At 64.1% G+C, this 43,680-nt stretch carries 45 protein-coding genes; 28 read left to right on the top strand and 17 right to left on the bottom strand.

Annotation, left to right across the window (positions count from 1 at the left end; translation table 11 throughout):
* Positions 1-105 precede the first annotated feature (105 nt).
* A complete protein-coding gene (locus tag IVB13_RS13030) occupies positions 106-465 on the bottom strand; it encodes a hypothetical protein (RefSeq protein ID WP_018460292.1) in 360 nt (119 codons plus the stop codon).
* A gap of 88 nt (positions 466-553) precedes the next feature.
* Between IVB13_RS13030 and IVB13_RS13025 the strand changes: the two genes are divergently transcribed.
* Genes IVB13_RS13025 through IVB13_RS13010 form a run of 4 tightly spaced genes read left to right on the top strand, consistent with a single transcriptional unit; the run spans position 554 to position 3,374 of the window.
* The gene (locus tag IVB13_RS13025; RefSeq protein ID WP_204513979.1) at positions 554-1,534 is read left to right on the top strand and encodes an ABC transporter substrate-binding protein; all 981 of its coding nucleotides are present in this window, start codon (positions 554-556) and stop codon (positions 1,532-1,534) included.
* Position 1,535: 1 nt separating this feature from the next.
* Positions 1,536-2,273, top strand: a complete 738-nt coding sequence (locus tag IVB13_RS13020; RefSeq protein ID WP_018460294.1) for an ABC transporter permease subunit — start codon at positions 1,536-1,538, stop codon at positions 2,271-2,273.
* On the top strand, positions 2,263-2,973 hold the full coding sequence (locus tag IVB13_RS13015) for an ABC transporter ATP-binding protein (protein ID WP_018460295.1): 711 nt from the start codon (positions 2,263-2,265) through the stop codon (positions 2,971-2,973). Before IVB13_RS13020 ends, IVB13_RS13015 begins: the two co-directional genes overlap by 11 nt.
* A 47-nt stretch (positions 2,974-3,020) precedes the next feature.
* The gene (locus IVB13_RS13010) at positions 3,021-3,374 is read left to right on the top strand and encodes a hypothetical protein (RefSeq protein ID WP_018460296.1); all 354 of its coding nucleotides are present in this window, start codon (positions 3,021-3,023) and stop codon (positions 3,372-3,374) included.
* 170 nt (positions 3,375-3,544) lie between these two features.
* On the opposite strand, the gene IVB13_RS13005 is transcribed toward IVB13_RS13010, so the two are convergent.
* The 4 genes from IVB13_RS13005 to IVB13_RS12990 form a co-directional block, all read right to left on the bottom strand.
* Positions 3,545-3,754 (bottom strand): hypothetical protein, encoded by a 210-nt coding sequence (locus tag IVB13_RS13005; protein WP_018460297.1) that lies wholly within the window; start codon positions 3,752-3,754, stop codon positions 3,545-3,547.
* Positions 3,755-3,872: 118 nt separating this feature from the next.
* Complete coding sequence (locus tag IVB13_RS13000; RefSeq protein WP_018460298.1) at positions 3,873-4,778, bottom strand: hypothetical protein; 906 nt, start codon at positions 4,776-4,778, stop codon at positions 3,873-3,875.
* Positions 4,779-4,814: 36 nt separating this feature from the next.
* Positions 4,815-4,895, bottom strand: a complete 81-nt coding sequence (pqqA, locus tag IVB13_RS12995; protein WP_018460299.1) for a pyrroloquinoline quinone precursor peptide PqqA — start codon at positions 4,893-4,895, stop codon at positions 4,815-4,817.
* 171 nt (positions 4,896-5,066) lie between these two features.
* Complete coding sequence (locus IVB13_RS12990) at positions 5,067-5,459, bottom strand: EF-hand domain-containing protein (RefSeq protein WP_026233996.1); 393 nt, start codon at positions 5,457-5,459, stop codon at positions 5,067-5,069.
* Positions 5,460-5,804: 345 nt separating this feature from the next.
* Here IVB13_RS12990 and IVB13_RS12985 point away from each other — a divergent pair, with 345 nt between their 5' ends.
* The 5 genes from IVB13_RS12985 (at position 5,805) to IVB13_RS12965 (ending at position 10,420) form a co-directional block, all read left to right on the top strand.
* A complete protein-coding gene (locus IVB13_RS12985) occupies positions 5,805-7,469 on the top strand; it encodes a methanol/ethanol family PQQ-dependent dehydrogenase (RefSeq protein ID WP_085350564.1) in 1,665 nt (554 codons plus the stop codon).
* A 10-nt stretch (positions 7,470-7,479) separates the two neighbouring features.
* On the top strand, positions 7,480-7,836 hold the full coding sequence (locus IVB13_RS12980) for a c-type cytochrome (protein ID WP_018460302.1): 357 nt from the start codon (positions 7,480-7,482) through the stop codon (positions 7,834-7,836).
* Complete coding sequence (locus tag IVB13_RS12975) at positions 7,833-8,762, top strand: transporter substrate-binding domain-containing protein (protein ID WP_018460303.1); 930 nt, start codon at positions 7,833-7,835, stop codon at positions 8,760-8,762. The genes IVB13_RS12980 and IVB13_RS12975 overlap by 4 nt, the downstream gene beginning before the upstream one ends.
* A gap of 113 nt (positions 8,763-8,875) precedes the next feature.
* A complete protein-coding gene (locus tag IVB13_RS12970) occupies positions 8,876-9,865 on the top strand; it encodes a tripartite tricarboxylate transporter substrate binding protein (RefSeq protein WP_085384845.1) in 990 nt (329 codons plus the stop codon).
* Between the two features lie 129 nt (positions 9,866-9,994).
* Complete coding sequence (locus IVB13_RS12965; RefSeq protein WP_085350671.1) at positions 9,995-10,420, top strand: hypothetical protein; 426 nt, start codon at positions 9,995-9,997, stop codon at positions 10,418-10,420.
* 58 nt (positions 10,421-10,478) lie between these two features.
* On the opposite strand, the gene IVB13_RS12960 is transcribed toward IVB13_RS12965, so the two are convergent.
* Positions 10,479-11,447, bottom strand: a complete 969-nt coding sequence (locus IVB13_RS12960) for a helix-turn-helix domain-containing protein (RefSeq protein ID WP_007601369.1) — start codon at positions 11,445-11,447, stop codon at positions 10,479-10,481.
* 512 nt (positions 11,448-11,959) lie between these two features.
* Here IVB13_RS12960 and xoxF5 point away from each other — a divergent pair.
* The 7 genes from xoxF5 (at position 11,960) to IVB13_RS12925 (ending at position 19,858) form a co-directional block, all read left to right on the top strand.
* A complete protein-coding gene (gene xoxF5 / locus IVB13_RS12955) occupies positions 11,960-13,765 on the top strand; it encodes a lanthanide-dependent methanol dehydrogenase XoxF5 (RefSeq protein ID WP_018460306.1) in 1,806 nt (601 codons plus the stop codon).
* Positions 13,766-13,874: 109 nt separating this feature from the next.
* Entirely contained in the window at positions 13,875-14,363 is a 489-nt protein-coding gene (locus IVB13_RS12950) for a c-type cytochrome, methanol metabolism-related (protein ID WP_007601366.1), read from the top strand.
* 61 nt (positions 14,364-14,424) lie between these two features.
* Positions 14,425-15,534 carry an S-(hydroxymethyl)glutathione dehydrogenase/class III alcohol dehydrogenase gene (locus IVB13_RS12945; RefSeq protein WP_018460307.1) on the top strand — a complete coding sequence of 370 codons (1,110 nt, stop codon included), beginning with the start codon at positions 14,425-14,427 and terminating at the stop codon, positions 15,532-15,534.
* 33 nt (positions 15,535-15,567) lie between these two features.
* The gene (gene gfa, locus IVB13_RS12940) at positions 15,568-16,131 is read left to right on the top strand and encodes an S-(hydroxymethyl)glutathione synthase (protein ID WP_018460308.1); all 564 of its coding nucleotides are present in this window, start codon (positions 15,568-15,570) and stop codon (positions 16,129-16,131) included.
* A 642-nt stretch (positions 16,132-16,773) separates the two neighbouring features.
* Positions 16,774-17,226, top strand: coding sequence for a (2Fe-2S)-binding protein (locus tag IVB13_RS12935; RefSeq protein WP_007601363.1), 453 nt, complete (start codon positions 16,774-16,776; stop codon positions 17,224-17,226).
* Between the two features lies 1 nt (position 17,227).
* On the top strand, positions 17,228-19,540 hold the full coding sequence (locus tag IVB13_RS12930) for a molybdopterin cofactor-binding domain-containing protein (RefSeq protein WP_085384846.1): 2,313 nt from the start codon (positions 17,228-17,230) through the stop codon (positions 19,538-19,540).
* Between the two features lie 57 nt (positions 19,541-19,597).
* On the top strand, positions 19,598-19,858 hold the full coding sequence (locus IVB13_RS12925) for a hypothetical protein (RefSeq protein ID WP_018460310.1): 261 nt from the start codon (positions 19,598-19,600) through the stop codon (positions 19,856-19,858).
* Positions 19,859-20,164: 306 nt separating this feature from the next.
* Here the strand turns inward: IVB13_RS12925 and IVB13_RS12920 are convergent, their stop codons facing one another.
* From IVB13_RS12920 to IVB13_RS12900, 5 genes are all read right to left on the bottom strand, one after another.
* Positions 20,165-21,892 (bottom strand): methanol/ethanol family PQQ-dependent dehydrogenase, encoded by a 1,728-nt coding sequence (locus IVB13_RS12920; RefSeq protein WP_018460311.1) that lies wholly within the window; start codon positions 21,890-21,892, stop codon positions 20,165-20,167.
* 116 nt (positions 21,893-22,008) lie between these two features.
* Positions 22,009-22,662, bottom strand: coding sequence for a Rieske (2Fe-2S) protein (locus tag IVB13_RS12915; RefSeq protein ID WP_018460312.1), 654 nt, complete (start codon positions 22,660-22,662; stop codon positions 22,009-22,011).
* A gap of 264 nt (positions 22,663-22,926) precedes the next feature.
* Positions 22,927-23,391, bottom strand: a complete 465-nt coding sequence (locus IVB13_RS12910) for a group III truncated hemoglobin (protein ID WP_247295107.1) — start codon at positions 23,389-23,391, stop codon at positions 22,927-22,929.
* A 139-nt stretch (positions 23,392-23,530) separates the two neighbouring features.
* Entirely contained in the window at positions 23,531-24,382 is an 852-nt protein-coding gene (locus tag IVB13_RS12905) for a 3-hydroxybutyryl-CoA dehydrogenase (protein WP_018460315.1), read from the bottom strand.
* A 258-nt stretch (positions 24,383-24,640) separates the two neighbouring features.
* A complete protein-coding gene (locus tag IVB13_RS12900; protein WP_026233998.1) occupies positions 24,641-26,119 on the bottom strand; it encodes an FAD-binding oxidoreductase in 1,479 nt (492 codons plus the stop codon).
* A gap of 222 nt (positions 26,120-26,341) precedes the next feature.
* On the opposite strand from IVB13_RS12900, the gene hisC reads away from it, so the two are divergent.
* A complete protein-coding gene (gene hisC / locus IVB13_RS12895) occupies positions 26,342-27,394 on the top strand; it encodes a histidinol-phosphate transaminase (RefSeq protein WP_026233999.1) in 1,053 nt (350 codons plus the stop codon).
* A 217-nt stretch (positions 27,395-27,611) separates the two neighbouring features.
* Positions 27,612-28,310, top strand: a complete 699-nt coding sequence (locus IVB13_RS12890) for an ABC transporter permease (protein ID WP_018460318.1) — start codon at positions 27,612-27,614, stop codon at positions 28,308-28,310.
* Here IVB13_RS12890 and IVB13_RS12885 read toward each other — a convergent pair.
* The gene (locus tag IVB13_RS12885; RefSeq protein ID WP_026234000.1) at positions 28,284-29,093 is read right to left on the bottom strand and encodes a substrate-binding domain-containing protein; all 810 of its coding nucleotides are present in this window, start codon (positions 29,091-29,093) and stop codon (positions 28,284-28,286) included. The genes IVB13_RS12890 and IVB13_RS12885 overlap by 27 nt on opposite strands.
* A gap of 172 nt (positions 29,094-29,265) precedes the next feature.
* Between IVB13_RS12885 and IVB13_RS12880 the strand changes: the two genes are divergently transcribed.
* Complete coding sequence (locus IVB13_RS12880) at positions 29,266-29,550, top strand: hypothetical protein (RefSeq protein WP_018460320.1); 285 nt, start codon at positions 29,266-29,268, stop codon at positions 29,548-29,550.
* Positions 29,551-29,612: 62 nt separating this feature from the next.
* Here the strand turns inward: IVB13_RS12880 and IVB13_RS40180 are convergent, their stop codons facing one another.
* Complete coding sequence (locus tag IVB13_RS40180; RefSeq protein WP_018460321.1) at positions 29,613-29,741, bottom strand: hypothetical protein; 129 nt, start codon at positions 29,739-29,741, stop codon at positions 29,613-29,615.
* 122 nt (positions 29,742-29,863) lie between these two features.
* Between IVB13_RS40180 and IVB13_RS12875 the strand changes: the two genes are divergently transcribed.
* Both IVB13_RS12875 and IVB13_RS12870 read left to right on the top strand, forming a co-directional pair.
* A complete protein-coding gene (locus IVB13_RS12875) occupies positions 29,864-30,910 on the top strand; it encodes a hypothetical protein (RefSeq protein ID WP_018460322.1) in 1,047 nt (348 codons plus the stop codon).
* Positions 30,911-30,972: 62 nt separating this feature from the next.
* A complete protein-coding gene (locus tag IVB13_RS12870; RefSeq protein WP_018460323.1) occupies positions 30,973-31,239 on the top strand; it encodes a Plug domain-containing protein in 267 nt (88 codons plus the stop codon).
* A gap of 11 nt (positions 31,240-31,250) precedes the next feature.
* On the opposite strand, the gene IVB13_RS12865 is transcribed toward IVB13_RS12870, so the two are convergent.
* Positions 31,251-32,567 carry an alpha/beta hydrolase-fold protein gene (locus tag IVB13_RS12865; RefSeq protein ID WP_247295114.1) on the bottom strand — a complete coding sequence of 439 codons (1,317 nt, stop codon included), beginning with the start codon at positions 32,565-32,567 and terminating at the stop codon, positions 31,251-31,253.
* 49 nt (positions 32,568-32,616) lie between these two features.
* Between IVB13_RS12865 and IVB13_RS12860 the strand changes: the two genes are divergently transcribed.
* The gene (locus IVB13_RS12860) at positions 32,617-32,835 is read left to right on the top strand and encodes a hypothetical protein (protein ID WP_143273219.1); all 219 of its coding nucleotides are present in this window, start codon (positions 32,617-32,619) and stop codon (positions 32,833-32,835) included.
* A 7-nt stretch (positions 32,836-32,842) separates the two neighbouring features.
* On the opposite strand, the gene hutU is transcribed toward IVB13_RS12860, so the two are convergent.
* Genes hutU through hutI form a run of 3 tightly spaced genes read right to left on the bottom strand, consistent with a single transcriptional unit; the run spans position 32,843 to position 37,294 of the window.
* Positions 32,843-34,510, bottom strand: coding sequence for a urocanate hydratase (hutU, locus tag IVB13_RS12855; protein ID WP_026234001.1), 1,668 nt, complete (start codon positions 34,508-34,510; stop codon positions 32,843-32,845).
* Positions 34,511-34,523: 13 nt separating this feature from the next.
* The gene (gene hutH, locus IVB13_RS12850; protein ID WP_018460325.1) at positions 34,524-36,080 is read right to left on the bottom strand and encodes a histidine ammonia-lyase; all 1,557 of its coding nucleotides are present in this window, start codon (positions 36,078-36,080) and stop codon (positions 34,524-34,526) included.
* Positions 36,080-37,294, bottom strand: coding sequence for an imidazolonepropionase (gene hutI / locus IVB13_RS12845; RefSeq protein WP_247489082.1), 1,215 nt, complete (start codon positions 37,292-37,294; stop codon positions 36,080-36,082). The genes hutH and hutI overlap by 1 nt, the downstream gene beginning before the upstream one ends.
* 84 nt (positions 37,295-37,378) lie before the next feature.
* Here hutI and IVB13_RS12840 point away from each other — a divergent pair, with 84 nt between their 5' ends.
* The 6 genes from IVB13_RS12840 (at position 37,379) to IVB13_RS12815 (ending at position 43,367) form a co-directional block, all read left to right on the top strand.
* Complete coding sequence (locus IVB13_RS12840; protein ID WP_018460327.1) at positions 37,379-38,737, top strand: formimidoylglutamate deiminase; 1,359 nt, start codon at positions 37,379-37,381, stop codon at positions 38,735-38,737.
* Positions 38,734-39,462: a histidine utilization repressor gene (gene hutC, locus IVB13_RS12835; protein WP_018460328.1), complete on the top strand. Its 729-nt coding sequence runs from the start codon at positions 38,734-38,736 to the stop codon at positions 39,460-39,462. Before IVB13_RS12840 ends, hutC begins: the two co-directional genes overlap by 4 nt.
* Before the next feature lie 106 nt (positions 39,463-39,568).
* On the top strand, positions 39,569-40,513 hold the full coding sequence (locus tag IVB13_RS12830; RefSeq protein ID WP_026234003.1) for an ABC transporter substrate-binding protein: 945 nt from the start codon (positions 39,569-39,571) through the stop codon (positions 40,511-40,513).
* Between the two features lie 73 nt (positions 40,514-40,586).
* Positions 40,587-41,360: an ABC transporter permease gene (locus IVB13_RS12825; RefSeq protein ID WP_007601313.1), complete on the top strand. Its 774-nt coding sequence runs from the start codon at positions 40,587-40,589 to the stop codon at positions 41,358-41,360.
* Positions 41,357-42,142, top strand: coding sequence for an ABC transporter ATP-binding protein (locus IVB13_RS12820; RefSeq protein WP_018460330.1), 786 nt, complete (start codon positions 41,357-41,359; stop codon positions 42,140-42,142). Before IVB13_RS12825 ends, IVB13_RS12820 begins: the two co-directional genes overlap by 4 nt.
* Entirely contained in the window at positions 42,135-43,367 is a 1,233-nt protein-coding gene (locus tag IVB13_RS12815) for a Zn-dependent hydrolase (RefSeq protein ID WP_018460331.1), read from the top strand. The genes IVB13_RS12820 and IVB13_RS12815 overlap by 8 nt, the downstream gene beginning before the upstream one ends.
* The last annotated feature ends 313 nt before the right edge of the window (positions 43,368-43,680 follow it).

Raw genomic sequence — 43,680 nt, 5'->3', positions numbered from 1 at the left:
TGGCCGGGCTTGTCCCGGCCATCCACGATCTTAGGTGCCGCCAAGACGTGGATGCCCGGGGACAAGCCCGGGCATGACGAATACGGTGGTCGTACAACCAAGCGGTCAGAAACACCTCACCTCGGCTTCCGCCTGGGCACGCCTCAAATCATTCACGGCCGAGTTCGCCTGCTCCGAGGTGCGGAACTGGACGCCGAGATTGCCGCGGACCTGGGACATGCTGAGCGCGGTTTCTGCGGTAACGTAGCGCTCATAGGACACGATCGAGGCCACCACGTCGATCGAGCAGGAACATTGTTCGATCGCCTGCCGGCTCTCGCCATTCGCCTTCATGCAGCCATAGACATACTCGGCACGCGCCGACGTCGGATAATCATTGGCCTGTTCAGCCTGCGCGGCGAGCGCGGTCGCAGCCCACACCGCCAATGCGGCGACAATCGGTCGTAGCTGTCCGGCCAGATTCATGAGCGTCCTCCCGCTGGTTGCGACGGAAGCTATGCTATGCGTATTGTCCTGAAAAGCACTTCTGTCAGAGGAAACGGCTCACAACGTGATGAGAACATTTGGTGGATCATTGGCGCTCGCGGTGGCGCTGGCGCTGACGCTAACCGGGCCCGGCCGCGCCGCGGATACGATTCGCCTTGCGGTGCAGAAGACCGGAACATTCTCCTGGGAGCTGGCCGCGATCCGCGCCAACGGCCTCGACAAGGAGGCCGACCTGTCGCTCGACGTCGCCGAGCTTGCGAGCCCCGAGGCCGGCAAGATCGCGCTGCGCGCCGGCAATGCCGACATCATCCTCTCCGACTGGCTGTGGGTGTCTCGCGAGCGCACGCTTGGCGCCAAGCTCACCTTCTATCCCTATTCCAGCGCGCTCGGCGCGGTGATGGTGCCGGCCTCCTCGCCGATCAAGTCGCTCGCCGACTTGAAGGGCCGCAAGCTCGCCGTCGGCGGCGGTCCCATCGACAAGAGCTGGCTGCTGCTCCAGGCGCGCATGAAGCAGGACGGCATCGACCTGAAATCGGAGGCGACCATCGTCTATGGTGCTCCGCCTCTGCTCGCCGCCAAGGCGCTCGACGGCGAGATGGATGCGAGCCTCAATTTCTGGAATTTCTGCGCACAGCTGGAGGCCAAGGGTTTTAGACGCCTTGCCGGTATCGAGGACATATTGCCGAAACTCGGCGCCAAGGGCGCGGTCTCCGCGGTCGGCTATGTCTTCGACGAAACCTGGGCGGCAAGTCATCGCGATGCGGTGGCGCGCTTCATCGCGATGACCCGCAAGGCCAAGCAGCTGCTGGTGACCTCCGATGCCGCCTGGGACAAGATCGCACCGCTCACCGGCACGAGCGATGCCACCCTGCTCAAGACTTATCGCGAGCGCTATCGCGACGGCATTCCGCGCCGGAGCATCGATGACGAAGAAAGGGACGCGCGCGTGCTCTACCGCGTGCTGGCCGAGACCGGCGGCCGCGACCTCGTCGGCCCGGCTGCCGAGCTCGATCCCGGCACGTTCTTTCACGCAGTTGCCGGGGAGTGAGGTGCTGCGTCTTCTGTCGTTTGCCCTGTTGCTCGCGATCTGGTGGATCGCCGCCCTCTTCGTCGGCGCCGCGAAGCTGCCCTCCCCGCCCGCCGTGCTCGACGTCGTCGTCGCGGAAGCATCGAGCGGCGCGCTGTTCCTGCATCTCGGCGCAACGCTTGCCCGCGTAAGCCTCGCCTTCGTGCTGGCGATGTCGCTCGGCAGCGCCATCGGCTATCTGATGGGACGGGTGAAGCTCGCCGACCGGCTCGGCGATCCCTGGCTAATCCTGCTCCTGAACCTGCCCGCGCTGGTCGTGATCGTGCTGGCCTATATCTGGGCCGGGCTCACCGAAGCCGCAGCGATCGCGGCGATCGCCATCAACAAGTTGCCGACCGCCATCGTCACCCTGCGCGAGGGCGCGCGCGCGCTCGACCGCTCGCTCGACGAGATGGCGAGCGTGTTCGCGATGCCGCGCTGGCGCGCTTTCCGCCACGTCGTGCTGCCGCAACTGGCGCCCTATATCGCAGCCTCAGCCCGCTCCGGATTGTCGCTGGTGTGGAAGATCGTGCTGGTCGCCGAACTCCTGGGGCGACCCAACGGCGTCGGCTTCGAGATCGGCGTCGCCTTCCAGCTGTTCGACACGCCGCGGCTGCTGGCCTATTCGCTAACCTTCGCCGCCGTCGTGCTCGTGATCGAGACCGCGCTGGTGCAACCGTTCGAAGCCCGCGCAACACGATGGCGACCCCGTGCGGCTTGAGGTCGATATCACAGGCAAGAGGTTCAAGAGTGCCGCGGGCGGGACGCAGGAGGTGCTCGCGCCGGTCAGCTTCGCGCTTCAATCCGGCGAGGTCGGCGTGCTGATCGGACCGTCCGGCTGCGGCAAGAGCACGATGCTGCGCATTATCCTCGGCCTCGACCGCGATTTCGAGGGACGCGTCTCGCGCCCGCCGGAAGCGCGGATCGGTATGGTTTTCCAGGAGCCGCGGCTGCTGCCATGGCGCTCGGTCGAGCAGAATGTGCGGCTTGCGGCACCCGATGTCACCGACGCCAAGCTCGCCGAGCTGTTCAGGATCCTGGAGCTGGACGCGCATCGCAGTCATTTTCCAGGCGAGCTGTCGCTTGGCCTCGCCCGGCGCGTCGCGCTCGCTCGCGCCTTTGCCGTCGAGCCTGACCTGCTCGTGCTCGACGAGCCCCTCGCCTCGCTCGACGACGCACTCGCCGGCCGTTTGCGCGACGAGATCGCGACGCTGGTGGCGCGCCGTCCGGTGATGACGTTGCTCGTCACCCACAGTCTGGATGACGCGATCCGGCTCGGCGACCGCCTGTTCTTGCTGTCGCCGCGACCGGCGCGCATCGTGCGCGAGGTGCCGATTGCCATCCCGCGCGCGGAGCGCAGCGAGGCCGAACTCGGCAAGATCAGGGCCGAGCTCGCGGCGTTGCAGCTTGAATCGCAATGAGAACTCATGGTCAATTGGACCAACGACATCTTCGCGGGAGGGTCATCATGCGGCGTACGCTGATTGCGATCGGCATCCTGTTGGTTGCGATGCCGGGCGCGGCGCTCGCCCAGGCCAAGGGCAAGGGTATCCGGCTCTGGAATCTGACGACGGAGGCGATCTCCGGCTTCCAGCTCTCCCCGGCCGGGAAGACCGAGTGGGGGCCGAACCAGTGCCTGAACGACAAAGACAAGGAGGTCGACCACGACGAGCGGCTGCGCATCACCGGCGTCGAGCCCGGCCGCTACGACGCCAGGGTCAGCTATCCCAATGCGCGGCAATGCATCGTGCGCGACATCGAGATCAAGGCGGATGCGGTGTTCTCGATCGCCGACAAGGATCTGAAGGACTGCAGCAAGTAACGGGGGCTGCGTTACGAGCGTTATCCCCTCATGGTGAGGAGCGCGGAACGCGCGTCACGAACCATGCAGGCCCGTCTGTCGCCCTGCGGCCATCCTTCGAGACGCTTGCTTCGCAAGCTCCTCAGGATGAGGACCTAAGCCAGTCGCGACCGGCAACGCAGCTCAAGGCTTTACGCCTTGTCGTTCGGATGCGGATATTCGCAGCGCCACCGCACCGCCTGCCACTTCGGATGGTCACCAATCCATTGCGCGATATAGGGCGGCGCAGCCATCGCGCATTGCGTCGGCGACCCCGCATAGTTGAACACCAGATGTTGCTCCTCGCAGGTCGCTGGCGAGAGCAACGCACACACAGTCACCACCAGGTCGATCGGATTCATGCCGGGATCCTCGCAGAGGCGATGAAGTTAGCACAAAAGATTACGTTCCGATGAGCGGGAAGTTTCAATCCGGCCGCCCGAAATAAAGCGGGAATTGCCTGTCAACTCTCCCCGAGCGCTAGAAATTAACTCCAAAGACCAGCCTTGCCTGGTGGCGCTCGAAATTGACGAGGTCGAGATTGCCGCCCGATCCGGCCGGCCGGCCCCATGCCTGCATGCTCCAGCTCATGGTCAGGCGCGAGCGCTCGGAAAGCTGGAAATAAGCGGTCGGACCGACGAAGAGCGCCTGTCCTGCGAACTCGCCGAGGCCGATGCCTTCGTACTGCCGGAAGTAGCGCACCTCGCCGCCGAGCAGCACATCGGGCCGCACGCGCACCAGGCCGGCGAAGGCCGCGCCGATGGTCGAACTCTTTTCGGACAGTCCCGCCATTTCGAAACGCGCCCATTCGGGTTGATAGATCAGGTTGAGCGCCCCGATGGCGAAGTTCGGGATCAGCTCGCGATCGAAGGCGAGCGTGAAATCGGTACCGTACATCCGCCCTTTTGCTCCAGAAGTCTCGTCGATGCGGTCGCCATGGAGTTCGGCGGCGACGGTCAACCCGAATGGCGCGCGCTCGCGATCGAGCAGGCGATAGCGCAGGTCGAGCGAAGCGCCCTGAAAATTGAACTGGCGGCGGTCGCCGATGTCGGGGACGCCGGTGATGTCGTGCAGGGTGGCAGTGCCGCCGACCTCGATGCGAAAGTTCGGCAGCGGCACGATCTCGATCTCGACCTCCTGCGAGAGGGCGCGATAGGTCCCGCCTCCTTTGCCGAATCGGCCTGTCGTCTGAGTCTGGAATTCGCGCTCGCCGGGATTGCCGACATCGGTACCGATCATGAAGCCGAAGATGTGTTCGGTATCGAAGCCCTCTTCGGCGCGGACGCATGCCGGCGCGAGCGCGACGGTGCAGGCGGCTATGGTCCAGAATGTAAGGGCTCTCGCGCGCATCCCCGACACTACCACGGCTTCGACGGTGGTTGCCATCGAAGCCGCGGCAGGTCGTCAGTCTTACTTGTGGTCTTACTTGCGCAAAGCGCAGGCGTACATGTTGATTTCCATGCCGACCGGCACTTCCACGATCTTCGGAGCTTTCCAGGCCATTCGGGGACTCCCAAGGGATTGAGCGCGACATCGCGCCGGCGAAAACCTAGGGCTGCGTCAGCCACAGCGCAAGTCTGGAATCGCACCGTTGACACAGCGAACTGTCGCATCGCGCTTGCAAATTTCTCTCTCGGGCAACTCGCCTTCGCTCCCAGTCAAGCGGCGCGGTTCTCACCGCAACAAGCGCAGCAGCGCGCGACCGGCGCGCGAGTTCAGCTCCTTCGCATCCAGCGTTCCATCCTTGTCGGGATTCGCCGCGTTGAAGCGCTGCTCCACCACCGAGAGATATTCGTCGAGCGTGAGAGTCCCGTCGCGATCGGGATCGGCGGCGGCGAGTTCTTTCGCTGTTAACCGTCCGCGCAATTCGCGGGCGTCGAGCGTGCCGTCGTGATCGGGATCGAGCTTGGCGAACAACGCCGCCGCCGCCTTCTTCACCTCGGCAAGATCGAGGGTGCCGTCATTGTCGGTATCGAACGTCTTGACCGCGTTGCCGGAGGCCGACCATGCCGGACCGGACAGCAGTGCAATCGTGAGCGCAAGTGCAACAGAGCGACGCGATATCATGAAAACCTCCCTCACCAAGAGCTCCGATTCGAACCGGATCGAAACGACATAAGTCCACAAGCGAGCCTCGGTTCAAGTCCCGAATTGCAGCCTGCGCACCGCACAACTTGCAGAACCCGTCGGCGCGACCGCTGCCGTGGCGCACGCGCTCTGCTCCATGCCGCGGAATTTCTTCAGCGCCTGCGCACAAGTGAGAGTTGCTTTGTCAGGTCTCCGTCAGGTGACGGCATCCCGCGCCGCCTACCATATCGGCATCGCAATTACGACTTTCGTATTGACGCGTTTTGCATTCGGGCGGAGTGTTGCTGTCGCAGCGTCAATAGGCGCGCATATTGGGAGGGACGGATGAAACGCTTTGCGATGGCCGCGAGCCTCGTCATGCTTGCATCGACTTGTGCAAGTGCACAAACCAGCGAGCAGCTGGTCAAAGGCGCGACCGATACATCGAACGTTCTCAACTACGGGATGGGCTACAATCTTCAGCGTTTCTCGACGCTGAACCAGATCAACAAGGACAGCGTCAAGAACCTTGTCCCGGTCTGGAACTACTCTTTCAACGACGATCGCAGCGAGGAATCGCAGCCGCTGGTGTACCAGGGCGTGATCTACGTGACGTCGCACAACGCGACCATGGCGGTCGACGCCAAGACCGGCAAGCAGATCTGGAAATCCAAGGTCGAGTATCCTGCCGAAACGCCGCGCATCGTCTGCTGCGGCATCATCAATCGCGGCGCAGCACTCTATGAGGGCAAGGTGTTCCGCACCACGCTGGACGCCAACGTGATCGCGCTCGACGCCAAGGACGGCAAAGAGCTGTGGCGACAGAAGGCGGCCGATATCAAGGAAGGCTATTCGATGACGGTGGCGCCGCTGGTCGCCGACGGCGTCGTGATCACCGGCATCTCCGGCGCCGAGTTCGGCACCCGCGGCTTCATCGACGGCTGGGATCCCGCAACGGGCAAGCACCTGTGGCGCACCCATTCGATCCCCTCTCCGGATGAGCCCGGCGGCGACACCTGGAAGGGCGATACCTGGAAGCTCGGCGGTGGCTCGACCTGGATTACGGGCTCCTATGATCCCGAGCTGAACACGGTTTACTGGGGTATCGGCAATCCCGGACCGTTCAACTCGGCGGTACGCCCGGGCGACAACCTCTACACCTGCTCCGTGCTGGCGATGGATCCCAAGACCGGCAAGATCAAGTGGCACTACCAGTTCTCGCCCAACAATCCGTTCGACTATGACAGCGTGGCCGAGATGGTCCTCGCCGATATGAACGTCGAGGGCAAGCCGACCAAGGTGTTGATGGACGCCAACCGCAACGGCTTCTTCTACGTGCTCGACCGCACCAACGGAAAGCTGCTCGCGGCCAATCCTTACGTGAAGGTCAACTGGGCGACGGGAATCGACATGAAGACCGGACGTCCCATCGAGACCGACGTCTCGAAGGATGCGCGTGAGGGCAAGAAGGTGACCGTCTATCCGTCGATCCTCGGCGGCAAGAACTGGGAGCCGATGTCGTTCAATCCGCAGACCGGCCTCGCCTACGCCAACACGCTCGCCTTCGGCGGCAGGTACAAGACCGAACCCGCCACCTTCAAGCAGGGTGAATGGTATCTCGGCATGGACCTCACCGATCTCTGGGAATGGGGTGACGGCCCGCGCGGTCATCTGAAGGCGATCGATCCCATGACCGGCAAGGCGAAGTGGGAAGCACCCAGCGACATCCCGCGCTTCTCCGGCGTGCTGTCGACCGCGGGCGGTGTCGTGTTCTCGGGCGCGCTGACCGGCGAGTTCGAGGCCTTCGATGCCGATACCGGCAAGAAGCTCTGGCAGTTCCAGACCGGCTCGGGCATCGAGGGACAACCGGTGACCTGGCAGCAGGACGGCGTGCAGTATGTCGCCGTGACGAGCGGCTATGGCGGCGTCTACTCGCTGTTCTCCGGCGACGAACGGCTGGCCAAAGTCCCGCCCGGCGGCTCACTTTGGGTTTTTGCGGTCAAGCAATAACCACGGCACGATGCTGAGAAAGCTATCTCACAAGACGGTGGCGATCCTCGCCGCCGTCGCGGTGCTGACGGTCGCGCTTGCGGCGACCGTTCGTGCCGCGGATGATTCAACCGGCAATCCCGTGCAGGCACAGATCGACCACGGCAAGTCGACCTATGCCGAGAAATGCTCGCACTGCCACGGCCCCAACATGATGAACCCCGGCACCATCACGCCGGACCTGCGCGCCTTCCCCGACGACAAGACGCGCTTCGTCACCACCGTGAAGAACGGCAAGAACAACAAGATGCCGCCCTGGGCTGACATTCTCAGCGACGAGGAGATCGGGAATCTCTGGGCCTTCATCTCGAGCCGGAGAAAACCATGAGGCGCTGGCTGGCCGTTTGGAGCATTGCCGCGATTCTCGCGGCGGCGGCCGCAGCTGCACGCGCGGCCGACGATCCGCTCAAGATTTGTCTCGACGAGGTCAGGCCGCCGCTCTCCGTGCATCACAAGGGCAAGCCCGGCTCGGGTTTCGACGTGCTGCTGGCGCAGGCGATCGCCGACCGGCTCGGACGGCCGCTGACGATCCAGTGGTTCGAGAGCAAGCTGGACGAGGATTCGAGCCCGCAGCTCGAGGCCAATGCGCTGCTGTCCGATGGGCGTTGCTCGCTCGTCGGCGGCTACGCGCTGACGACGGACTCCCTCGTCAAGCCCGGCATGAAAACGGCGCGCTTGCCGGATTTTGCCGGCGCCACGCGCGACGACCGGCGCCGCCGCGTCGCGCTCGGCGTGCTCGCGCCGAGCCAGCCCTATGTCTACTCGCCGATGACGGTCGTGCTCGGGCCGAAGGCGCGGGGTCGCAACATCGGCGATATCGGAGATCTCGCCGGCCTGCGCCTCGTCATCGAGAGCGGCTCGCTCGGCGATGCGATCCTCATGACCTTCGACAAGGGGCGCCTGATCGACGACATCACGCATCTCGTCCCCGGCCGCGATGATCTCCTCGGCGCACTTGCCCGTGGCGATTATGACGCGACGCTGATCGACCTCGGCCGCTTCGACGCCCATCGCGCCGCGCACCCCGACACGGCGATCACCGCGTCCGGCTATTACTATCCGATCGGGGCCAATCGCGGCTATGTCGGGCTGGCCAGCGATCCCGCACTGCTCGACGCCGTCAACAAGGCGCTGACCGGGCTTGCTGCCGAGGGCAAGATCGCCGAATTCGGCACACAGGCGGGGCTGAGCTATCTGCCGCCGCGGGAGCCTGCGATCCTTGGCGACGTCTGGTTGAAGATCATTCAGCGCTAGTGGACAGCTGGCGCACCCAGCGCGGCCCTTCGAATGCGCCAATCTGTCTCGCCAGCCACCCATGGCAGAGGCGACCCGATGCAGTACCGTCGGCGACAACCCGGGAGAGAATCATGTCCGCAAAACTCGATCGCCGCCGCTTCATCGCCGCCGGCACCACCACACTCGCGATGCCTTTCGTCTCGCGTGGCGCCTCGGCGCAGGCTGCGTGGCCATCGCGGCAGATCCGCATGATTTGCAGCTATCCCGCCGGCGGACAGACCGATCTGCTCGCGCGCGCCTATGGTGAATTCATTGCCAAGCAGGTCGGAAAGACCGTCGTCGTCGAGAACAAGCCCGGTGCCGCCGGCGCGATCGGGACGGCGGAGGTCGCCCGCGCAGAGCCCGACGGCCACACAATCCTGTGCTCGATCTCGACCACCTACATCATGAACCGGGTGGTGATGAAGACTCCCGGCTACGACATGGACAAGGATTTGACGCTGGTCAGCGTCATTCCGGGCGCCGGCCTGTTGCTGGTGGCGAACCCGAAAACCGGCGTCAAGACGCTGGAGGATTTCGTCGCCTTTGCGCGCAAGAGCGGCAAAGTCAACTTCGGCACCTATAGCGCGGGCTCGGCCCCGCATATGACGGTCCACGAGCTCAACAAGCAGTATGGCCTTGCCATCGAGCCGATCCACTATCGCGGCGAAGCCCCGATGTGGACGGGCATGCTGGAAGGTACGCTCGATGTGGCCATGGGCAGCTACACCGCAGCGCAATCGGTCTTGCAAAGCGATCGCGGCACCGTGTTCGCGGTGCATTCGAAGAAGGTCGACGCCATCCCTGATATCAAGACCCTCCCCGAGCAGGGCGCGACGTCGAAATTCTTCACCGTCAGCGGCTTCTCCGGTTGGGCCGTGCCGAAAGCGACACCGCAGCCGGTCGTCGACCGCCTGGCGGAGCTTTGCGTCGCTGCCAACAGCGATCCGAAGGTGAAGGAGGTTCTCAACACGTTCGTGCTCGAACCCGCGATCGGCTTCAAGGAAACCAACGCCCTGTATCAGCGCGAGCTGCCGATCTGGATCGAGAGCGCGCGATCGCTCGGCCTCGAACCCGCCTGAACCGCGAGGCATGACGCCCTTCGCAGCGCGGCGTCCGACCAAAGCCTAGTGCCGGAAGCGCATTTTCCCGCTATGATTGTGCGACGCTGGCGGGAAGGTCTCGCCGGCGCGACGAGAAAGGCCGATCCCATGACACCGGATGGCGTTGCCGTAGCCGTCATGATCATCCTACTCTTTCCGATGGGCTATTTCACCCTGGCGTCTCCGGCCTTCCTGCTGGTGAAGCTGGATATCCAGCCCGTCGCCCAGCTTTTGCGCGGAATGTTCAATGCGCATTTTCTGGTGATGCGCGTTGCCGGAATCATCGGAGCGGTCGCTTTCCTGCTCGACGGTCGTCTGGTCGCAGCGATGGGCGTTGGCCTCCTTGCAGCCTTGGCGATCTATGGGCGCCGCTGGTTCATGCAACAGATGGACGAACAGCTCAGCGCCAGGGACGCCGGCGATGCCGAGGCCCCGCGCCGGCTACGCCGACTGCATTGGAGTGGAATGCTGGGCAACGCGGTGTTGCTCGTCGCTCTCCTGACCAGCATTCCCTACATCGCCATATCGGCATGAGAGACATCGCGGGCGCGTGACGGTCAACCGTCGCGTCGACTCCGAACCTGGCGTTTGCCTAGTGCTCGTCCGCCGCAACCGCGCCCTGTTGCGCCTTGTGGATCGAGGACGGCACTACGCCGAAATATTTCCGGAACACCCGGCTGAAATGCGATGAGCTGGAGAAGCCCCAGGAGAACGCGACGTCGGTAATGGTCTTGCCGGCGTGGGCCTCGAGCTCCTGGCGGCAATTCTGAAGACGCGCCTGCCAGATGTAGTCGCTCACCGTGGTGCCGCGCTCCGAGAACAGCATGTGCAGATAACGCTTGGAGCAGCCCAGTTCGCCGGAGATCTGGTCGATGCACAGATCCGGATCGCGCAAATGCTCGCGGATGAAGAATTGCGCGCGCACATAGGTCGCTTCGGGTCCGACGCGATCGAGCATCGTGTCGGCCTCGCGCAGCGGCAGCAGCAAGAGGTCGATCAGCGAATCGGCGACGCCGACCGCACTGTTCGCCGACAGCTTGGCCGCCTCGTCGAAGGTCGCATGGACGAAATCATGGGCGATGCGCCCCGTCCCCGTGCGTGAGGTCAATTTGCAGGCGGGCATTCGCTGCGACGGGAATCCACGGTCGCGCAGCAGCGCCTTCGGCACGATCACCACGTCATGGCGCGTGAAAGCGGGACTGATGATCGAATGCGGACAGGAGACGTCATAGGCGATGATGTCGCCCGGGTTCAGCTCGATGTGGCGGCCTTCCTGCTCGAAATAGGACACGCCGTAAGTCTGGAAGTGGATCTTGATATACGGGTGTTCATTGGCCTTGGCGCGCGCCAGCGTGTGCGCGATGCGATGTTGGCTGACCTCGATCTGGCAGAGCTTCAGACGCGAGACGCTGGTGTAGTCGATGCGGCCTTCGAGCGAAGACGCTTCCAGCGGATCTACGTCGAAATGCCCACACAGGCTGGTCAGCCCGTCGATCCAGCTTTGGATCTGACGTTTCGGCGTCATGCCCGTCGTCGAGAGCGTGTGAATCGTGTCGGACATTAATCCAGCCACTGGTTTGATCCGGAGATTTGACGCGAATCGCGAGCCGCGCTGCCGGAGCCCTGAACCGTGATTGCGTGACGTTTACCTCGATTTTGAGCGATCTTCTAGAACGAGCGCCATCGTTCCATTGCCACCCTTGTAAGTTAATCCTCCGCCTTAGTTGCAGCGCCGTCAAGCGGAACCTGAGCGGTGAAGGCGCTGCCAAAGCGTTGCGGAAGCCGCTGAATTCGCTACTGCAAAATCAAAAACTTCCGACCCGTGCGCTGTCAAGCAAACCAGCTTCTCTCTTGGGCAAGTTTCCCGATGACGAAGTCGTTAGGGATTGTATCAGGAACAACAAGAACGGGCCGCTCCGCACGTGGACCCGTGGCTCTCATCAGGAGGAGGAAACACCACAGCATCGTTTCTGGTCCAATCGTGACCGCCCTGCACGAGCAGACGCCGGACGAAAAGCCCGGCGATTAAGCAATGCTTCGGAAACAATAAACGAGACCAATGGAGGAATGACTATGCGCAAGGTACTACTCGCGGCCTATCTTGGCTCCGCGGCGGCTCTCGCCGTCGGCAGCGCGTCGGCCAACGACGAAGTGCTCAAGATGTCGCAGAACCCGAAAGACTGGGTGATGCCGACCGGCGACTACGCCAACACCCGCTATTCCAAGCTGAACCAGATCAACGCACAAAACGTAGGCAAGCTCCAGGTCGCCTGGACCTTCTCGACCGGCGTGCTGCGCGGCCACGAAGGCGGCCCGCTGATCATCGGCAACATGATGTACGTCCACACGCCGTTCCCAAACAAGGTCTACGCTATTGACCTTTCCAATGAGAACAAGATCGTCTGGAAGTACGAGCCGAAGCAGGATCCGAACGTAATCCCAGTGATGTGCTGCGACACGGTCAACCGCGGCCTGGCCTATGGCGACGGCAAGATCTTCCTGCATCAGGCCGACACCACGCTCGTCGCGCTCGATGCCAAGAGCGGTCAGGTGGCATGGACCGCGAAGAACGGCGACGCCAGCAAGGGCGAGACCGGTACTTCGGCCCCCATGGTCGTCAAGGACAAGGTGCTGATCGGCATCTCCGGCGGCGAGTTCGGTGTTCAAGCCCATATGACCGCCTACGACATCAAGACGGGCAAGCTGGCTTGGCGCGGCTACTCTGAAGGACCGGACGATCAGATCCTGGTCGACGCAGAGAAGACCACCGCACTCGGCAAGCCGGTCGGCAAGGACTCGAGCCTGAAGACCTGGCAAGGCGATCAGTGGAAGATCGGCGGCGGCGCCACCTGGGGCTGGATCTCCTACGACCCCGAGCTGAACCTCGTCTATTACGGGTCGGGCAATCCCTCGACCTGGAATCCGAAGCAGCGTCCCGGCGACAACAAATGGTCGATGACGATCTGGGCTCGCAACCCTGACACCGGCCAGGCCAAGTGGGTTTATCAGATGACGCCCCACGACGAGTGGGACTATGACGGCGTCAACGAGATGATCCTCTCGGACCAGGCCATCAACGGCCAGCCGCGCAAGCTGCTGACGCATTTCGATCGTAACGGCCTCGGCTACACGCTCGATCGCGCCACCGGTGAGCTTCTGGTCGCCGAAAAGTACGATCCGAAGGTGAACTGGACCTCCGGCGTCGACATGGACAAGAACTCGCCGACCTACGGCCGCCCGAAGGTGCTCGATGCAGCTTCGACCGACAAGGCGGGCGAGGACCACAACGTGAAGGGCATCTGCCCGGCCGCGCTCGGCACCAAGGACGAGCAGCCGGCAGCCTACTCGCCGGACACGCAGCTGTTCTACGTTCCGACCAACCACGTCTGCATGGACTACGAACCGTTCAAGGTGAGCTACACCGCGGGTCAGCCCTACGTGGGCGCAACGCTCTCGATGTATCCGCCACAGGGTGAAACCCACATGGGCAACTTCATCGCCTGGGACGGCAAGACCGGCAAGATCGTCTGGTCGAACAAGGAGCAGTTCTCGGTCTGGTCGGGTGCGCTCGCAACCGCGGGCAACGTGGTGTTCTACGGAACGCTCGAAGGCTACCTGAAGGCAGTCGACGCCAAGACCGGCAAGGAGCTCTACAAGTTCAAGACTCCCTCCGGCATCATCGGCAACGTCACCACCTATGAGAACGGCGGCAAGCAGTATGTCGCAGTGCTCTCCGGCGTGGGCGGCTGGGCCGGCATCGGTCTGGCGGCAGGCCTGACCGATCCGACCGCCGGTCTCGGCGCCGTCGGTGGCTACGCGGCGCTCAGCAACTACACGGCACTCGGCGGTACGCTGACCGTGTTCTCGCTGCCCAACTAGGCCTCTCAGCATCGCTCCGGCGCGTGGATCAACTCCACGCGCCGGCTCGTCTCACCGAATGCCTTCCGAGGAAAATCTCTTGCGTAAAATCTGCTCTGCCATTGCTGCGATGTTCTTGGTCGCGTCCGGGGGAATTGCCGTCGCTGACGGATCAGGTGACCCGACTGCCGTCAAGCAGAACGAAACCGGCGAATGGTCCGACAAGGAAGGCAACCCAACCTACAAGATCACCGACGGATCCGTCGACTGGTACACCTATTCCGGATACCGCCGCTATCACTCGGATTGCCATGTGTGTCACGGCCCGGACGGCATGGGCTCGACCTACGCCCCGGCGTTGAAGGATTCGCTGAAGACGATGAGCTATGCCGATTTTCTCGGCGTCGTCGCCTCCGGCCGCAAGAACATCTCGACTGCTGCAGAGAACGTGATGCCGGCCTTCGGCGATAACCCGAACGTCGCCTGCTACATGGACGATCTCTACGTCTACCTGCGCGCCCGCTCCAACGAGGCCTGGGGCCGCACAAGACCCGGCAAGCACGAGGACAAGAACGACGCCTATACCAAGAACGAAGATTCGTGCATGGGCAAGAAATGAACGTGCGGAGCCCGACCAGGACCTGGATCTGGGCGCCCTGCTGGAATTTAAGGAGCTTAAGATGAAGACACGTGCCGCCGTCGCTTTCGAAGCCAAGAAGCCGCTCGAGATCGTCGAAGTCGATCTGGAAGGACCAAAGGTCGGCGAAGTCCTGGTCGAGATCAAGGCGACGGGCATCTGCCATACCGACGCCTACACGCTCGACGGCTTCGACAGCGAGGGAATTTTCCCGTCGATCCTGGGCCATGAGGGCGCGGGCATCATCCGCGAGATCGGTGCTGGCGTGACCTCGGTGAAGCCGGGCGACCATGTCATCCCGCTCTACACGCCGGAATGCCGGCAATGCAAAAGCTGCCTCAGCCAGAAGACCAACCTCTGCACCGCGATCCGCGCGACGCAGGGCAAAGGCGTGATGCCCGATGGTACCAGCCGATTCTCCTACAAAGGCAAGCCGATCTACCACTACATGGGCTGCTCGACCTTCTCGAACTTCACCGTGCTGCCGGAGATCGCGGTCGCCAAGATCCGCGAGGACGCGCCGTTCGACAAGAGCTGCTACATCGGCTGCGGCGTCACCACGGGCGTCGGCGCCGTCGTTAACACCGCCAAGGTCGAGCCGGGCTCCAACGTGGTCGTGTTCGGCCTCGGCGGCATCGGCCTGAACGTGATCCAGGGCGCCAAGATGGCTGGCGCGGACAAGATCATCGGCGTCGACATCAACGACTCCAAGGAGGAATGGGGACGCCGGTTCGGCATGACCGACTTCGTCAATCCCAAGAAGATCACCGGCGACATCGTCCCGCATCTCGTGACCCTGACCGACGGCGGCGCCGACTATACCTTCGACTGCACCGGCAACACCACAGTGATGCGCCAGGCGCTGGAAGCCTGCCATCGCGGCTGGGGCACCTCGATCATCATCGGCGTTGCCGAATCCGGCAAGGAGATCGCGACCCGCCCGTTCCAGCTCGTCACCGGGCGAAACTGGCGCGGCACCGCCTTCGGCGGCGCGCGGGGCCGCACCGACGTGCCGAAGATCGTCGACTGGTACATGAACGGAAAGATCCAGATCGACCCGATGATTACCCACACGCTCAAGCTCGAAGACATCAACAAAGGCTTCGACCTGATGCATGAGGGCAAGTCCATCCGTTCAGTCGTCGTGTTCTAGTTCGAAAAGCGTCACCCCAAGGAGGATCGACCCATGACTGTTGCACTCCATCCCTCGATCGATAACGGCATCAAACAGGGCAGCGGCAGCTTCGCCGGCGGCACGCTCGCATGCAAATGCAAGGACCATCAGGTCAAGGTCGCCGTCAAGGGCGACGTCGCGCATAATCACGCCTGTGGCTGCACCAAGTGCTGGAAACCGCAGGGGGCGAATTTCTCCGTCGTCGCCGTGGTACCCCGCCAGAACGTCACCGTGCTCGAGAACGGCGACAAGCTCCAGATCGTCGATCCATCGGCGACGATCCAGCGCTACGCCTGCAAGGCCTGCGGCACGCACATGTACGGCCGCATCGAGAACAAGGATCACCCGTTCTACGGCCTCGACTTCATCCACCCCGAACTGTTCCAGGAGCAGGGTTCGCAGGCGCCGCAATTCGCCGCCTTCGTCTCGTCGGTGATCGAATCGGGCGTGAAGCCGGAGCAGATGGGCGGAATACGGGCTCGGTTCAAGGAGCTTGGACTTGAGCCCTATGACTGCCTGTCACCGGCGCTGATGGACGCGATCGCGACCCACGTGGCGAAAGCCAAGGCCGCTTAAGCAAAGGCCGCCTGAGCAAAGGTCGCCTGACGTTTGCTGCGCCCCGTCCGCTCGCGTTCCACCACACCCAGCGAGCGGACGGAGCCGGCCCGGGACAATCGCGGCGATGCCGCCGCTTTTCAACTGCACTTGTGTGGGGACCGTCAACTCCCTCAGTCCTGGTCTCTGAATGACTGCGCAGGGCCGCCGGCTTCCGGCTTGAAGTCCGCGGCCTGCGTTTCTCCCTCCCTCGACTGAGGCATCCTGCTTCGTCCGCACAGGTCTTCTGGCGGACGAAGCTCTTTTTTTAGTGCGCCCATCTCGAGAGGCGCGCGGCGCGATGGGGCGCCCTGCTTTTGACAAACCTTCGTTGCAATCTTTTCCCGTCGAGAACAGCTGATTGGAAAACACTTGGCTGTGAACGCCAGACCGAAGCGATCCTGCTACGATCGCGTCGTGACGATGCCGCGCGAAATTCAATAATCAAGAACACGACGGGAGGTATCGAGCACATCCGGACATGACATTGGCATTCCTCTGAGTCCTGCCGGGATCTGCCCGCGCGGGAGGACGGCTGGAACGCGACGCCGCGCAGCGGGCGTTCCACCGACCGGCATCTGGAAAATCTGAAATCGGCAAGCTTATGAAGAGCGAGGGACGATCATGATCAAGGTGAAGATCAATGGCCAGGAACAGAGCTGGGACGGCGACCCGGATCTCCCGCTACTCTGGTTCCTGCGCGACGAGGCCGGGCTGACCGGCACCAAGTTCGGCTGTGGCCAGGCCCTGTGCGGCGCCTGCACCGTTATCGTCGACAAGGAAGCCGTGCGCGCCTGCATCACGTCGATCAACGACGTCGCCGGCCGCGAGATCACGACGATCGAGGGACTGCATCCGAACGGCGATCACCCGGTGCAGAAGGCCTGGCGTCAGGTCAACGTACCCCAGTGCGGCTTCTGCCAGGCGGGCCAGATCATGCAGGCGGCTGCGCTGCTGATGGACAACCCGAAGCCGTCGCACGACCAGATCCGCGAGGCGATGTCCGGCAACATCTGCCGCTGCGGCTGCTACCAGCGCATCGAGAATGCGGTCCATCTCGCATCGACGGGAGTGTGACATGAATTTCATCGACAACCCGAAGAAGCTTCGTGGCTTCGAGAAGAACATCAAGGTCGAGAAGGTTTCGCGCCGCAGCATCCTGAAGGGGCTCGGCATCACCGGCGGCTTTGTGCTCGCGGCGCCCGTGATGTCGCGCCAGGCGTTCGCCTACGAGACCGGCGCCGGCAAGATGCCGCACGGCGTCGTGGTCGATCCGCGCGTATTCGTCGCGGTCGCGCCCGACGGCACCGTCACCATCCTCGCCCACCGCGCCGAGATGGGAACGGGCGTGCGCACCAGCCTGCCGCTGATCGTGGCCGAGGAGATGGAAGCCGACTGGTCACGGGTCAAGGTGGAACAGGCCCATGGCGACGAGGTCAAGTTCGGCAACCAGGACACCGACGGCTCGCGCAGCACGCGGCATTATCTGATGCCGATGCGCCAGATCGGTGCCTCCGCCCGTACCATGCTTGAGCAGGCCGCCGCGAAACGCTGGGGTGTGCCGGCAACCGAGGTCAAGGCCGTCAATCACGAAGTCGTCCACAGCGCGACGAGCCGCAAGCTCGGGTTCGGCGAGCTCGCAGCCGACGCTGCCAAGGAGTCGGTCCCGAGCATCGAAGGGCTCAAGCTGAAGGACCCCAAGGACTTCCGCTATCTCGGCAAGGGCCAGATCGGCATCGTCGATCTCCATGACATCACCACCGGCAAAGCGCGTTACGGCGCCGACGTGCGGCTGCCTGGCATGAAGTATGCCGTGATCGCGCGCCCGCCGGTGACCGGCGGCAAGTTGGTCTCGTTCGATCCGGACGCGGCGTTGAAGGTCCCGGGCGTGGAGAAGGTGATGGAGGTGCGCGGCTGGCCGTGGCCGTCGAAATTCCAGCCGCTCGGCGGCGTTGCCGTGATCGCGCGCAATACCGGCGCGGCGATCAAGGGTCGCGACGCGCTGAAGCTGACCTGGGACGATGGCGCCAACGGCAAATACGATTCCGTCGCCTACCGCAAGGAGCTCGAGGAGGCCTCGCGCAAGCCGGGCCTTGTGGTGCGCCAGGAAGGCGATGCCGAGGCTGCTCTGAAGGGCGCCGACAAGGTCGTCGTCGGCGAATATTATCTGCCGCATCTTGCTCATGTCAGCATGGAGCCGCCGGTGGCGGTCGCCGACGTCAAGGGTGACAAGGCGGAGATCTGGGCGCCGGTGCAAAGCCCGGGCGGTACGCGCGAGGACGTCGCGAAGACGCTCGGCATTCCCGAGGGCAATGTCACGGTCAACGTCACGCTGCTCGGCGGCGGTTTCGGCCGCAAGTCGAAATGCGACTTTGCGCTCGAGGCCGCGTTGCTGTCGAAGGAGCTCGGCGTACCCGTCAAGGTGCAGTGGACGCGCGAGGACGACGTCCGCCACGATTTCCTGCACACGGTCTCCGTGGAACGGATCGAGGCGGGGCTCGACAAGAGCGGCAAGGTGATCGCTTGGCGCCATCGCAGCGTGGCCCCGAGCATCGCCTCGACGTTCGCGGCGGGTGCAAAGCATGAGGCGCCCTTCGAGCTCGGCATGGGCCTCGTCGACATGCCGTTCGAGATCGCTAACATCTCCTGCGAGAACCCGGAAGCCGCGGCGTTCACCCGCATCGGCTGGTTCCGCTCGGTCTCGAACATCCCGCGCGCCTTCGCGGTCCAGTCGATGGTGGGCGAGATCGCCCATGCGACCGGCCGCGACCAGAAGGAGACGCTGCTCGCGCTGATCGGGAGCCCGCGCATCGTCAAGCCCGCCGTGAAGGACATGTGGAACTACGGCGAGCCCTTGGACAGCTATCCGATCGACACCGCGCGCCTGCGCAAGGTGGTCGAGCTGGTCGCCGAGAAGGGCGAATGGGGCCGTCAAGTGCCGAAGGGCCATGGCCTCGGCATCGCCGTGCACCGCAGCTTCGTCAGCTATATCGCGACCATCGTCGAGGTGGCCGTCGACGACAAGGGCAAGCTGGCGGTGCCGCGGGTGGACACCGCCATCGACTGCGGCACCTATGTCAACCCCGAGCGCATCGCCTCCCAGATCGAGGGCGCGGCGATCATGGGGCTCAGTCTCGCCAAATACGGCGAGATCACCTTCAAGGACGGCAAGGTGCAGCAGAAGAACTTCGACGACTTCCAGGTCCTCAGGATCGACGAATCCCCTGCGGTGACCAACGTCTACATCGTGCCGCCAGGACCCGACACGCCGCCGAGCGGCGTGGGCGAGCCTGGCGTCCCGCCATTCGCGCCGGCGCTGATGAACGCCATCTTCGCCGCGACCGGAAAGCGCATCCGCAGCCTTCCGCTCGGCAAGCAATTGGAAGCGTAAAGGCGGGAACACAAGGCGGCCTCGCGCCGTTTGCATCGATCTGACAGGAGCAGATCGATGACCCATATCCCAAAGGCGCTCGCAGTCTCGTTGCTGTCGAGCGCCTTTCTTTTGACGGCCACTGGCGCATACGCCCAGAGCAACACCACGCCGCCGACAACGGCGACGCGCCCCAGCACGCCGGACCAGAACTCGCTGCCCAACGCCAATGCCACGCCGCCCTCGACCACCCAGACTACCGGACAGCACAATCCCGATCCCAAGGTTCGCGAGATGAACCAGAAGGAAAAGGACAAGGTCGAGCGCGAGGGGAAGTAGCGATCTGAGCATCGGCGTTTTGACATCGCGAATATCGGCTCTACTTCTTCGCCGAAGCGCATCGATGTGCCCTCTTTCCTTGCGGGAGAGGGCAGCGACGCCAGTTGCCACGATCACGCGTGGGTGGGGGGTATGCCTGCGCGGGTCCGCACATTGAGACGCGCGGATAGAACCCCTCATCCGGCGCTTCGCGCCACCTTCTCCCGCAGGGGAAGAAGGGACAACGCCCACGCAAAATGCGGCGGACGTTACCGTCCGCCGCATTTGCCCCCTGACACTCCGCTTCTTTCGATCCGCCAGCGGGGCCTATTTCTTCAGCGCGAACACCCAGATCACGCCGCCCTGCGGCACGTTGGCTTCGATGCCGATATTGTTGGTCACGAGGGCATCCTGGATGCGCTGCGCATCCACGCCCCATCCCGACTGGATCGCGATGTATTGCGTACCGTCGATCTCATAGGACACCGGCATGCCCATGATACCGGAATTGGTCTTCTGCTCCCACAGCAGCTCGCCACTCTTGGCGTTGAAGGCGCGGAAGTTGCGGTCGTTGGTGCCGCCCACGAAGACGAGATCGCCCGCGGTCGCCGTCACCGATCCGAACAGCTGCGATTTCGGGAAGTTGTGTTGCCACATCTTCTTGCCCGTAACGGGGTCCCAGGCCTGGAGCTCGCCGAAATGATCCGCCCCGGGCTTCGTCTTCAGCCCGATGTCCTCCGGCTTGGTGCCGAGCCAGAGTTCGCCGGGCTTGAGCGGAACCTTCTCGCCGGTGAACCCGCCGCAGAAATTCTCGTTGGCGGGCACGTAGACGAGGCCGGTCTTCTGGCTGTAGGCCGCCGAGGGCCAATCCTTGCCGCCCCACAGCGACGGACAGAACTCCACGCGCTTGCCGACCATCGGCTTGTGCGCGGGATCGACGATCGGCCTGCCACTCTCGGCGTCGATGCCCTTCCAGACGTCGGTGGAGACGAACGGCCAACCGGCGACGTAGTTGATCTTGGTCGGCGTGCGCTCGAGTATCCAGAAGATCGCATCGCGTCCCGGATGGACCAGACTCTTGATGTTGCGACCGTCGCGTTGCAGGTCGATCAACATCGGCGCTTCGACCTCATCCCAATCCCAGGAATCGTTCTGGTGATACTGATGATAGGTCTTGATCTTGCCGGTGTTCGGATCGAGCGCGAGCACCGACGAGGTATAGAGATTGTCGCCCGGATGCATCTCGCCGGGCCAGGGCGCGGCGTTGCCTACGCCCCAATAGATCGTCTTGGTGTCCTTGTCGTAATTGCCGGTCATCCAGGCCGAGCCGCCGCCGTTCTTCCAGTCCTCGCCCTGCCAGGTGTCGTGGCCGGGTTCGCCTTCGCCCGGAATCGTATAGGTCCGCCAGAGCTCCTTGCCGTCCTTGGCGTCATAGGCGGCGACATAGCCGCGCACGCCGAACTCGCCGCCGGAGCCGCCCACGATGACCTTGCCGTCGACGATCAGCGGCATCAGGGTCATGTACTGGCCCTTCTTGTAATCCTGAACCTTGGTGTCCCACACCACCTTGCCGGTCTTGGCGTCGAGCGCGACGACATGGTCGTCGGTAGTGGCCAGATAGAGCTTGTCCTCCCAGAGGCCGACGCCGCGACTGGTCGGATGCAACTGGAACAGGTCGTCGGGGAGCTGCCGCTTGTAGCGCCAATATTCGTCGCCGGTCTTGGCGTTCAGCGCGATCACCTGGCCCATCGGGGTCGCCACGAACATCACGCCGTTGTTGACGATCGGCGGCGCCTCGTGACCTTCGACCACGCCGGTCGCGAAAGTCCAGACCGGGGTGAGGTTCTTCACATTCGAGGTGTTGATCTGGTCGAGTGGGCTGTAGCCCTGCCCGTCATAGGTCCGCCGGTAAAGCATCCAGTTGGCGGGCTCCGGGTTTTCCAACCGCTGCGCGGTAACCGGCGCGTAGTTCTCGATCGGGCCTGACATGGCGGCGGTCGATGCAAGACACGTGAAGGCGACAAAGCCGGACAGTAACCATTGCTTCCTGGTCATGGACGTTCCCCTTTTATATCCGTTTGAATTCTTGTTTTGAATTCTTGTCGTTCGTCCCGTCGTCCGCCCATCGGCGGATGCGGCCTCTCGTGACGCGGGCACAACCCGCACGCCCATCATCCCGGCTGCGCGCCACCTACCTTTCCGATGAAGTTCCCGGCGACGCTGAGCGAGCCGTCAGCCAGCGCCAGCGGCAGCGCAGCGAGCCGTCGCGGCGCCGGCCCGAACACGACCTGCGCGCCCGCGCGAGGATCGTATTCGGAGTTGTGGCACATGCATTTGAGCACTTCCTTGTCGCCGACATCGCTCTTCACCCAGGCCGTGACAGGACAGCCGGCATGCGAGCAGATTGCCGAATAGGCGAGGATGCCGTCGACAGCGCGCGCTTTCGTCTGCTCGTCGAGCTCGGTGGGGTCAAGGCGGATGATCAGAATCTCATTGAGGCGCGAGGCGCTGCGCACGACCGATGTCTTCGGATCTTTCGGCCAGGCATGCACCGGCGGTCCGCCGGCCGACAGAGCGGCCGCGGTGACGGGCTTTCCCTCCTGATCGCCTTCGGAGAACACGAGCAGATCGCCCTTCTGAGGCCGTTCGTCGGAGCCGGGCGCATCCTCGCCCGCGTGGACCTGCGTGGAACAGGCGAGGCACGCCGTGGTGGCCAGCGCATTCATCAACAGCGCCCGCCGGGTTTGCTCCGTGCAGGCGTCAGCGTCGGATTCCGCTGTGTTGTCGGAGGATGAAGAGGATGTGTTGAACGATGCACGCGACATGCCCGCAAGCAGGCGCTGGAACTCTGCCGAAAAAAAGGCAAAGATTTTTTCCCGCAGTGCATCACATGGTTATGCTCGCACTGATTGAACGAGAACACGCGCATTTACGCGCATTTTTCTAATTGCAACGTCACGCTACGCGACCGGCATGATGATTTTGCAGATCAGATCAATGCTGCCGGTATTGGTGCAATGCGCCGACGCTCGGCGCCATCGTAGCGCCATCAGCGCGGCTGCGCATTTCTCAGGCAGGCGTTTTGTGTTCTAGGAGCGGAGCACGTGACGCGGCGCAGCGATGCGTCCGGCCAACGTTGCCGACGCCATCTCAAAACTGTCGGCGATGCGGCGCGCCCTGTCGATGAAGAGCGCGGCTGCCGGCGGCGGGCAGACCTCGCGTGCCGTCTGTTCGAACAAATCGAGCCAGCGGTCGAAATGATCCCCGATCAGGTTCAGTGGCATATGCGCCCGCATCGGTGAACCATGGTAGCGGCCGCTCATCAGCACGACCGACGACCAGAAATCCCGGAGCTTGGCCAGATGCTCGTCCCAATTCTGCACGTTCGCGAACACCGGCCCCAGCAGCTCATCCTCGCGGATGCGCCCGTAGAAGCGGGTCACGAGTTCCCCGATCATCTCTTCGGTGATCCCCGTGCGCTCGATTGCATCCTGGGTCAGCAAATTCCGCCGCGCGGTCGCAGCCTCGCGCTCGGCCTTCAGTCGATCCGACATGTCCCTTGTTATCCGTTCCGTTGTTCCCGCACGGCGCCCGTTCGACATTGTCGGGCCGATTGCGCGCGGCGTCTTTGTCGCAGCGCAAATCGCGGGGTCTGGCGGCGAGCACACTCAACGCCCGCCGCCCGCGCCGTTGTCAGGCGCTGTAGGTATAAAAGCCCTGCCCCGTCTTGCGGCCGAGATGGCCGGCATCGACCATTTCCTTGAGCAAGGGGGCCGGACGGTATTTGGGGTCGTTGAAGCCTTTGTAAAAGACCTCCATCACCGACAACATGGTGTCGAGCCCGACGAGATCGGCGAGCGCCAACGGGCCGATCGGATGGTTGCAGCCGAGCTTCATGCCGGCATCGATCTCTTCCGCCGTCGCAATCCCCTCCTGCAGCGCGAAGATCGCCTCGTTGATCATCGGACAAAGGATGCGGTTGACGGCAAAGCCCGGGCTGTTCTTGGCCGTGATCGCCACCTTGCCGACGCGCTTGGCCAAATCGAGCGCCTTGGCGTGGGTGTCGTCGGAGGTCTGCAAGCCGCGGATGAGCTCCAGCAGCGCCATAACTGGAACCGGATTGAAGAAGTGCATGCCGATGAATCGGTCGGGACGGTCGGTCGCCGCGGCGAGCTTCGTGATCGAGATCGACGAGGTGTTCGTGGCGAGCAGCGTGCGTGGCGACAGCGTCGCACAGAGATCCTTCAGGATCTTGACCTTGAGTTCCTCGTTCTCGGTCGCGGCCTCGATGACGAGATCGCAATCGACGAGCTTGGCGCGGTCGGTGGTGCCGGTGATGCGCTTGAGCGTGGCGTCGCGATCGCCCGCCGACATCTTCTCCTTCTTGACCAGGCGCTCGAGGCTGCCGCCAACCGTCGAAATCCCGCGGTTCACCGCCGCATCGGAAATATCGACCATCACGACCGAAAGCCCGGCCGCGGCACAGATCTGCGCGATGCCGTTCCCCATGGTGCCTGCCCCGATGATGCCAACGCTTTGGATCATTGCCTCAAATCCTTCATCCTTGCGGACGTGCCATGCCGGCCCGCCCCTTTGTTCCTGCATCAGGGTCTAGCACCGCCCCCGGGCGGGTGCGACCTGATCCTGTCCCTTCCTTAAAGCATCCAAGGCGGGAATAAAGCCGCCTTTCGGCCGCCACACGGCATGATTTGACGCCCCCGGCTGTTTGGCCCGGCCTATCCGCGGCATCCGTCTCCGTGAGCGCCGAGCGTTCGGGAGCACCGGGCTTGAGGTGGGCACAGCTCAACCGAGACGAAGCACCTTGCCCGGATTCATGATGTTCTTGGGATCGAGCGCCCGCTTGATCGTGCGCATGATGTCGAGCTCGGTCCGGGAACGGTAGTGCTGGAGCTCGTCGAGCTTTTCGATGCCGATGCCATGTTCCGCCGAGATCGAGCCGCCCATGAAGGTGACGAGGTCGTTGACGGCCCGTGTGATCGCCGCGGAATATTGGGAGAGCGTATCGCGGTCCATGCCCTTCGGGCCCATGAAGGAGAAGTGCACATTGCCGTCTCCGATGTGGCCGAGCGGATAGGGGCGGATCGCCGGCAGGATTGCGAGTACGGCCTCGAGACCGCTGTCGATGAACTCGGGAATCCTGGAGACCGCGACCGACACGTCGTAGCTCAAGCCCGGACCTTCGGTGCGCGATGCCTCGGCCACGCTCTCGCGAATCCGCCACATGTTGCGCGACTGCGCTTCGGTTTGCGCGATCACCGCATCCAGCACCCGGCCCGTCTCGAGTTGGTCGGCCAAGAACTGCTCCATCCTGTCCGACATGCCCGTGCCTCCGTCCTGCCGTGGCCGTGCCGATGACCATTCGAGAAGGAGATACCATTCCGTCTCAGCCTTGAGGGGATCCTGGGTGCCGGGAATGTGGCGCAGCACCATGTCGGTGCACGCACGGCTGATGAGCTCACAGGAGCCGACATTGTCATCGGAAGCGGCATGCGCCTCCGACAGAAGGTCGATGGCTGCCTTGGGATCGCGAATTGCGAGCCATGCCGTGCACACGTCTTTCGGCGCCGGCCAGAGTTTCAGCACCGCCTTGGTGATGATGCCGAGCGTCCCTTCGGCGCCCATGAACAGATGCTTGAGGTCATAGCCGGTGTTGTCCTTCTTGAGTGCGCGCAGGCCGTCCCAGATATCGCCGTTAGCCAGCACGACCTCGAGACCCAACACCAGATTTCGCGCATTGCCATAACGCAGCACCTGCACGCCGCCGGCATTGGTGGACAGATTACCCCCGATCATGCACGAGCCCTGAGCACCGAGGCTGAGCGGAAAGAGGCGGTCGTGGCGCGCGGCTGTGTCCTGAAGCGTCTCGAGGATGCAGCCCGCCTCCACAGTCATAGCATAGCCGACGGGATCGATATTCAGCACCTGGTTCATGCGACCAAGCGACAGCACGATGCCGCGGTGCATGGGCCACGGCGTGGCACCGCCCATCAGGCCGGTGTTGCCACCTTGCGGAACGATGGCAATGCCGTTGTCGTAGCAGAGCTTGACGACAGCGGAGACTTCCGCGGTGATGGCCGGACGCACGATCGCCGCGGCCTGCCCCGCCAGCGTGCCGCGCCAGTCGGTCACGAAGGGCAGCTTGTCCTGCTCGTCCACGATCAGGCCTTTGTCGCCGACGATGGCCCGCAAGCGGTCGAGAACGGCTGACGTCACCGGCGCGCTCGGAATCGAGGGGGCGGTGGGAAGGGCTGCACCCGGCATGTGTTCCTCTCTTTTCGGCCGTTGCGCGCCTTGGGGCGCGCCGGCCTTCGTTCTTTTTCATTCTGGGCGGTGGTGCAATGACCCTAGCATAGGGGTCGCGCTTGCGGGAACGTCTCCGGCAGTAAGCCTCGTGCGGATTTGCCTGCAATGCTGAACGCAGGCGCACTTCCACCGGGCTCCCGCATACCCTACTGTGCCCCGATCAAATTCGGATTGGAGCTCATGAGCCGTTTCTGGAGTCCAGTCGTCCACACGCTTTCGCCCTATGTCCCCGGCGAGCAGACCAAGCAGGACGGCATCGTCAAGCTCAATACCAACGAGAATCCCTACCCGCCCTCGCCGCGCGTGCTGGCGGCGATCGCATCGGCCGCGGAGCGGCTGCGCCTTTATCCCGATCCGCGCGCAACGCGCCTGCGCGAGGCCATCGCGGCCCATTGCGATGTGGCGCCCGAGCAAGTGTTCGTCGGCAACGGCTCCGACGAGGTGCTGGCCCACACCTTCCAGGCACTTCTGAAGCACGAACCACCGCTTCTATTCCCCGACGTCACCTACAGCTTCTACCCTGTCTATTGCGGCCTCTATGGAATAACGCATGACGAGGTGCCGCTCGATGCTGCGATGAGGATCGATATCTCCGACTACAGGCGACCATCGAGCGCCATCCTGCTCTGCAATCCGAACGCTCCAACCGGCATCGCCCTTCAGCGCGACGCCATCGCATGGCTGCTCGCCGAACAGCCGGACCGGCTGGTGGTGGTGGACGAGGCCTATGTCGATTTCGGCGCCGAGAGCGCCGTGCCGCTGGTTGCACGCCACGACAATCTGCTGGTTATCCAGACTTTCTCGAAGTCGCGCTCGCTCGCTGGCCTGCGGGTTGGTTTTGCCATCGGCCAACGACCGCTGATCGAAGCGCTGGAACGGGTGAAGGACAGCTTCAACTCCTATCCGCTCGATTGCCTCGCGATCGCCGGCGCCGTCGCCGCGATCGAGGACGACGGCTGGTTCCGAGACACCCGTGCCCGTATCATCGCAAGCCGCGAAACCTTGGCCCGCGATCTCAGACAACTCGGCTTCGATGTGCTGCCGTCGCTCGCCAACTTCGTTTTCGCGCGCCATCGAAGCCGGAGCGGAGCAGATCTCGCGGCAGCGCTTCGCCAGCGTGGCGTTCTGGTCCGGCATTTCGGAAAGCCGCGCATCGAGGACTTTCTGCGCATCACGATCGGAACGGAGGCCGAGTGTGCCCGGCTCGTTGAAGTGCTGCGCGGCTTGATCTGAGCCCCGACCGTCCCCGCATCGGGCAAAAGATGAGGCCGAACGCCACCTCGTACCCATGCCGCGCAAGGCTTTGATTTCCGGTCAAATTCGGGTTACCAAACCGCTCCGCCGCTGCCTTGCACGACGCTGCCCTCAGGGAAATATACGTGAATCACCCCCGCAGTCCCGAAATCGGCGCACCCGAGGCATCGTGGCGGGCGCCGAAGCTCGGGCACGGATGAACGACTTCGCGCGATCCATCGGCGCCGCATTCACACTGATCGGCGAGGCCGACGCAGAGCTTTTGGGCATCGTCGGGCTGTCGGTGCGCGTCAGCCTGACTGCCAGCATCCTCGCGCTTCTGATCGGGGCGCCGTTCGGGGCGCTGCTTGCGATCACCCGGTTCCGTGGGCGGCAGGTCATCATCGTCCTGACCAATGCCTTGCTTGGCCTTCCGCCGGTCGTGGTCGGGCTCGCGCTCTATCTTCTGCTGTCGCGCTCGGGCCCGCTCGGGGCCGCCGGCCTGTTGTTCACGCCGGCGGCCATGGTGGTCGCGCAGACGCTGCTCGCCACACCGATCGTGGTCGCACTGGTGCACCGGCCGGCGAGCCTGCTGTGGGCGGAGTATGGCGACCTCGCACGGATCGACGGGCTGTCAACGCTACGCAGCATCGGCTTGCTGTTCGCGCTGGGCCGGACCTCGCTGCTGACGGCCTTTCTCGCAGCCTTCGGGCGCGCGATCGCCGAGGTCGGCGCCATCCTCATCGTCGGTGGCAATATTCGCGGTTTCACGCGCACGATGACGACCGCGATCGCGCTGGAGACCAGCAAGGGCGACCTGCCGCTGGCGCTCGGGCTCGGGCTGATCCTGCTCGCACTCAGCGTCGCAGTGTCGACCGTCGCCTTCCTGCTAGTGGGACGCGTTGGGGAAAAATAGCTGCTCGCCCCCGACCTTGTAGCCCGCGATGGCCTCCTGCCCCCCAGGAGAGATCAGCCAGTCGACGAAGGCCTGCCCGTCCCGCGCCTTCACGTTCGAATGCTTGGCCGGATTGACCAGCATGACGCCGTACTGGTTGAACAGCCGCTTGTCGCCTTCGGTGAGGACGGCAAGGTCGCCGCGGTTCTTGAATGACAACCAGGTGCCGCGGTCCGACAGCAGATAGGCGTTCGACGACGACGCCATGTTCAGTGCTGGACCCATGCCCTGGCCAATCTCGCGATACCAGCCGTCCTTGGCGGCACCGAGGTCGATGCCTGCCTCCTTCCACAGCCGCAGTTCGGCCGCGTGCGTGCCGGACTTGTCGCCGCGCGAGATGAACGGCGCCTTCACGGCCGCGATCTTGCGCAGCGCCTCGGCCACATCCTTGCCGCCGGCGATCTTGGCGGGATCGCTCTTCGGCCCGACAATGACGAAGTCGTTGTACATGACGTCGAAGCGCTTCACGCCCTCGCCTTCGGACATGAACTTGTCTTCGGCAGGCCTGTCATGGACGAACACGACATCTGCATCGCCGCGCCGCCCGATGTCGAGCGCCTGACCCGTACCGACGGCAACGACCTTCACGTCAACGTCTCTGGCCTTCGAGAACAGCGGCAGCAAGTAACCGAACAGCCCCGACTGTTCCGTCGACGTCGTCGAGGCCACAGTAATGGTGCGCTCCTGTGCGAACGCGATGGTGGACCAGAGCAGAACCGCTCCGAGAGTCATTATCCTTTTCATGCCTCGTCCTTACACAAGATGCTCGATGTTCCAAACTTTACCGTCGATAGAGCTGTACAGGGAACCTCGACAGCGCCGCAATGCGCTTGGTCATGAGCCTCGCGGCGCTCCTAAGTGAGGAACGTCCGCTCCGCGCGCAAGTTGTCGTCAAGGCAACCCAGGAGGAAACCAGATGAAGAAGATCATTTTGGCATCCGCGTGCATCATGGCGCTGGCGACCGGCGGCGCCTTTGCGCAGACACAACCCGCCCCAGGCGCATCCGGCCAGGGCGACGTTGGCCCTTCGTCGCGGGGCCCCGCGACCAAGGGCATGACAACCGGCGCGTCGTCGAACATGCAGAACGAGGCCGCCGACAGCAAGGGCAAGCAGACCCCGTCGGCCGGCGGCAGCAACACCAATAACATGGGCAGCCAGGCCGGCGGCGGCGCTGGCTCCGGCTCCGGCGCCGGAAAGTAGGCCGGTATCGATCGAAAATCCTGGAGAGGGGCGATCGTCCCCTCTCCAGAACCTTTGTGCCGTCAAAGCTTGTCGATGTCATGTGCGAAGGTGTTGGTGTCGAACGAAGCGTATTGGCGGGGCTGCACCTTGGTTACAGTCACGCCGGCTAAATCGCAGCCGCGCGCCCTGAAGGCGTGGATGTTCTGCAATTGGTCCTACCTACATTGACATCAGTGTGACAGCCGGGGATTTTTACATTGCTGGCGAATCAGCGATGGCCTCAAGCCGAGTACCTCTTGGACAACTCCCAGTGCTTTCGAGACTGATATCGTTGCTGCGCCGCATCGCCGCGGTGAAATGGGCGTTCACCCGGCTTCGCCCCGCGCCGCACGGTGGCAGCATCGACGTCACGCCTGACGCAGTAGACGCCTCACCCGCCATTGTTGCAGAAATTGCAGATACGGCTCCGGCTCTCGACACCAGCATCAACGCGGATACGTCGCACTGCGACGTCCCGGTCGCGGCTTCAGCCGCCGAAGACAACACCTCCAGCCCTGTCATCGCGGAGAGCCCGTCGGAAACGCCAGCCGATGTCAGCGGCAGCGACGATTCATCCCAGGAGACGCCGACGGAAGTCGAGCCGATCGTCGTGGAAGTTTCGGTCGCGACTATCGACGTCGTGCGCGAAGCGGTCGACGTCCCCGAACTCATCATCAACAGCGATCCAACTTCCGAACTTTCGGCCGACGTTGAGCCCGTTGTGGCGGAGAAGGCCTCTTCTGTCGATGTCGAGGTCGTCACGGTTGACGCCATCGCTCTGGTCGTCGACGTGGATACTTCCTCGACTCTCGACGACACGTGTGTCGCGTTCGCCGATCGCGACATCTCGCCGGAGCATGTCCCTGAGGATAGCATCGAGAGCGATCCTTCCCCCGGCGCCGCGGAAGACTCCACCGAGACGCTCGGCGTCGTCACAACTATCGAGCCAGCTCCGGCCCTCGTGTCTCCGGCTCCGGAGATCCCGTATGCACCGAAAGCTCGCGTGAGAGCCGCAGAGCCCGCCGACCGCGCCGCGCTAATCCGGCAGCGCTGGGCGGAGACCGGGATCAGGATGTGGAATCCCCGCCTCCACGGCGCCGATGATGCCACGCTGAACATCCAGGGCAGCGTCGGGCTGCTGCCGCCCGCGCCCGGCGAGACGATGCCGCGCTACGACAAGCTGGAATTCCGGATGCTCGGCGGACAGATCGTCTGCGAAGGCGTGATTGTCGAAGCCCCCGCGCATGCAAGCCAGCGCAGTTTTACACGGCTCGCCGAGCCGGGGAAACCCGATCCGGTCCGCGAATTAATGCGGGAACGCCAGGCCGCTCTCGCCTGACCCTTTATTCCAGTGACGAGCAGCCCATATGCTAGGCTAACGCCCTGAATTTGGGAGATCGCATGCCCGCAAGATCGTTGCGACTGGTCGTGATTGTCGTCCTCTGCGTCTCGCAAGGAGCCTTCGCCGCATCCAGTAAACGCCATGCGCCCACGACCGATCAGGCCTCACCCTACAAGGCCGACCGCCTCTCCTTTTCGCGCGGAGAGACGATCCTCAACACGCCCGGCCAGACCACCGTGCTGACGCGAGAGGTCCTCGACGACAAGAACGCGACGAGCCTCAAGGACGCCATGCGCTCGACCGCCGGCGTGACGATCGGGCGCTAGGCTACTTTCGCTCAGGGGATAGGATAGCCCTTCCAGACCCACTCCAGCGCCGACGGCAGCGTCTGCGCGATCGTGGGACGGTCGACGTGCTTGGCGTTGCGGACGAACAGAAACTGATAGTGGTAGCCCTTCTCCGCGAGCACCTTGGCCATCAGCGCGTTGGAGAGGGTCCAGTCGTGCATGCCATCGGGAATGGTGGGGTTCGGATAGAACAGGTCCTGGTCGCCGCCGAAGAACCAGAACCGGATCGGCTTGGTCGGCGCGGCGACGATCAGCGGCAGGCCGGGCGGCTCGGCCGGCGTGAGCACGCCCGCCTTGGAGATGAGATGGGGTGTGGCTGGCCCCGTCCATGCGCTGTGATACTCCCAGGCACCGCCGCGCAGCGACGGGTCGTGCGGCCATTGCTGGTTGACCATGGTCGGCGAGAACGCCAGCACGCGGTGATAGAGATCCGGATAGAACCACGCCATGGTGAAGGCGGCCACACCGCTCGAACTCAGCCCCATGGTCGCACGCCCATCGGGATTTCTGGTCAGCTTGACATCGGCGTTCTTTTCGACCAGCGGCAGCACTTCACGCTCGACGAACTGCGCGTAGGCACCTGACACCGCGTCATATTCGCGGCCACGCTGACTGCCCTGCGCGTCCTGCCCGCCATTGCCGATCTGAATCGCGATCATCGGCGGCACGCGGCGCTGCGCGATCAGATTGTCGAGCGTGACGGCGAGGTCCTTGTAGGCGTTGGAGCCGCCGTCGCCGACCACGATGAACGGCGCCTCGCTGCCGCGCACATATTGCGCCGGCACATAGACGTCGATGGTGCGCGACCAGACGCCGGGATGGCTGGTGGTGACGATCATGTGCGACTTGTCGTCCGGCGCCGTGACGGTCGTCATGATCGAGGAATTGGTGCAGCCGGCGGCGTCATCGCGGATCAGGCCAGGATTGTAGATGGTGCTCTCCTTCGACGACAGCGTGAAGGACTTTGTCGTCCCACGCGGCACGCCCTCCTTCGCGATCGTCTCCGGCGCAGGATTGTGGGTGGGACCGATGATGAAATTGCCCTCGGCACCCGGTGGCGGCAGCGTTCCGTCAGGAAGCTCTGTGGCGCGTGGATAATTGGGATTGGATGGATCGCGCGTCGGAGGCGCCGTCTTGAAGTCAAGACCCGTCGTATCAATGAAGAACGGGCCCGCCTTGTCGGTGGTGTTGGCCCCAGGCGGCACGGCCATGTTCTGGGTGACGCAGGCCGGCTGCGAGAAGGCAATCGAAGTGAAGGAGACGACGGAAATCAGCGTCCCCGCAAGGACGGAGAATGATTTGGTCATTTCAGCTCCCGATACCGACGAGTCTTTCTGGCTCGCCTTGGCGCAAAGTATGACGAGCCGACTGTGCGCGGTCAAACCTCAGCCGGCCGCGTTGCGGCTATGGCCGCCATGCTCAAAACGGGCAGGCACGGTTACTCCAGGCCGGCTGGGATGCGACTTCATCCAGGGCTACTACTTCGCAAAGCCCATGCACGGCGACGCGATCGACGAGTATCTCGCAAAGGAACGCCAGCGCCTCGGCAGCGCCGAAGCCAGGGTCGTGGCCTAAGTCGCGCCTAGCGCAGGCTCGGCAGGTCGAGCCCTTTGTCGCGGGCGCAGTCGATCGCGGTGTCGTAGCCCGCGTCGGCGTGGCGCATGACGCCGCTGGCAGGGTCGTTCCAGAGCACGCGCGCGATCCGCTTCGCCGCTTCCGGCGTACCGTCGGCGACGATCACCATGCCGGCATGCTGGGAATAGCCGATGCCGACGCCGCCACCGTGATGCAGCGACACCCAGGTCGCGCCGCTGGCGCAATTGAGCAGGGCGTTGAGCAAGGGCCAGTCGGACACAGCGTCCGACCCGTCCTTCATCGCTTCGGTTTCGCGGTTGGGGCTCGCCACTGAACCGCTGTCGAGATGATCGCGGCCAATCACGATGGGTGCCTTCAATTCGCCGCGCGCCACCATCTCATTGAAGGCAAGGCCCAGGCGATCGCGATCGCCGAGCCCGACCCAGCAGATCCGCGCCGGCAGGCCCTGGAACTTGATGCGCTCCCTGGCCATGTCGAGCCAATTGTGCAGATGCTTGTCGTCAGGCATCAGCTCCTTGACCTTGGCGTCGGTCTTGAAGATGTCCTCGGGATCGCCCGACAGCGCGGCCCAGCGGAACGGCCCGACGCCGCGGCAGAACAAGGGACGGATATAGGCGGGAACGAAGCCGGGAAAATCGAAGGCATTCTTCAGGCCCATGTCCTGCGCCATCTGGCGAATATTGTTGCCATAGTCGAGGGTCGGAATGCCCAGTGCATGGAAATCCAGCATGGCCTGGACGTGCTCAACCATCGAGGTCTTCGAGGCGCGCTCCACGGCCTTGGGGTCGGCAGCGCGCTTGGCTTCCCACTCGGCGAGCGTCCAGCCCTTCGGCAAATAGCCGTTGATCGGATCGTGCGCGCTGGTCTGATCGGTGACGATGTCGGGCCTGACGCCACGGCGGACCAGCTCGGGAAAAATCTCCGCGGCATTGCCGAGCAGGCCGACCGAGACCGCCTTCTTCGTCTTCGCTGCGTCGGCCATGATCGCAAGCGCCTCGTCCAGCGTTGCGGCCTGGCGATCGAGATACCCGGTGCGCAGACGCATCTCGATGCGGCTCGGCTGGCATTCGACCGCCAGCATCGAGGCCCCGGCCATGGTCGCAGCCAGCGGCTGCGCGCCGCCCATGCCGCCGAGACCGGCCGTCAGAATCCATTTGCCGGCGAGGCTGCCGCCATAGTGGCGGCGGCCAACTTCAACGAAGGTTTCGTAGGTGCCCTGCACGATGCCCTGGCTGCCGATATAGATCCAGGAACCCGCCGTCATCTGGCCGTACATCATCAGGCCCTTGCGATCGAGCTCGTTGAAATGATCGAGCGTCGCCCAGTGCGGCACGATGTTGGAATTCGCGATCAGGACGCGCGGCGCGTCGGCATGAGTGCGGAACACGCCAACCGGCTTGCCGGACTGGACCAGCAGCGTCTGGTCGTCCTCGAGCTCGCGCAGCGAAGCAACGATCCGGTCAAAGCTCTCCCAGTCGCGCGCGGCGCGGCCGATGCCGCCATAGACGACGAGCTCGCTCGGACGTTCTGCAACGTCGGGATCGAGATTGTTCATGAGCATGCGCAAGGGAGCTTCGGTCAACCAGCTCTTGGCGCTGATTTCGCTGCCGCGGGGCGCGCGGATGGTGCGGTCGTTGTCCAGTCGGCGGTTCATGCGGAACACCTCGTCAGGCAAGTGTCGGAAACGGGTCAGTTGACAGTACGGCGAGCGCCGCAGCCGGCAGCGCGTCGGCTTCGACCAGCGCTGCAGCCCTGGCGAGATCGCCGGCCATGTAGCGGTCGGCGCCGAGCTGCGGCACCTGCTCGCGCAGTGCGGCGATGACGGCGGCGAGCGGCGCGCTGGTCGCATGCGGCGCGCGCAGCGTGATGCCTTGGGCGGCGACCAGCAGCTCAATGCCCAGGATGGTGGCGAGATTGTCCGCCATGTCAGACAGGCGCCGTGCAGCATGCGCGGCCATCGAGACATGGTCTTCCTGGTTGGCGCTGGTCGGCGTCGAATCGATCGAGCACACGGCCGCGCGCTGCTTGTTCTCGGCATAGAGTGCGGCCGCCGTCACCTCGGCGATCATGAAGCCGGAATTGATACCGGGATCGGGAGTGAGGAACGGCGGCAGGCCGAAATTGAGCGCGGGATCGACCAGCGTCGCGATGCGCCGCTCGCTGATCGCACCGATTTCCGACAGCGCCAGCGCGATGGTATCCGCGGCAAAAGCCACCGGTTCGGCATGGAAGTTGCCGCCGGAGACGATCTCGCCGGTCTCGACCAGGACAAGCGGATTATCGGTGACGGCATTGGCCTCGATAATCAGCGTCCGCGCCGCCTGCAGGATCAGGTCGAGCGCCGCGCCTGCGACCTGCGGCTGGCAGCGCAGGCAATAGGGGTCCTGCACGCGCTCGTCGCCTTCGAGATGCGACAGGCGGATGTCGCTGCCGTCGAGCAGCGCCATCAAGGTTGCCGCGGCCGCGATCTGTCCCGAATGGCCGCGCAGCGCCTGGATTTCGGGGCGGAACGGCGCCGTCGAAGCCATCGCGGCATCGACCGACAGCGCGCCGGTGACGAGCGCGGCGCGGGCCAGGCGAAATGCGCGCAGCACGCCGGAGACGGCGTAGGCAGTGGAGAATTGCGTGCCGTTGATCAGCGCGAGCCCTTCCTTGGGACTGAGCGTCAGTGGCGGTAGGCCGGCTGCGGCGAGCGCGTCGCTGCCTGATACGCTCTTGCCGTCGACGAACGCCTGTCCTTCGCCGATCATCACAGCGGTCATATGCGCGAGCGGCGCGAGATCGCCAGAAGCACCGACCGAACCCTGCTGCGGCACCAGCGGTGAGACGCGCCGCGCCAGCATGGCCTGCAGCTGCTCGATCACCTCGCGGCGCACGCCGGAAGCACCGCGCCCGAGCGAGATGATCTTCAGCGCCATCATCAGCCGGACAATCGGCTCGGGCGTCGCCGCACCGACGCCGCAGCAATGCGAGACGATGAGATTGCGCTGGAGCAGCGCGGTCTGGTCAGGTGGAATCCGCTTCGACGCCAGCTTCCCGAAGCCGGTGTTGATCCCGTACACGGGGACGTCGGCTCGCGCAGCCCTTGCAACGATCCCCGCGGCCGCGTCGACGCGCGGCCAGAACGAGGGATCGAGAACGACAGATGCGCCTTCGAGCACGCGCGCGAGATCGTCGAGGCTAACCGTTCCCGGCTTGACGACGATCGCTGTGCTCTCCTCCATCACTGTCCCCTCCACACCCGGCGGTGAAGCGGATTGAAGCCGATACGGTACACCAGCTCGGCGGGGCGATCGATGTCCCAGATCGCAAGGTCGCACCATTTGCCGGCCTCTAACGTGCCGGTATCATTGAGCACGCCGAGCGCTCGCGCGCCTTCGCGGGTGACACCCACAAGGCACTCGGCCACATTCATCCGGAACAGCGTCGCGCCCATGTTCATGGCGAGCAGCAGCGAGGTCAGCGGCGAGCTGCCCGGATTGCAGTCGGTCGCGAGCGCCATGGCAACGCCGTGCTTGCGGAACGCCTCGACCGGCGGTTTTTGCGTCTCGCGGATGAAGTAGAAGGCGCCGGGCAGAAGCACGGCCACCGTTCCGGCCTTCGCTATCGCCGCTGCACCGGCTTCGTCGGTGTGCTCGAGGTGATCGGCCGAGAGCGCCGAGAATTTTGCGGCGAGCGCAGCCCCGCCGAGGTTCGAGAGCTGGTCAGCATGCAGCTTAACCGGAAGTCCGAGCCGCCTCGCCGTCTCGAACACCCGCCCCGTCTGCTCGCCGGAAAATGCGATCCCCTCCATGAAGGCATCGACGGCATCGGCGAGGCCCGCCTTCGCGACCGCCGGCAACATCTCCCTGCAGACGAGATCGATGTAGCGATCCTTGTCGCCATCGGCCTCTGGCGGCAGCGCATGCGCGCCGAGAAACGACGTGCGGATCGCGACCGGCCGCTGACGGCCCAGGCTTCGCGCGGCGGCCAGCTGCCGCATCTCGGTCTCGGTGTCCAAGCCGTAGCCGGACTTGATCTCGACCGTGGTGGCACCCTCGGCAATCAGCGCATCGAGCCGCGGCAGCGCGTGTGCTACGAGCTCGGCCTCGCTTGCCTTGCGCGTCGCGGCCACTGTCGAGACGATACCGCCGCCGGCGCGCGCGATCTCTTCGTAGCTCGCGCCCTTCAGGCGCAGCTCGAACTCATGGGCGCGGTTACCGCCATAGACCAGATGGGTGTGACAGTCGACGAGACCGGGCGTGATCCAGCGCCCTCCGCAATCGATCCGGTCGGCTGCATCGGCGCTCGCCGGAAAATCGGTCTGCGAACCCGCATAAGCGATACGGCCGCCGAGCGCGGCGATCACGCCGTGCTCGATCTCACCGAGATCGGGACCATCGGCCCGCATCGTGGCGAGCCGGGCGTTATGCCAGATCCGGTCGAAGCGTTCTGCCATGCAACTGTCCCTTCGCGTGGGATGCTTGACTTATATGTCTAGACATATAATCGTGTCGCGGTTCTGTCCAGCCGGCATGGAAACATGACACGACTGCATTTCGCCTCCGCGCTCCTGCCCTCGGGCTGGGCCAATGACGTGCAGGTGGTGATCACCGCCGGCGCGATCGCCGAGGTGACGCCGGGCATGGCGCCGGTCTCCGGCGATGAACGCCACGACATCGCGTTTCCGGGACTTGCGAGCCTGCACAGCCACGCTTTCCAGCGCGGCATGGCGGGTCTCGCGGAACTGCGCGGCGATAGCACCGACACCTTCTGGACCTGGCGCGAGACGATGTACCGCTTCGCGCTGGCGATGACGCCTGACGACGTCGCAGCGGTCGCGACACTGCTTTATGTCGAGATGTTGGAGCAGGGTTTTACCCGCGTCGGCGAATTCCATTATCTGCATCATGATCGCGACGGCTCGCCCTACGCCGACATCGGCGAAATGGCCGCACGCATCGCGCAGGCCGCCGAAGCTTCGGGTATTGCGCTGACGCTGCTGCCGAGTTTTTATGCGCATGGCTCATTTGGGGGCGCAGCACCGCATGCCGGCCAGCGCCGCTTCATCTGTACGGTTGATCAATTTTCCGCACTGATGGCTGCCTCGCGCAAGGCGATTGAACGACTGCCGGGCGCGAATATCGGCATCGCGCCGCACAGTTTGCGCGCGGTGACGCCGGCCGAGCTTGCACCGATCATTCCACTCGCGGAGGGCGGCCCGGTGCACATTCATGCCGCCGAGCAGGTGAAGGAAGTCGAGGATTGCCTGGCGTGGTCCGGACGACGTCCGGTGCAATGGTTGCTGGAGCACGCACCCGTCGATCAACGCTGGTGCCTCATTCACGCCACCCACACCACGGACGAGGAAGTCCGCGCCTTCGCTAGGACCGGTGCGGTCGCCGGCCTCTGCCCCATCACCGAGGCAAGCCTTGGTGATGGCATTTTCCCGGCGCGCGAATTCGTCGGTGCCGGCGGTGCCTTTGGCGTCGGCACGGATTCCAATGTGCTGGTCGGCGTCGCCGACGAGCTGCGTCAGCTCGAATATGGCCAACGGCTCAAGCACCGTGAACGCAACGTGCTCTCTGCCGGCGCAGGCCGCTCGACGGGACGCGCCCTGTTCGATCATGCGCTTGCAGGCGGTGCGCGGGCACTAGCCCAGATGTCAGTCGGTCTGACGCCAGGTGCACGCGCCGACATCGTCACGCTCGACATCACGCATCCCTCGCTGGCGGGGCGCGCGCGCGATGCCGCCATCGACGGCTGGATCTTCGCTGGGGGCAACGGCGCGATCGATTGCGTCTGGGCCGGCGGCGACAAGGTCGTCGAAGGCGGGCGGCACAGACTGCGCCAGGCCGCGCGCGAACACTTCAACGCATCGGTGCGGAGGCTCGTCGCATGAGCCTCGCCACAGATGCCGGCGACAAGCCGACGCTCTACAAGCGGATCCGCGCCGATATCGAGAAGCGCATTCTGACCGGCGAGTGGCCGCCCGGGCATCGCATCCCGTTCGAGCACGAACTGGTGGCGCGTTACGGCTGCTCGCGCATGACCGTGAACAAGGCGCTGTCGGAGCTCGCGCAAGCCGACCTGATCGAGCGGCGGCGACGTGCCGGCTCCTTCGTGCGACGCCCGCAACATCAATCCGCCGTGCTCAAGATCGCCGACATGCGCGCCGAGATCACCGCGCTCGGGCGCGCTTACGGCTACGAGCTGATCGGCCGCAAGCTCCGCGCCGCAACGGCTGCCGACCGCGACCGCCTCGGCGTCAAGAAGGCCGGCAAGGTCGTCGCGATCACCTGCCGCCACAGCGCCGACAACGTGCCGTTCGCCGTCGAGGACCGGCTGATCGATCTCGCGTCGGTGCCGGATGCGGCGGCCGCGGATTTTTCGCGTGAGCCGCCCGGCTCGTGGCTGCTTCACCATGTGCCATGGACAGAGGCCGAGCATACGATCAGCGCTATCGTTGCGGACGATCGCACGGCCGAAGCGCTCGACATCGCCGTCGGCGCGCCCTGCCTCGTGATCGACCGCTATACCTGGCGCAGCGCGCGCACGATCACCGCCGTGCGGCTGCTCTATCCCGGTGACTCTCACCGCCTTGTCGCCCGATTCAAGGGAGGCTGAGAGGACGATGTCGGCACAAATCGTGCAAAGCTTCGGGCAACGGTCCGCGAGGACCGACCAAGATCAACAGGACGTCAATCCATCGATCGGCAAGAGGACGACAATCATGCGTAGTTCGAAAGTATTTGCGGCAGTCATTGCACTTGCGGTCTCCACCCCCGTGCTCGCCGACGACGTCAAGGTCGGCGTCGGCATTTCCGGATGGACCGGGTTCGCGCCGCTGACGCTGGCGAAGGAAGCCGGCATTTTCAAGAAGAACGGCCTCGACGTCACCATCAAGAAGATTCCGCAGAAGGATCGCCATCTCGCGATCGCGTCCGGCGACGTCCAGTGCGCGGCGACCACCGTGGAGACCTGGATCTCCTGGAACGCCAACGGCGTCGCGACCAAGCAGATCTTCCAGCTCGACAAGAGCTACGGCGCCGACGGCATGGCCGTGCGCAACGAGCTTGCCGCGATCAAGGATCTGAAGGGCAAGACGGTTGCTGCTTCCGCGCCCGGTACCTCGCCCTATTTCGCGCTGGCCTGGATGCTCAAGAAGAACGGCTTGTCGGTGAAGGACGTCACTGTCGTGAACCTCGAGCCGGCGGCGGCGGCACAGGCCTTTGTCTCCGGCCAGAACGATGCCGCGATGACCTATGAGCCGTATCTGTCGACGGTTCGTGCCGCCCCCGACAAGGGCAAGATCATCGCGACCACGCTCGACTATCCGATGGTCATGGACACGTTCGGCTGCACGCCGAAATTCCTCACCGAGAACCCGAAGGCCGCCAAGGCGCTCGCCGACAGCTATTTCGAGGCCCTCGACATGATCGCCAAGGACCAGGCCAAGGCCTACGAGATCATGGGTGCCGACGTGAAGCAGAGCGGCGAGGCGTTCGGCAACTCGGCAAAATATCTGCGCTGGCAGGACAAGGCCGCGAACCAGAAATTCTTCGCCGGCGATTTCCTGACCTTCAACAAGGAGGCCGCCGACCTCCTGCTCGAGATCGGGATCATCAAGGCCGCGCCGAAGGTCGAGGATCTCTTCGACGCCAGCTATATCAAGTAAATCTCCCAGGAGCCGCCGGCCCCGTCTCGCCGCGGGGCCGGCAAACTTGTTCACCGCCCGGATAGACAGTTTGATGCGTCCCCTCGATCCCGTGACGTCAAGGCAGCGCGTGGCTTACGGCCTTGCGTTCTTCGTGGTGTTCGTAGCCCTCTGGTCCTGGGCGACCTTCGGCGGCCATGTGTCGAAGGTGTTCCTCGCCAACCCGCTGACCATGGTGCAGGAAGGCGTCGATCTGATCATCAAACAGGGCTTCCTGTTCGACATCGGCATGACGATCTGGCGCGTCGTCGGCGGCTTCGTGCTGGCCGCAATCATCGCGGTGCCGTTCGGCGTGCTGATGGGCGCGTACAAGCCGGTCGAGGCCTTCCTCGAACCGTTCGTTTCCTTTGCGCGCTATTTGCCGGCCTCCGCCTTCATTCCCCTCCTGATCCTGTGGGCAGGCATCGGCGAGCTGCAGAAGCTGCTCGTCATCTTCATCGGCTCGGTGTTCCAGATCATCCTGATGATCGCGGTGACCGTCGGCACCACGCGGCGCGACCTGGTCGAGGCGGCCTATACGCTGGGAGCCAGCGACCGCGGCATCATCCGCCGCGTGCTGTTGCCCTCTTCCGCGCCGGAGATCGCCGAGATCCTGCGGCTGGTGCTGGGCTGGGCCTGGACCTATGTCATCGTCGCCGAACTGATCGGCTCCTCCTCCGGCATCGGCCACATGATCACCGACAGCCAGGCGCTGCTCAACACCGGCCAGATCATCTTCGGCATCATCGTGATCGGGCTGATCGGCCTCGTCTCGGACTTCCTGTTCAAGGCGTTCAACGCGTGGCTGTTTCCCTGGAGGCTCGCATGACGATCCTCAAGATCGAACAGGTCTCGCGAACTTTTCCCGCGCGCCACGGCAACGCGCCAACGAGGGCGCTGGAGCCGACCGACCTTGTGATCGGCAACAACGACTTCGTCACCATCCTCGGCCCTTCCGGCTGCGGCAAGTCCACGCTGCTTCGCATCGTCGCCGGCCTCGATCGCCCGACCGGCGGACGTGTGGTGCTCGACGGACGCGAGGTGACTGGCCCGGGCGCCGACCGCGGCATGGTGTTCCAGTCCTACACGCTGTTTCCCTGGCTGACGGTGCGCGAGAACATCGCCTTCGGCCTTCGCGAGCGCGGCGTGCCCGAGGTGGAGCGAAACAAGGTCGCCGATGCCTTCATCCGCCAGGTCGGTTTGTCCGGCTTTGAGAACCATTGGCCAAAGCAGCTCTCCGGCGGCATGCAGCAGCGCACCGCGATCGCGCGCGCGCTCGCCAATGATCCCAAGATCCTGCTGCTCGACGAGCCCTTCGGCGCGCTCGACAACCAGACGAGAGCCCTGATGCAGGAAATGCTGCTCGGGATCTGGGAGCGCGACCAGAAGACCGTGCTGTTCGTGACCCACGACATCGAGGAAGCGATCTTCCTCGGCAGCCGCGTCATCGTCATGAGCGCGCGTCCCGGCCGCATCAAGGCCGAGATCAATGTGGACCTGCCGCATCCGCGCTCCTACAAGATCAAGACCACGCCCGAATTTGTGCAGTTGAAGGAACGGCTGGTCGAGGAGATCCGCACCGAGGCGTTGAAGGTTGCCGAGCATGCCTAACACCTTTTCACGCGCAAACGGCGAGCGCGTTCTCGCCGATCTCAATGCGCTCCGTGCCATTGGCGCGTACAAGACCGGCGTGCACAAGCCGACCTTCTCCGAGCCGCACAAGCTTTCGCTGGATTGGCTGGTGCAGAAGCTGCCCGACGCAGGCCTCTCCGCCGCGATCGACGGCATCGGCAATGTCTTTGGCACCAGCGCAAAGTCGGGACCCAAGCTGCTCGCGGGATCGCACCTCGAAAGCCAGAACTACGCCGGCTGGCTCGACGGCCCGCTCGGGGTCGTCTACGCGCTCGAAGCGGCCCGCGTGCTCAATGCCGATCCCTCGCTCGAAGGCGCGGTCGAGGTTGCCGCCTGGTGCGACGAGGAAGGACACTTTGGACACTTTCTCGGTTCGCGCTCCTATGTCGGCCAATTGACCGAGACCGACATCGATGCCGCACGCGACCGCACCAGCGGCCGCACCATGCGGGCCGCACTTGCCGACATGGGGCTCGCAGGACGACCACGCATCGCCGCCGAGCCGGGCCGGCACGTCGGATATCTGGAAGCCCATATCGAGCAGGGCGACACGCTCGAAAGCGGTCGCCTTGCGATCGGCGTCGTCACCTCCATCGTCGGCATCTGGCAATACCAGATCAATTTCGTCGGTGAACAGAATCACGCCGGCACGACCCGCATGGCTGCACGGAAGGATGCCGGGCTGGCGCTGGCAAAGTTCTGCGTCGCGATCGACAAGCGTTTCCCCGAGAGCTGCGGCCTGCGCACGGTCTGGACCACCGGCCGCATCACGCTCGATCCGGGCGCACCGAGCATCATTCCGGGTGCGGCCGAAATGCTGTTCCAGATCCGCGACGACGATCCTTCCGTCGTCGCACGGCTGGAAGAACTGCTGCGGAGCATGGCGGACGAGGTCAGCGCGAACGGCCCCTGCACCGTCACCGTGGACAAACTGCGCACCGGTGCGCCGGCCATGATGAACGCGGGCATCCAGGACGCGATCGAAGCCGCGAGCAAGGCCCTGGCCGGCGGACGGTCCATCCGCATGCCCAGCGGCGCCGGCCACGACGCGCAGATGCTGGCGACAATCATGCCCGCGGGCATGCTGTTCGTACCGTCGATCGGCGGCATCAGTCATCACTGGACCGAGAACACCGCCGACGTCGACATCGTCACCGGCGCCCAGGTGTTTGTCGACGCTTGCCAGCGGATACTCGGCGGCTAGAACGATTACAGACACAGCTTCGCATCCTCGCGGCGTGTTTCGCCCGAGCTTTGCTTCGTCGCTTCACCCTCTTGTCCAAGAGGGCGCAGGGAAGGCCGGGTGCCGGCTGGCACCCGCGGTCCGCTGCGCGAAAAGCACACGCAGAGAGAACCGCACAGCAGCATACAGGTGTAGCCAATCACTCGGCCTTCCCTGCGCGATGGTTGGACGGCTTATGCCGTGCTCTCCCGGGAGCCGAGTTCTCTTTGGCCTCCCTCGCCCCAACGAAAGTCACCGGCACCGCGCCGGTTGACGCAGATGCCGCATTCGCCAG

The organism is Bradyrhizobium sp. 17 (genome assembly GCF_023073515.1).
Classification (GTDB): Bacteria; Pseudomonadota; Alphaproteobacteria; order Rhizobiales; family Xanthobacteraceae; genus Bradyrhizobium; species Bradyrhizobium canariense_D.
Note: the sequence above shows the minus strand (reverse complement) of the source record. Positions and strands in the feature narration are given on the sequence as shown.

Bases quoted from the DNA above. Each gene is read 5' to 3' on its own strand.
- gfa (WP_018460308.1), top strand. From the start codon at position 15,568: ATGACTGTTGCACTCCATCCCTCGATCGATAACGGCATCAAACAGGGC.
- IVB13_RS12865 (WP_247295114.1), bottom strand. From the start codon at position 32,567: ATGACCAAATCATTCTCCGTCCTTGCGGGGACGCTGATTTCCGTCGTC.
- hisC (WP_026233999.1), top strand. From the start codon at position 26,342: ATGAGCCGTTTCTGGAGTCCAGTCGTCCACACGCTTTCGCCCTATGTC.
- IVB13_RS12930 (WP_085384846.1), top strand. From the start codon at position 17,228: ATGAATTTCATCGACAACCCGAAGAAGCTTCGTGGCTTCGAGAAGAAC.
- IVB13_RS12910 (WP_247295107.1), bottom strand. From the start codon at position 23,391: ATGTCGGATCGACTGAAGGCCGAGCGCGAGGCTGCGACCGCGCGGCGG.
- IVB13_RS12970 (WP_085384845.1), top strand. From the start codon at position 8,876: ATGTCCGCAAAACTCGATCGCCGCCGCTTCATCGCCGCCGGCACCACC.
- IVB13_RS12960 (WP_007601369.1), bottom strand. From the start codon at position 11,447: ATGTCCGACACGATTCACACGCTCTCGACGACGGGCATGACGCCGAAA.
- IVB13_RS12820 (WP_018460330.1), top strand. From the start codon at position 41,357: ATGACGATCCTCAAGATCGAACAGGTCTCGCGAACTTTTCCCGCGCGC.
- IVB13_RS12885 (WP_026234000.1), bottom strand. From the start codon at position 29,093: ATGAAAAGGATAATGACTCTCGGAGCGGTTCTGCTCTGGTCCACCATC.
- hutC (WP_018460328.1), top strand. From the start codon at position 38,734: ATGAGCCTCGCCACAGATGCCGGCGACAAGCCGACGCTCTACAAGCGG.
- IVB13_RS12830 (WP_026234003.1), top strand. From the start codon at position 39,569: ATGCGTAGTTCGAAAGTATTTGCGGCAGTCATTGCACTTGCGGTCTCC.
- IVB13_RS12980 (WP_018460302.1), top strand. From the start codon at position 7,480: ATGCTGAGAAAGCTATCTCACAAGACGGTGGCGATCCTCGCCGCCGTC.
- IVB13_RS12840 (WP_018460327.1), top strand. From the start codon at position 37,379: ATGACACGACTGCATTTCGCCTCCGCGCTCCTGCCCTCGGGCTGGGCC.
- IVB13_RS12860 (WP_143273219.1), top strand. From the start codon at position 32,617: ATGACGAGCCGACTGTGCGCGGTCAAACCTCAGCCGGCCGCGTTGCGG.
- IVB13_RS12950 (WP_007601366.1), top strand. From the start codon at position 13,875: ATGTTCTTGGTCGCGTCCGGGGGAATTGCCGTCGCTGACGGATCAGGT.
- IVB13_RS12905 (WP_018460315.1), bottom strand. From the start codon at position 24,382: ATGATCCAAAGCGTTGGCATCATCGGGGCAGGCACCATGGGGAACGGC.
- IVB13_RS12915 (WP_018460312.1), bottom strand. From the start codon at position 22,662: ATGTCGCGTGCATCGTTCAACACATCCTCTTCATCCTCCGACAACACA.
- IVB13_RS12825 (WP_007601313.1), top strand. From the start codon at position 40,587: ATGCGTCCCCTCGATCCCGTGACGTCAAGGCAGCGCGTGGCTTACGGC.
- IVB13_RS12975 (WP_018460303.1), top strand. From the start codon at position 7,833: ATGAGGCGCTGGCTGGCCGTTTGGAGCATTGCCGCGATTCTCGCGGCG.
- hutI (WP_247489082.1), bottom strand. From the start codon at position 37,294: ATGGCAGAACGCTTCGACCGGATCTGGCATAACGCCCGGCTCGCCACG.
- IVB13_RS13010 (WP_018460296.1), top strand. From the start codon at position 3,021: ATGCGGCGTACGCTGATTGCGATCGGCATCCTGTTGGTTGCGATGCCG.
- IVB13_RS12945 (WP_018460307.1), top strand. From the start codon at position 14,425: ATGAAGACACGTGCCGCCGTCGCTTTCGAAGCCAAGAAGCCGCTCGAG.
- IVB13_RS12985 (WP_085350564.1), top strand. From the start codon at position 5,805: ATGAAACGCTTTGCGATGGCCGCGAGCCTCGTCATGCTTGCATCGACT.
- hutH (WP_018460325.1), bottom strand. From the start codon at position 36,080: ATGGAGGAGAGCACAGCGATCGTCGTCAAGCCGGGAACGGTTAGCCTC.
- hutU (WP_026234001.1), bottom strand. From the start codon at position 34,510: ATGAACCGCCGACTGGACAACGACCGCACCATCCGCGCGCCCCGCGGC.
- xoxF5 (WP_018460306.1), top strand. From the start codon at position 11,960: ATGCGCAAGGTACTACTCGCGGCCTATCTTGGCTCCGCGGCGGCTCTC.
- IVB13_RS12870 (WP_018460323.1), top strand. From the start codon at position 30,973: ATGCCCGCAAGATCGTTGCGACTGGTCGTGATTGTCGTCCTCTGCGTC.
- IVB13_RS12880 (WP_018460320.1), top strand. From the start codon at position 29,266: ATGAAGAAGATCATTTTGGCATCCGCGTGCATCATGGCGCTGGCGACC.
- IVB13_RS12920 (WP_018460311.1), bottom strand. From the start codon at position 21,892: ATGACCAGGAAGCAATGGTTACTGTCCGGCTTTGTCGCCTTCACGTGT.
- IVB13_RS13005 (WP_018460297.1), bottom strand. From the start codon at position 3,754: ATGAATCCGATCGACCTGGTGGTGACTGTGTGTGCGTTGCTCTCGCCA.
- IVB13_RS12965 (WP_085350671.1), top strand. From the start codon at position 9,995: ATGACACCGGATGGCGTTGCCGTAGCCGTCATGATCATCCTACTCTTT.
- IVB13_RS12990 (WP_026233996.1), bottom strand. From the start codon at position 5,459: ATGATATCGCGTCGCTCTGTTGCACTTGCGCTCACGATTGCACTGCTG.
- IVB13_RS12925 (WP_018460310.1), top strand. From the start codon at position 19,598: ATGACCCATATCCCAAAGGCGCTCGCAGTCTCGTTGCTGTCGAGCGCC.
- IVB13_RS12900 (WP_026233998.1), bottom strand. From the start codon at position 26,119: ATGCCGGGTGCAGCCCTTCCCACCGCCCCCTCGATTCCGAGCGCGCCG.
- IVB13_RS13025 (WP_204513979.1), top strand. From the start codon at position 554: ATGAGAACATTTGGTGGATCATTGGCGCTCGCGGTGGCGCTGGCGCTG.
- IVB13_RS12890 (WP_018460318.1), top strand. From the start codon at position 27,612: ATGAACGACTTCGCGCGATCCATCGGCGCCGCATTCACACTGATCGGC.
- pqqA (WP_018460299.1), bottom strand. From the start codon at position 4,895: ATGGCCTGGAAAGCTCCGAAGATCGTGGAAGTGCCGGTCGGCATGGAA.
- IVB13_RS12935 (WP_007601363.1), top strand. From the start codon at position 16,774: ATGATCAAGGTGAAGATCAATGGCCAGGAACAGAGCTGGGACGGCGAC.
- IVB13_RS13030 (WP_018460292.1), bottom strand. From the start codon at position 465: ATGAATCTGGCCGGACAGCTACGACCGATTGTCGCCGCATTGGCGGTG.
- IVB13_RS12815 (WP_018460331.1), top strand. From the start codon at position 42,135: ATGCCTAACACCTTTTCACGCGCAAACGGCGAGCGCGTTCTCGCCGAT.
- IVB13_RS13000 (WP_018460298.1), bottom strand. From the start codon at position 4,778: ATGGCAACCACCGTCGAAGCCGTGGTAGTGTCGGGGATGCGCGCGAGA.